The following is a 57,671-nucleotide window of genomic DNA, read 5'->3' as shown; positions in this document are numbered from 1 at the left end:
AAACACAGATTTGATAACCCAAGCAAAAACCAGCAATTAATCCAAGTGTCGCTCCGATAGTACGACTAACTGAAATTCCATAGTTTCGAGCATCTCTATTTTTGAATAAATAAATTATTGCCGTCAATCCACCGTATACCAATAGGTAAATCAAAATTGATTGTTTAGTAGCTGGATTGAGAGGTGAGGAAAGCATATGTATTATTAAAACAATACAGCCAGCAAAGAATGCAATGCTCAATATCAAGGAAAGCTTTCTGTTTAAAGACATGGTTTAAACGCTTTGTATCGATCGGATTTTTATAGCTTACATTCTTATCGTTCCATAATTAGAGGTTTTGCTCATGTATCAATTAACTGAAGTAGATAAATGCGTACTACTAGCTATAGGTTTTGGAGCTAATGGCGGATTAATTCAAGGGATTATTATTCAGATAAAAAATGAACCAAAAAATAACTTTATTTCGAGATTAAAGCTTTATCTTTCATCTTGCTTAACTGGCAGTATTTTGACAGGAATATTTGGTTTTATTCTTTTTGCATTTGATAGAAATACACCAATAGAAAATACTAAAAAATATATAATCCCTTATGCAATTATTCTGTTACCTCTAATAACTTTAAGTACAGAACTATTAAAAAATTTTGTATTTAAAAAACAGGATAATTAATATTCAACTGTAGGGTGTTTTAAACTTACATCTTGCATCATTGTTATTAAGCTTAAATTCCCGCCTCAGTATTAATTCCAAGGCTAATATACAAAGTACGTTAAAACGCACTAAAAGCATTGTTCAGTCGTCAAAAGAGCGACTTTGTTTGTGAAGCCCAGGAATTTATTCCAAGGCGGTGTTTCCAATGGTGTACGAAAAAAGTTTAAATTAACGTAAAAAACCCAATCCCAAAAATGTAGAGACGCAAGGGTATCGCGTCTCCATATGTAAAATATCCCGTTTCTACACAATTCCACCCAAAAACGATATCAATCCTGCGATTCACGATACCCATAGAAGTTAACGCTGTAATCGGTTATCTTAACTCCCGTCTTCTCTTCTACATAACGAAGCACTTCTTCAGGTAATTCCAAATGAACATCTAAAATTTGATTTGTATCCAAACAATTGACATGACTGTGAGAATCGCTGATATTTCCGTATAAACGCCCGTCGCAGCGTTCGATACATTCAATAATACCGCCACTTGATAGCGCTTCTAAATTCTGGTAAACAGATGTATGTCCAATTTCCTTACCTTCTAAATTCAGCTTATCGTAAATTTCACGAGCTGAAAGATGTTCGTTGGCTTTCCACAATAACTCTAAAATGTAACGACGCTGACGACTAACCCGCATACCTTGGGTTTGACATCTTTCTAATGCGTCTTCTAAGGAACGAATTGGGTTTGTAGATAATGTTTGTTTTTGCATATCAGTATTTTTAACTATCAAAGTTTATTTTTTGTTTCATAGATGCAAAAATCAAAGTAACCACCAAAATTATCCTTGACTTACATTTTCCTGCTTTATATAAGGATGCAGATTGATAGGAGAAACTTTGTCAGTCTCGCAAAAGTCTAGTTTTTCACCAGTTAATCTAAAATAAACTCATTACCACTTTAGCTTAAAATCACTGCAAACGTCTACTTAGCGGCTTTATTTGGTATTGCACGGCTTTAATTTAAGTAATCGTAAAGGGAGAATAGGCAACTAAGAAGGGGAAAAAATTAAAAAGAATTAATACCGTTTTCTTTTTCTGTTCCCCGTTCCCTATTCCTAATTATGATTTGGCTACGCCGATCTACTTAGTTACTAGTACACCACGGCTTAAATAAGGCAACCATTAAAAATGGCTGAAAAGCTTAGAAAATCAAACTTCTTACTTCTTACTTCTTACTTCTTATTTCCGCCAAGCGGTACTAGTAAGTGTAATTAATTAGAGACTTATAATTTTATCAGTAATCGCCTCTATTTTTTACATTCACAAAAAATAACAAAGATAACGATCGCAATTTAAAAGCAAAATAACTGTGGTATTTACTTAAATCGAATACCTGGAAAATTGTAATTGGGTGTATTTACTTATTCTCATTTACTATGGTGTATTTACATAATGTCAGAAAAGAAGCTTAAAAAATTACGATTTTTCTAAGTATTTCTAAGAGTTAAGCACATCTACTAAACGGTATTTACTGAGATTGACAAACCAGTTAATAACCGTAATTTCAATTAACCGGATCAACAGGGTAATAAAAATGCAGAGTAATTCAAATGGAACTCCGAGCATAAATAATGGTTTTAATGCTTCTCCTCGGAAAATGCCGATCTTAGATATGAACTCGCCATCCGCACCTCGGCAAATGCCTAGCACTGATATGGATGCTTCTTCATCTTACGGACATATGCAGAAGGTTTTAGTTGAACTGCGCGTACCGAATAATCAAGGTGTATTGGCTGCATCTAGAACTGCCGCACAAATTAATGCAGGTAGTTTCAGATTTGATGCCAGCTACGAACCGATAACCGTTAATCCTAGTAGCGAGCAAGTATCAAGTTTACAAGCTAATAACGAGCAAACCGTTATCGTGCGTGGGGTGATAGAAGAAAGCGATATTCAAGAATTAGAATCACAATCTAATGTAGTCAAAGTTTATAAAGACACTCCCATTGCACCCTTCGACATTCCGCTATTAGAAAAAGAAAAAGATTTAGTTGCACCGATGGAGGGGGCGCAAGATTGCCCTATCGGTACCTGCGACTGCTCCCCAACCACAGCCAAGGGAACTATGGCTGATGTCGCCAAATATTTTGGTGCAGATCAAATTTGGGCGGCTGGTTTTAAAGGAGAAGGTATTGTAGTTGGTGTTGTCGATGGTGGAATCACTGCTGAAGGCCGCGATTGTGGCCCCTCAGAAACCATTCGTCGTGTCAAAAACGTTATTGGTGGCCCCGCATCCGATTGGGGAACTACTGCCAAAGAGTGGGGAGAACACGGTAATATGTCGGCTACCGATGTATTGGGAATGGCTCCCGCAGCTAAACTCTACGATTGTCGGATTGCTGGTGGTGATGCGGTTTCCAATGCTTTAAAAGTATTCGATTGGGCAATTAAGCAGTATCAAACCGACGGTACCCCACAAATTCTCACCAACAGTTGGGGAATTTATCAAGAAAGCTGGGACGAATTTTACGCCAATAATCCCGAACATCCTTTTACCCGGAAAGTTGTTGAAGCGATCGAACAAGGTATTTTAGTCTTGTTTGCTGCGGGTAATTGTGGTGGAAGTTGTCCGAGCCAAAGATGCGGAACTGATTTTGGTTCCGGTAAGAGCATCTGGGGTGCAAACGGACATCCTTTAGTAATGACTGTTGGTGCAGTTAATAAAGAAGAGCAGTTTATTGGTTATAGCAGTCAGGGGCCAGCATCTTTAGATCCCAACAAACCAGATTTTTGCTCGGTGAGTCATTTCAAGGGTTATTTTGCCAGCGATAACGGCACCTCTGCGGCTTGTCCGATTGCTGCTGGTGTAGTAGCCTTGCTTAAACAGGCTAAATCTGACTTAAATCAGCAAGAAGCCAAAGATTTACTCAAAAATACCGCGAAAAACATCGGCGAACCCGGATTTGACCATCATTCCGGTGCTGGAATTATTCAAGCAAAAGCAGCCTTCGATCAGCTTTTACCGCAACAGCCAAAATGGCACGAATGGGAAAGCTGGGGAGGCAACAGTTTTTATGCACCTGCGGTAGTTTCTTCTGGAGAAAATAAACTTGATGCCTTTATCGTTGGTGGTGACAGCGCTATTTATCGTAAATCTTGGCACGAAGATCAAAATCCCGGCGAGTGGGAGAAAATAGAAGGTTTTAGTTTAGGTAGTCCTGCGGTATTAGCGCGTGACCAAGGAAACATCGATCTATTTATTATTTCCCAAGCAAGAACATTACAGCGTAAATGTTGGGACGGTAAGACTTGGGGTGAATGGGAAGATTTGGGTGGTGTATGCAAGCACGGTGTTGCTGCCGCCGCTTGGGGTAGCCGATTAGATTTATTTAGCGTTGCTGCTGACAATGCCGTTTGGCACAAATTCTGGGATGGAAGTTGTTGGAGTGAATGGTTATCTTTGGGTGGTATAAGTTTAGGTGCCCCCGCAGCAGTTTCTACCAGCGAGAATTCCGTTGACGTATTTATAAGAGGTTGCGATCGCGCTATATATCGCAAGACTTGGAATGGTACTTGGAGCAGCAATTGGGAAAGCTTAGGTGGTACGTGGGCATACTCCCCCGCAGTCACTTCCTCTTATGGCGATCGCCTTGATGTATTTGCAGTCGGTAATGATAACGCCGTATACCGCAAAGTATGCAATGGTTCGGTTTGGGGTGAATGGGAAAACCTCGGTGGAGCATCACTTTCCGCACCCGCAGCCGTATCCTGGGGACAAAGCCGCATCGATATATTTGCCATCGGTGCCGATAGTGCCTTGTATCATAAGTGGTTGAGTTAATTTGAAGTAAAGGGAATTGGGAATTGGGAATTGGGAATTGGGAATTGGTAATTGGTAGTTGGTAATTGGTAGTTGGGAAGAAATAAAATTCCTAACTCTCAACTCCTAACTCCCTTCCCGATAGCTGCGATTACTTATAAAAATTTCTTTTCCTCTCCCCCTCTTCCCCCTCTCCCCCCTCTAATTAAATTAGGTAATCTCCTAACCAGACAGGAGTAACTCTCAATCCAAAATCCTATTTGGTGTTAGTGTAAAATGTCGTAGCTCAATAAGACGGCAATGACTTTCACTATCGCAATTCCTAATAGCTCTATTAACAGTTTGGATTTGTCACCTGCGACAACGGCAATTGATAAAATTCTTGCTGAGGATAATATCGCATCGAACGAGCAGCAGCTAAGTTTAGATATTCAATACGAATTAGAAGCGGGAGACCCACGGGAACTTTCGGAAATTCCAGAAGTACGATTATGGTTTATTCGTTTGGATGCAAAATACCCGTGGCTGCCATTTTTACTGGATTGGCAATCTGGGGAATTTGTTCGTTATGCTGCAATGTTAGTTCCACATCAGTTTAGTTCTAAAGAAGGTATTCAGTATAATCCCGAAGCTTTAGAAATTTTTCTGATGCAAAAAACTTTTCTTTTAAAAGATTGGCTGGAAAAATACAACATTCCCAGTCAATCTAGAATCAAGTCAATGGCGAAATTGCTCGGTTATGACTTGGATGATGAGTTATTTGCAATGCTGTAATTGAAGAAGGGAGTAGGCAACAGGGAATGGGCAACAGGGAAGAGGAATAAGCAATAGTGACGATAATTTTGAATTAATAGTTTTTCAGCAGTAAGCAAACCTAAAATATCAGGTAAAAACGCTGTAATTCTTACTTTTATCTCTACTCCCTACTCCCTACTTCCTACTCCCTACTCCCTCCTCCTTCCTATACCCTAATTAATAAAAACCCGGTTTTTTTTTAAACCGGGTTTCTGCCTATCTTTAATTCTTATAATTTGGATTTAAAACACTATATTAATCTTGTTGAATGCGCGAAATCAGACTTAATGCCGTGTTAAAAGCATATTCAACGGCTTTTGATTTGGTTGGTAAAGCTGATTGCCATATACGATAGTCGTTATATTCAATAATCAGTTTAGCCATTTCATCGATACTATTTTTATTTAAAATATCGTATTGGGCTGATTCAAAGTCTTCTATATTGCCGCCATTTTCGATAATTTCTTCACCGGCTTTGATAAATTCATTTAAAATTGTCTGCGCGTAACGCTTCCCCGCACCTTCTGCAAATACAGATGTTGATTTAAATGCTTTGTATTCTTCAAACAAAACATCTGCTATTTTACATCCAACTAATTTATTCCAACTATAGGTCAGCTCTATATCTAAACAATCACTGTCGCTATATCTATATTGTAAATATTCATAAATATCTGAAGCTGATGTCTCTATTTTCTTACCAGCAAACAGTTCTTTTAAAGTTTGAATGCTTGTATTGAATTCAGAGTCAGTAAATACATTTTCTGCACCTTCGGGACAGTTATATACCATATAAGTCCAAATCCCAGCGCTTGCTGTATCGGTACTTACAGCTTGATAAAATGTAAGAGTTCCGTCTTCTTCATTTTCATAATATGCGCTTTCTGTATCGCGAAATTGCCATAACGGTATATTCCGAGAATCAAACATGATTTTTTTATAAATACCAGTCAGATGATGGGGTTGAGTCTCTACCTGGATGTAACGTTTTTTAGTGATAACTAAACTATGTAACCGAATCGCCATTATTTCTTTCCTTATATTTAGTTAATCATTTACAAAGGTGATTTGACCTACTTAACAGCTAGATTGAAGTTCATGAAAAAGAATTTATCGCTTTTATCTCTATAAGTACATCTTTCACAAGGAAGAGTATTTGTATCAATTCACCACTTTAGGCTTAAATCTAGAAGTTTTTTTGGCATTGATTACTAACAATAAACATTTCACATCAACAACATTGATTATGTTGACCAATAAAGTTACAAAACTTCAAACGGGCTGTTAAATTGAAAAGCCTTTTTGTTCTAAGTACTGAGTTTAAATATGACAAGTTGAATGCAATAGTTGGGTGTAAAAGGATTAAGTTTTTCCATTATTGCTAACTTGAATAATCAAATCATCCGTGTTATGGCGACGATGCACTACTCGTGATGACTTAAATAGAACGGTAAGATGCATAACACTTTTTTAGGCTTATAATTTATCATTCCCAAAAATGATATGAAACTAACATTATGACTAAAAAAAATTATTTTCTTTCTAAAAGCCGATCGACTTCGATATTAAGCGGCTTCTAGACGAAAAATAAAAAAATACTTTGTTAGCTATATGACATATCGCAATTAGATGTATTTTGTTCGACAATTAGAACTAAAATCTACCTAACTTTTATCCTTAAGAATAAAAAGTGCATAATCCTCAAGCAAACTTTGGACTAAGTTTTATAGCTTAATAGATACTTCTCTTTTTATATTGAGGGGTTCAACCCCTTAAAAGATGACAATGCTTTGGCAACAAGGATTATGGAGCTTTTTCGGAAATTTACGTTTGATACATTTTGGTGTTAAAACGCACTAACTTTGTTTTTTTTAACCTGTTTATCAAAATCTCATTACTTCTACTCATAAAGTTTTTTTTCAAAGAAAAATATAATTGTATTCATCAATACAAACAACAAAATTATGTAATCAATGAAACATAATTTTATCGCAGCCTAAGAGCAGTTATTGTATCAATTTTAATTAAGATTTTACCTGGAGGTTAAAAAAAATTAATTATATTTTGTATCGAATAATGGTGATAAAAAACTATTTGAAAATACTTCGTTAGCAAATAAAACTATTTGATTAATCGATTGGAACATTTTGTATTCTAAGTAACAAATTTAATAGTTGTCCGAGAATAATTTTCTTGTTAAAATATTTTTTACTTATAAGTAACATTTTATAAAAAGATGGCACTAGGTATGTTTTTTGATACCCAGTGCTGTAAGTTAGATGAAATTTTTCTTTCTGTTGCTCTGTAATTATCGAAATTTTCTATTTAGCCTTGCCAAACTTTTTCTAAAACCGTTGCTGGTGGAATATCTGCCATCAAGCCGGTAGGAGATTTTATGGCAATAAACTTATCACTTTTAGGTAATAATTTAGAAGGTTGGGCTAAACCGAATAAAGCGATAGTGTAGGTTTGCAAGAAGACGGCAAGTTGCATCGGCGCACTATTAGTACACAGCATTAAATTAGCCCCGGCGATAATTGCAGCGAGTTTACCAATATTGTCGGGAAAAGTTTCCTTGATATCTGGTATTGCTTCAGAAAGAGTACGCATCAAATCTTGATTATCTGGTTGAGAGATAACCACTACCGGCATATCTGGCTGCTTTTCTCTAAAATCTTTGATCGCAGATAGCCATTTTTTCACGGGATAGGAAGTATCGACATCACCACCACCGTAAACCAAAATATAGCCCGTATCATTAACTCCCAAACGCAATTGTTCGGAAGATGCCCAGTCAATATCTGGTTTTGGTACATTGAGTGCTAGCTCTGGATTGGTAGAATTGATTCCCAGCCCTTGGAGCAAATCGCTGTACATATAAGCGGCGTATTGTTCTTCATTCCGAGGTACTACGCGATTAAGAAACATAGAACCATTTCCCTTGAAACCAACCCGCGTACCTATACCAGTTAGCCACAGTAGCAAACAAGTGTACCAACTTTGTGACGAGGTAATTGCAACATCATATTCGCGATCGCGAATCGTACCGATTAAGTTACCCCAATCAGCCATACTGTTACGATCTTTAAAATCAAAAACCTTCACTTCCGAGACAGACTTACTCACCCGGTAAGCAGCCTTTGAGGAAGGTTCGCACACTACATCAATTGTAGATGTATTGTATTTCCGCTTAAGATTGTCCAAGGTCGGAAAAAATAGAATTTGTTCGCCTATTCCACCAGGGACAAGGGCTACTATTCGCATATTATTTATTTACGGTAACTGGCTATTTATTTTAGGGGAAGATGAGAGGACAATTCGTATTTAAAAGAGAATTGGGCATGGGGCATAGGGCATAGGGTATAGGATTTTAGATTTTGGATTGAAGAGTTAGAAGTTAGGAGTAGGAAGTAGGAAGTAGGAAGTAGGTAGTTATCTTTCCCCTTGTCCCCTTGTCCCCTTGTCTCCCCATCCCCATCTCCCCCACGGTGTGATAAAGAAAGGTTATTAATACAAGATCGAGGATTCATTGAAGTGTACTTACTAATTCCCGCAGCGGGAAGCGGCAGAAGAATGGGGAGCGATCGCAATAAACTCCTGTTGAATTTGCTCGCTCAATCAATTATTAGCTGGACAATAAGAGCTGCTACGGCAGCCGAGCAGATCGATTGGATTGGAATCATTTCTCAGCCAGACGATCGCCCAGATTTTGAGAACATTTTGAGCGAGATGAAGTTGGATAAGCCAGTCGAATTAATAAATGGTGGTTCGACTCGTCAAGAATCGGTTTACAATGGTCTGCGGGCATTGCCAGCTCAAGCAGAGCAAGTATTAATTCACGATGGAGCAAGATGTCTCGCCACGCCAAATTTATTTAACTCTTGTGCCGAAACTTTGGGTAATACTAACGGTTTGATTGCCGCGATACCAGTTAAGGACACAATTAAAGTTGTAAATGAAAATAACATAATTCAATCGACACCCGACCGACGGCTATTATGGGCAGCACAAACCCCTCAAGGATTTGATGTCAAACTATTAAAGCAGTGCCATCAAGAAGCCGTTCGCAAAGCTTGGGAGGTCACAGATGATGCTGCCTTATTTGAAAAATGCGGTATAGAAGTATTAATAGTCCCAGGGGAAGAAACTAATTTAAAAATTACCACTCCACAGGATTTAGCGATCGCCGAGTTTATTCTGAAAAGTAGAAAGTAGGGAATTGGGAATTGGGCATGGGGCATTGGTAATAGGTAATAGGTAATTGAAGGGAGAGGGAGTAGATAACTCCTAACTCCTAACTCTTAACTCCTAACTCCTAACTGTTCCCTATTCCAAATTAAAATTTGACATTAAATTAATAAAATGGTACTATCCGTGCCAACTTGCTTGTAGTGTATTTTCTTGAGTTGTGCATTGTCCGTTGCGATAAACTCTTGAATGTGGATTGATAACCGATGATTGTAGCGGCATCAAAGATTGAAGCGATTTTGTATTTGAAGGGCAAACCCATGTCGATTGGGGAAATAGCTGACTGTGCAAAGTGCGATCGCGCCACGGTGGAGGAAGGAATAATTAAGCTAGTTGATGAATATGCTCGTCGAGATAGTGCTTTGGAAGTTGTGGAGACTCCCCAAGGTTACAGTTTGCAATTGCGATCGGATTTTCACGACTTGGTACAAACGCTGATTCCGGTGGAATTGGGCGTGGGAGCGTTACGCACTTTGGCTGCGATTGCTCTTAATAGTCCGATGCTGCAAAGCGATTTAATCAATTTACGCGGTTCGGGAGCTTATCAACACGTTCCTGAGTTGGTGGAACAAGGTTTTGTTCGCAAAAAACGTAGCGGCGATTCTCGCTCTTTTCTTGTGCAAGTTACCCCAAAATTTCATCAATATTTTCAAATAGATAAATTACCTCAACCTTTTTCTAATTTTAAGCAGCAACAACAACTCGAACTCGAATTACACCCGGTAGCTACCCAAGCGGCAGAAAGCGCTTAGAAGGGTAAAATTTGACCTATAGCTAGTATGAGGCGCAATCGAATTAAACCTTGCAGCGAGTATAACAGCACGGCGGATAGCTATTGCAGGTGAAAATAAAGGCATACCTGTAAATAAATTGGAATAAATAGCTAAAAGTTAAAAGCTAAAAGCTAAAAGCTCGATAAAAATTGCACTTACCGCATTATTTGGGCCTCGTCAAGGTGCCTCATACTCTTAGTATGGTTTACAGTAGAATTAGCAACAAAAGCGAAAATAATTGCCAATGGTGTTTGATCCAGACTTTTTGAACGACAATTTCGACCAACACCCGAATCAAAATATTTTTGACAACATTGAGGAAGATCCCAATCAGTTGCTCAAATATCTTGAACATCAACCTCCCGAGGTTTTAGCACGGGTAGCCCAGTCTGTTAGCCCCGAAATTAAACAAATCATTTCGCAAAACGTCCAAGGGCTTGTAGGAATGTTACCCCCAGCAAACTTTAACGTGCAGGTGACAACAGACAGGGATAATCTTGCTGGACTTTTAGCTTCCGCAATGATGACGGGGTATTTCCTGCGCCAAATGGAACAACGGATGAATTTAGATGATTTAACTAGTAAATAATTATGCATTAGTTATGAGTTATGAGCGTTATCAATCGATTTACGGCTCCCCGGTTATTACCATAAGTAGTAATAGCCCGAAACCGCCGATTGTTAACTAACTCTTAACTCTTAACTGTTTATCTAAATTGAAAGTAGCAGATGTTAATTGACACTCCTCGACCTAAAGGTACGAGGATTCTTGGTTCTGCGACGATACTTGTTCAATCAAACTTGCGCTCTTATTGAATAGAGGTTTCATTTCCCCAAGCGTTTTCTACGTCGAGCGCAGTAGTTCCGGTATGCCCTACCGTACTAAGTCCACGATGCAAAATATTAATAGCTGCATTTTCGTCTCTGTCTAATACGCACCCACATTTACAAGCATGAGTTCTAGTAGAAAGTGTTTTCTTGACAACCTCTCCACAACTAGAACAATTTTGGCTGGTGTATTGAGGATTAACCGCAACCGTTACACGTTGAAATACTTTTCCAAAATATTCAACCCACACACGGAACTGATACCAGGATGCGTCATTAATAGATTTGGCTAAACAGTGATTTTTTACCATATTTTTTATTCTCAAATCTTCATAAGCTATCAAGTCGTTAGACTGAACTACGCACCGTGCTAACTTCACAGCATGGTCTTTACGTTGCCTACTTATTCTGAGGTGGCGTTTACCTAAAATATGTTTCGCTTTATTTCTATTTTTTGAGCCTTTTACTTTTTTAGAAACACGACGTTGAGCGCGTTTAAGAACTTTTTCTCCTTTACGCAAAAATTTTGGATTTTTAACAACACTCCCGTTTGAATCGGTGTAGTATTCTTTTAGTCCAACATCTAATCCTATTGTTTCTTTAGTTGGCGTGATATTTTCCCGACGCTCTGAATCAATACAAAACTGAACATAAACACCGTCCGCACGCTTTACTAATCGAACTCTTTTAATTTGATTGACTTGAAAAAAATGTAGGTCGCGAGTACCTTTAAGTTTTAATCGACCTATGCCTTTTTTATCTGAGAAAGTTATTGATTTACGGTTGTCAGCTAACTTCCAGCCCGACGTTTTATATTCAACAGAACGGCAATTTTTTTGAAACTTTGGAAATCCGTTCTTACCCGCTACTCCTTTCTTGCAATTTTCATAAAAATGATTTATAGATGACCACGCTCTTTCTGCAGAAGATTGTCTAGCCATTGAATTAAGTTCAGAAGCAAAGGAAAACTGTTTAGCGAGAACCGCACAGTATTTCTGCAAATCGTTTTTACCCGTCCCTTTATTGTCCATCCATAGTCGAATACAACGATTACGAACAAATTGAGCGGTACGAATCGCTTCGCTTACTGCTTGGAACTGATTGTTTTTCCCGTATGCTTTGAACTCAAAAACTAACATATTAAACCTCCTACTTATACTATATTATGAGTATAAGGTGGGTTGATCAAATAAAAAGAAGTACTAAAGGACGGGGCTGCCTTACCCTCATTTTTCGGTAAAGTTGAAAACTTGTTATTTCAAAACTTTCAACACTTTCCAAATTCTCTGTTACTTATGGGGATAAGCTCCAGATTGAACTTTAAATGTTTGAAGTTTGCCTTCTCGTTTAACTTGAATTTGCAGAGTATCTCCTACCGTTGAAGATTCCACGAATTTTTGTACCTGTGCGGAAGATTTGACGGGTTGTTTGTTAACTTTTTCAATAATGTCCCCAGGGCGCAATCCGGCTTCTTTTGCGGGGGAATCATCTGTAACTCTTCTTACTAAAATGCCAGTTTCTTCTTTTAGTTCAAAGGATGTTTCTTGACTGAGCTGCTTTGTCTTACTAGGAGTCAAATCCACCATTTCAATACCAAGGAAAGGATGCTGAACTTCTCCTTTAGTAAATAATTCATCGGCGATACGAGCAGCAGTTTCGATCGGTATCGCAAAACCTAAACCTTGAGCATCGGCGCGAATTGCCGTATTTACCCCAATCACTTCACCTTGGGAATTTAATAAAGGGCCACCAGAATTACCGGGATTGATCGCAGCGTCAGTTTGAATAAAGCTGACTCGCTTGTCTGGAACACCTACCTGAGCGCTGGTTCTATCGGTGGCGCTGATAATTCCAATTGTGACGGTATTATCTAAACCCAAAGGATTACCAATGGCGATCGCCCATTGCCCAGGAATCAAATTACGCGAGCTTCCTAATTTGACATTAGGTAATTTTGAAGCGGGGATCTTAACAACAGCTACATCGGTGATTTTGTCAACACCAACCACCTTACCTTCAAAAGTCCGACCATCCTTAAGAGTTACCTGCACGGTATCTGTATCTGATACTACGTGAGCATTGGTCAACAGCTTTCCATCATCGCTTAATATAAAACCCGAACCCGTACCCCGTTCAATTCTTTCTTGAGGAAACGGTTGCTCATCCTCTCCAAAAAATCGACGTAAGAGAGGATTTTTTAATGCTTTTGAGATTGGATTAGCCACTTTACGAGTAGCATTAATTCGTACTACCGCAGATCCAGTTTTTTGTACTGCGTTAGCAATAAAATTCATTTCACCGCCTCCATTTCCGGCAGTAGAAGTTCCCAGTGGACGGTTAATAGCAGTTTCCGGGGGCAAAGATACTGTAACATTTTTAAACTGATTGTAAGAACGACTTTGTGGCAGGAAGCGACTTCCTAATAATCCTGCACCACCACCAATTGCCACTAAAGAAAGGGAAACAGCCAATTGCTTTACAGATAACTTCATAACCATACGCTTAAGGACAGCAATGCAGATGCGATTTTATAATTTTAGTCAACAAAGAGACTAGTTGAGAGATAAGTTTGACAACAAAGGTATTAAAATACTTACCCTTGAATAATAAAATTTATAAGAACCAACCCATTTTAGATTTTGGATTAACCCTATTGAATAAATCCACAGAACCGAAGATTTTAGATTGACGAAAATTCTAAAATCTAAAATTCATACGACGAATACACGGTACTTAATCTTTAAAATAATCTATATATAAACTTATCATTTTTTTATATACATGAGCTTTCGTTATTGTTCAGTCTTGTTTTGCGGTTTAGCCGGTATACTTAGCTTATCTACATTTCCCAATTCTGCTTGGGCGCAGTCTAAACAAAGAAATTGTCCAGAACCGGCTTTAGAACGTTTCGTGCGCCATCAAGTAGCACCAGAAGAAAGTTTAAAAGCCATAGCACAAAGCTATAACGTTACTCCTGAAACCATTATCCGCATGAATCCTGCAATACGTAACGGTAAAGTTACTGTAGGTAAAGAAATAATTATTCCTCCTTACGATGGAATTGTCGTTAAAGTAGGCAGGGGACAAACTTTAAAGCAAATTGCAGCACAACACTCTATTCGTGCCGATGCGCTTTTTGAAGTCAATGGTTGTCAAGAAAATCCTGAAGTCGTTTTTGTTCCGCAATTAAAGAAATCGCAAAATTCAACCCAAGCTGCATCGACGGAACCAAATGTTCTCGAAACTATTTCCAATTCTAATAAATTAAACGGATATCCCTTAGCAGAAAATACTGCTGTAGCTTTTCCTTATGGGTGGCAAATAAATCCAGATAATGGTGAGGTGTTCTTCCATAGCGGAATTGACTTGTCAGCACAACCAGGAACCTCCGTACAGGCAATTGGTGAAGGAATAGTAGTATTAGCCCAAGAACAAGGTTCTTACGGCAACTTAGTAATTATCAATCACAGCAACGGAATGCAAAGCCGCTATGCCCACCTTGAGGATATCAAAATTAGCGCTGGAGAGGAAGTAAACAAAGGCGATTTAATCGGAACAGTAGGAAGTACCGGAACACCAACATTGAAAAAACCCCACCTTCATTTTGAAATACGTTCCAGTTCTTCTTTAGGTTGGGTAGCGAAAGATCCTTGGGAGTATTTGAAGTAATTGGGAATTGGGAGAGAGGGGGAAGAATATTCCGTAGGTTGGGTTAGGTGCATCCGAGAATCATGGTTTTGACTATAAATAAACAGCCGTAACCCAACATTTGACATTTTTGATTCCTAACTCCCAATTCCCTCAGACTAGAAGTCTGGGGCTACACAAACAAAGCCCACCTCCGTGGGCTAATTTGATATTTGATATTTAATAATTCCTAACTCCTAGCTGCTCACTGCTCACTGTTCACTGTTCACTGTTCTCATTCCCGATAAAGCAAATCTTTTAAATGCGGCATCTGCTTGTTCGGTGTAATCAACAACTCCGGGTACTACCACTGGGGAGGTGCAGTCTTCAAGGAGATAAACTTTTTTGGCAAGGTTAATATCTATTTTCTTAATATCTGTTAATAAATCGTCGATTGTCCAAGCTACGCAGTGACTTTTTGCTTGTCCGGCAATGATGATTTTATCAAATTCTAGAAGCTGTTTGATTAAACGGGTATTTTTTTCTGCAATAGGAGAATTATCAAAACTTTGTAATACTTCTGGACTTAATACCGAATAATTTTCAGTTAAAGGATTATTTCCCTTAATTTCAAATTGCGCTTGAGAATTGCGAGCGATGGAGTGAAAAAATATTGCTTCCTCTACCGAAGAAACCAAAGCATGGCCAATTCCACCCAACATAGAATGATATGACCAAACCGTGAGGGGATATTTACCGTTGTCGGTGAGTTTCTTGACGTAATGGTAAGCGTATTTTTCTAAAAATTCGTAGTCGTACCCCAAACTGTAACTAACTGCCCGATTAACCTGCCAATTGCCATTATCAATATCATTTGGAACAATATTAGTAGCCGAAGGAATCGGATGTTCCCCTGCGGAATTTACCCAAAACACCGGATGGAAAATTTGCATTGCGGTGTGAGTATCCATCGTGGCTATGATTGTGGTAATTTCACCCAAGTTACGATAAATAAATTCACACAAACGCACATTATCGGCGATCGCACCTTTTCCCGACTTTCCACCCACAAATAATTCAAAATCGGGAATACAAAAAGTGTTTTGAACATCGATTAATAGCAGACAAACGCGGCTTTTATCTTCAGATGCTGGTTTGATGTTGTGTTGCTTTGCCCATTCTTCGGCATCGATGGAGCGTTGTTGATAAGGTACTCGCCAGATTTCGCTAACTTTTGCGGGGTTGAAATGTGAGGGAATGGGGAGTTGGGTATTCATTTTTGTTATTTTTTGTGGTTGACATTGTATTAATGATATGAGTGTTGATAGAGTTTTGTAGGGTGTGTACGGCACCATTATCAAGCTTTTATAAGGTGTGTACGGGGAAAGTGCGGCTCCATTATTAAAATTTTGGTGATGCCTTGCTCGTTTGTATCGTCATCCGACGGAGAATATAATTCTTTTTAATATGCCAGTTTAGTATTTCAACTATCAAGTTCTACAATTTCACCAGTGTCAAAATAATAAGCTTCATCTATTGGTTTTAAAGTAAGTAAGATCGGTTGATGAAAGTCATAAATATCATATTCATAGTGAGGGTGTAAGGGTATTTCTGGCTTGTGCGCTTGGTTATAAATAGCTGCTTCTACCATGCGGATATCCTTTTTATCAAAACAAAACCATTCTCCGTGTACTCTACTATCTTTAAAAGTATCGTGTAGGATTTTTTCTACTTCTCTAAGGTTATGAGTCTCTATGTAACCCATACATTTCAATGGATATGGAGATTGTTTACTATTGAGTTCTTTATATCTAATTTCAACATCCCTAATAGTTTTACCAATTTTGTATCTATTAGTTCCTACAGCATGAATTAAATAAATGTAGCCAAAATCTGTCATATTTCTGTAAGCTTAAAGTTGCTAATTGTTGAGAAAGTTCTTCTGATACTTCTAAAGTGATTTTCGGCACATCAAAACCTCGCTTACTGTGATTATTCTAATTTTACTTGTTTTCAATTTTCAGTTCGTAGGTTGAATAAAACTGACTTTTTGCACCATCCTTGTTAATCCCTAAGAAACTCGGTTTCTTGCTCTTGTTTCAAATGCTTGTTGAGAATAGTGCAAAATGTGAGTATCAACCAAGATTTTTTGTTGGGCTTCATTCCTCAACCCAACCTACAAATTAGTCCACGCAGGTGGACTTTGCCTGTGTAGCCGCGAATTATATTCGCCAGGTAACTACATCCGCCAAATAATTACAATTATTTTCCCAAAACGGTTATTGTATTGCTTCTATCTAGATAATTACCTATTTGCGTGCAATCATAAAGCTGCTTTATTCTAATAATTAGCTTAATTCCTACGAAAATTAACATCTAAACCGCTTAAATTATGGCAATCTGAAAAACAGAATGTTTGAAAATTTGATATCTTCGCTACAGAATTTTACTGAAACAGGTTATGCAAACCCTGCCAACACCAACAGCAACTAATAATAGCTCATCTACGGCCCCTGCCGCTTTTGAAACTACCATCAAGCGGCGCAAAACTCGTCCTGTAAGAGTCGGCGATATCACCATTGGGGGAGGGTACCCCGTGGTAGTGCAGTCGATGATTAATGAGGATACTTTGGATATCGCCGGTTCCGTGGCCGGTATTCGTCGCTTGCATGAAATCGGCTGCGAAATTGTCAGAGTTACCGTACCGAGTATGGCTCATGCTAGAGCTTTATCGGAAATTAAACAAAAGTTAAAGCAAACTTACCAGGATGTGCCTATTGTTGCCGACGTACATCACAATGGGATGAAAATTGCTTTGGAGGTTGCCAAGCATATTGAAAAGGTACGGATTAATCCGGGGCTGTACGTTTTTGAAAAACCAGACTCTAATCGAACTGAATATACTAAGGCTGAATTTGACGAAATTGGCGATAAAATTGCCGATACTCTTAAACCTTTGGTAATTTCTTTACGCGATCAAGGGAAAGCAATGCGAATCGGGGTAAATCACGGTTCCCTTGCCGAACGTATGCTGTTTACTTACGGCGATACTCCCGAAGGAATGGTGGAGTCGGCGCTGGAATTTATTCGTATTTGTGAATCTTTAGATTTTCATAATATCGTAATTTCACTGAAGGCTTCGCGAGTGCCGGTAATGTTGGCTGCTTATCGGTTGATGGCGAAGCGCATGGATGATGAAGGTATGGATTATCCCCTGCATCTAGGTGTTACGGAAGCTGGAGACGGCGAATACGGGCGGATTAAGTCTACTGCCGGAATTGGTACCTTGTTAGCCGATGGTATTGGCGATACAATTCGCGTTTCTTTGACGGAAGCTCCGGAAAAAGAAATTCCAGTTTGTTACAGTATTTTACAAGCTTTGGGATTGCGGAAGACGATGGTGGAATACGTGGCTTGTCCTTCCTGCGGTCGTACTTTGTTTAATTTAGAAGAGGTGCTGCACAAAGTCCGTGAAGCAACCAGTCACCTCACCGGATTGGATATTGCTGTTATGGGCTGCATTGTTAATGGCCCCGGAGAAATGGCCGACGCTGATTACGGCTATGTTGGTAAAACTCCCGGATTTATCTCGCTTTACAGGGGTAGAGAAGAAATTAAGAAGGTGACAGAAGATAAAGGTGTGGAGGAATTGATAAACTTGATCAAAGCAGATGAACGTTGGGTAGAACCAGATTAAACAAACAACAACTTTTTACGGAAAAAATCTTGCTAGTTTTGTGCTACCCCGCAAAGCTAGCCGGATTAATGGAAAAATTTACCGAAATAACAAATTATGCTCGGTCTGTACAGTGTTAGGCTGTGTTAGATTGAGCATACTGACTATGTAAATTCAGTCTGGCACAGCTGTAATATGGTGATTAGAAGAAGTGGACTTGTTTTAGGTGCTACAGCCGTGACGCTTTCAACGATTGCCGTCGCAGGACTTGTAAACCTTCCACAAGGACAAGCCTTATTTAAAGAAAGTCCTAAAGAGATCGTAGATGAAGTTTGGCAGATTATTTACCGCCAATACGTAGATGGTACTTTTAACCAGGTAGATTGGCAGGCCGTTCGTAAAGAGTATTTGGATAAAAAATACACTGACAAGGAACAAGCCTACAAATCCATCCGGGAAATGCTTAAAAAGCTGAATGACCCCTACACCCGCTTTATGGACCCCAAAGAGTTCAAGAATATGCAGGTGGATACCTCTGGAGAACTAACTGGTGTTGGTATCACTATTGGTCTTGATGAGGAAACTAAAAAGTTAACCGTCATTGCCCCATTGGAAGATACCCCAGCATTTAAAGCCGGTATCTTGGCGAAAGATGTCATTACTAAAATTAATGGCAAAAGTACCGAGGGAATGGATACTAGTGAAGCTGTAACTTTAATTCGAGGGGAACCCGGAAGTCAGGTTAAGCTAACTATTTCTCGTAGCGGAGAAAAGCCAAGAGATTATTTAATAACCAGAGCAAAAATCGAAATTCATCCGGTCGATTACTCGGTAAAACAAACTCCTGCGGGTAAAACTGGCTATATTCGTCTCAAGCAGTTTAGCGCTAATGCTTCTAAGGAAATGCGCGATGCTATTACAAATTTGGAGAAGAAAAACGTTGATGGGTATGTTCTAGATTTACGTAATAACCCAGGCGGTTTATTATTCTCTAGTATCGAAATTGCCCGGATGTGGCTCAAGGATGGTACGATTGTTTCCACCGTTGACCGCAAGGGAGTTGTAGAGAAAGAAGCAGCAAGCGGGCGATCGCTCACGGAAAAACCATTAGTAGTTTTAGTAGACAAGGGAAGTGCTAGTGCGAGTGAAATTCTTTCCGGTGCGTTGCAGGATAATAAGCGTGCTGTTTTAGTTGGTAGCAAGACTTTTGGTAAAGGTTTAGTGCAATCAGTACGTCCCCTTGATGACGGTTCCGGAGTGGCAGTCACGATTGCTAAATATCTTACCCCTAGCGGTGCAGATATTAACAAAGCCGGGATTAAGCCAGATATCAAAGTCGAGTTGAGCGACGAACAGCGACAAAATTTGTGGCTCAAACAACGCGATAAACTAGCTACCTTACAAGATCCTCAATTTGCTAAAGCCATTGAAGAATTGAAAAAAGAAATTGCTGCAAAAGGCAATGTTAGAGCCGAGAGGAAGTAGTTATTAGTTGTAGAGACGCGTTAGGGCCTAGCGGAGCGTACCGTAGGTATTGCGTGCCCGCCAGGGCATTATATCGCGTCTTTATAGGAGTTAGGAGTTAGTTAGCAGTAAAGGCTTGTAGAGAGCCATTTTTATTGTTGATTGTGCCAGAAGGAAATTACATCTTCTCTTTAATTAAGTTAAAAACTGCTAATTACAAATTAATATTTCTCGCTTTTGAGTTTTAGGAAGGTGAATTTATTAACTCACAATTCTTAACTCTTAACTCCTAACTTTTTCAAGCTGGCTGACATTTTCCCGTCCTAATTAACCCTATACGGCGGGATATGGCTTCCTCTCTTGAATTAAAAGGCCCCCATTTTTCTATAATTTCTCTATCGTCTTCAGGTGTTAATTCGCTGGAGGCGATTTCGCATTTTTGGGTAGAGCGTTTGATAATATACCAGGATTGTGAAGATTCCATAAAGATGATTTTGGATTATCTAGTATTACACCAGATTAATTTCAAAGGGATTAATCCATCAAAATAAATATGGCACAACACTAACGCATTAATTTGTTAAGTTACTTCTTCTACCATTCCATATTCCATTAACGCTGACGAAGATTTTCTATATGAGAATTTTGTATTTTAATAGAATCAATTGTCTGGATGGAAAAGTAGCTGAAAAACAATAAAGCGAAACCAGAAACTACACCTATTACCAAGCCGATGTACAAAGCCGATTTGTGAGAAAACATGGAAACAATCGTATCGCTTTCTGATGCTGTCTTCATTTCATCATTCAACGTTGGGGAGTCGAAATCGTTTGTTGCTGGAGCTAATAATTTTTGTAATGTTATTGAATCGGTTGCTGTTGAACTGAATTCATTTAATTCTGGTGCTAGTTCAACTGATGCCAAAATCAAGTTATTTTCCTGTGTAGATGAAGCAGTACAATTTAACTTATTTAACTGCATCAGTGCGGCGAATGCAAGTGTAGCTGACTGATATCGGTTTTGAGAATGGTATGCTACCATTTTGTTGATTACTGAAGCTAATTTTTTATTAATACGAACCAAGTGTCGCCAAACAACTTCGCCAGTATTTGGATCTTTTGGTAGCTGTATTGGATGAATACCCGTAAGTGCTTGGATAGCAATCGTACCGAGGGCATAGATATCGCTACTAGGAACTGGTTTACCTTGATGTTGTTCGTAAGGCATATAGCCTGGTGTGCCAATTGCAATGGTTGTACTATCACTAATGCTTTGATTTTTAACCAACTCATTCCACATTGGCTTTACAGCACCAAAATCAATCAGCACTAATTTATTGTCTCCTTCCCGTCTCATGATATTACTCGGCTTGACATCGCGATGAATCAAACCCTGAGAGTGAACGAAAACCAAAATATTTAAAACTTCTTGTAATAATTCAATTACTTTGGTTTCACTCCAACGTTTACCGGGCTGCAATTCGGTGCTTAGAGAATGCCCTTTAATAAATTCTTGGACTAAATAGAATTCTTGATTATATTCAAAATGATTTAAAAGATGTGGAACATACTCATAGTTGTCTAATTTCATCAAAGCTTCAACTTCGCGCTTATATAGCCTTCTACGGATTTTTACTGGCAGCGCAATTCTATCGCTAGGTAGAAAGTGTTTGACAACACACGTGGGATAATCACTAATAGTAATGTCACGGGCTATATAGGTTTGACAGAACATTCCTTGATTGAGAATCTGAATTACCTGATAGCGATCGCATATTAACTTACCTATCATATATATTTTTTTATTTTAACTATAATGCTTTTATTACGTAATTTTATTTAAGTAGAATCTACCTATATATATATATATAATTCATATTTTAGTTAGCAATGCTTTTTATAAAAAACCGCAAGATATCTCTATATTTTTATGAAAGATGGAAAAAATTATCAATAAGTAAGGAAATATACTTAACAAATTACATACCGGAAGTTACGCTCTAAGTCAATAGGATTACAAAAATTATCGGCGTAAATTATGAACAATACTACCAAAAAGCTCATCCCCCTTAGTAAAGATTCCATACAGTTAGTCAAAGGTTTAATTATCGGCAAAGTCTTGACAATCCTTGTCATCGGAGGATTTTGGTTGTTGGTAAAGCAGTATTTACAACCGGAAAGCAGTATCAGAGCTAGTCGAGCAGCAGATACGCCTTCTGAAACTGCGGATTCAAGCTTTGAAACGGTCAGCAATGTTCCCATCGGTTCCTTCGCATACGGTGGGAGTACGGCTTGGGCACCCATCCGACAAGTTGTAAATTCTTTAATTCAAGCAAACCGTCCGGAATTACAGTTGCAATATAGCCACCCCCAAGGGAATACTCCTATTTCGGAGGCAGCAATTGAGATGTTGCTTGACGGAGAAATAGACTTTGCTCAGTTATCACGTCCCCTTACAAAGTCGGAATATGCTTTAGCTAAACAAAAAGGTTTTACGCTTAAGCAACGTCAGGTTGCTACTGATGGGGTAGCGGTTGCAGTAAATCCAGCACTATCTGTTTCTGGTTTAACCGTCGAACAGTTGCAGCAAATTTATTTAGGTGAGATTACTAACTGGAACCAATTAGGAGGACCGGATTTGGCGATAACGCCTTTTTCTGAGAATCCAGAAGACGTAAAATCTACATTGTTTGACGGTAAAGTAATAGACGTTGAAAAAATAGGCTCTAATGTCGAATATGTCTATTCTCCCACAGAAGCATTGCGTAAAGTCAGTGAAAATCAAGGTGCGGTGTATTTTGGTTCGGCGCGAGCTATAGTGCCTCAATGTAGCGTAAAAACCCTAAAATTGGGTACTAGTTCAGATAATTTAGTTGCTCCATATATTGGAGAATTAGTAGAAGCAAACCAATGTCCGCAAAAGCGCGATCGCCTAAATACAAGAGCGATTAGAAATGGTAGTTATCCACTTAGAAGCAAATTATTTGTAGTTACTAAAGAGAATAACGGTAGGGAACAGCAAATTGGCGATGCTTATACCGAATTGCTGCTGACGAACGAAGGGCAAAAGGCGATCGGTGCAGCTGGCTTTGTTCCCGTGCGTTAGAACTCGAATTAATTAATGTTTTAAGGTTTTGTGCTTATGGATTCCTGTAATAAAATAGGAACCTCACCTTTACCTGAACCAACAACAATAATTTTTGAGTTGGGAGATTGAGCGAGTTTTTCTGTAGCTTCAATTGCCCGCAACTGCAATATTTGATTTGTAAGTCCGTCAGATATAATTTTCTGAGAATCTGCAATACCTTTGGCTTCAATCCGTTTGCGTTCGGCTTCTTGACGCTGCTTTTCTAAAACGAATTTCATCCGCTGGTTTTCTTGTTCGGCTTTAAGCTTTTCTTGAATTGCTGCTTGGATTGTATCGGGCATTTTTACATTTCGTAGTAAAGCTTTTTCAACTAGGAAACCCAAGGGTAATAATTCTTGAGTAAGTTGTTCGTTTATTTGACGGGCAACTTGTTGACGTTTGTTGACACTCCCCAGCCTTAAGGCATGAGGATTCTTGCTTCATCCGTCCTCCCTAGAAACTAAAATGCTTTCGCATTTAATCTCCCCGTTTGGATACGTCCACAAGCGCACACGGACTGTCCGACCGCGTTTGAAACGATTTATCAATTTTTGACTTTACTCCCACATTTGTACAAGATTTTGGGATTATTGCCCCCAGGGTTCCGGATCAAGAGCCGTCCGCTAGACCTACTAAGCTTTTTATATATGCGCTTTACCGCTACTTCTATAATATCACCAAAGAACATAAATTCGTCCTAGAAGGACGAGGCTCTGACCCCAAACTTGTGGTAGCGAGGAGGGAAACAATGAAACCCATGATATTTTTTCAAATAATTAGTTTAGGAATTACTACATAGATATCTGTTCCTATTTATGCTTTTATTAATTTTAGTTTATGGTTTAATTAGTCTAAAAAAAAGAATTATAAATTAATAAATTGTCCTTACGTAAAATTTATATTCAAGTATTTATACAAAGACAGGGAATAGATATGAGGAGATCTTTATAGTTAAGTTTGGAAAATCTGGACGGGCAGGGATGCCTATCCCACAAGAGTGTATTTAACTGAAGTGAAAAACGCTATATTTTAGATAATATTCCGGGTGGAGGGAGAAGTGTAAATCACTTTGTTGGTGTTTTAAATGGAATTTTACCATTACCATCGGGTTTTGATTGTCGTAAAAATCCCATTGAATTTAAGGAATGGTTAAAAGTAAATCGTTATCAACTCAGATGGGATGAGAGTTTGGAAAAATATATTTTAAAAGATTCAAAAGCTTAGTAGTCCTATTTGAGCTTCTTTTTGAAAAATAAGTTTTATTTTGTAACTATTATAGTGCGTTGCACTGCGCGATACACCTTACACTTACATTAATCGGTACAAATCAAAATATGGAGAGGTAGCACTGCTGCGTCTCTACATCTGTGTTCATTTCCTGAGCATTTTCTGCATCTGTAATATTTTTTTTAATTCCTAATCAAAATAACCTGGCTCTAGGGTTTACATTTTGACATACCTATCTGCATTGATTCCGCAGGCAGCTAACTTAAAGACTTGTTGGGAACTTGAAAATTTATGCCAAGAAAGTGATAAAAAAGACAGCATTTACATATAAAATTAGATTTTTATAAAGTAGTCTGGTTGCAGCCATCGGGAGCGTCTATAGATTTTGGATTAATAAAGACGGATAAATCCGGTAGATTGACAATTAACAAGATTTCACGGGTCTAAACCGCTTTATTTCAAACCATAATCTTGAATTAAAATCTTGAATAAAATATTGGTTCGGTCAAATAAAAGCGTTATTAGGGAGAAAATCCATGAACGGGTTAGTTTGTAAGTATCGACTGAGTGCGTTCTTTAGTGCAATCTTGTTGAGTGTGGCGATCGCTCCTGTTAAAGCCAATGAAGTTTCTTTGTATGACTTCGATCCAGTTCCCCAAAAGCTGGCACAGTACGCTCGCAACAGCGCTACAACATATTTAACTCAGGGCTTGCAGTTGATTCAGTCAGGGAGTCCTCAAGATGCTATTAACGCCTTTAATCAAGCAATTCAGTTAGACCCATATTTAGCACCAGCGCATTACAATTTAGGATTGGCGTTAAGGCAGGTAGGACAGTTGCAACCGGCTGCGGATGCTTTTTATCGAGCTACTCAAGTCGATCCTAAGTTTGCCTTAGCTTATGCAAATTTGGGTGGTGCTTTGTTGGAAGGGAATAATTTTGCTCAAGCTGAAAATTATTTACAGCGTGCTATACAACTTGATTCAAAATTAGGAGTTGCTTACTACAATATTGGTTTATTGTATCAGCAAAAAGAAGATTGTAGTAAAGCTGTTAACTCTTTTAAAAAAGCGATGAAATACAGCAATAAAGCGCCAGAACCAGCTTATCAAATTGGATTATGCTATATGCAGCAAGGTAAGTTTAAAAAAGCCACAAATGCTTTTAACGAGGCCGTAAAAATTAATCCGAAATATTCCGAAGCTTATTACAATATCGGCTCGATTTTATATACTCAAGGTAAACACGAACAGGCTTTAGAAGCATTTAGAAAAGCCGCCGCAGCTAACCCCGATTATCCCAGCGCTTATTACGGTGCTGGATTGGCATTTATACAAATGAAACAATATCCCGATGCCATGCGCGTATTACAATACTCTAGGGATTTATTCTTAGCACAAAATAATCAGCTATGGGCTAGTAACGCCGAACAACTGATGCAGCAAGCCCAAAGTTTTACTTATCAAATTCCTCCTCAATAAAAAGTTATTAATACTGCTGCTAACTTGCTATAAGGTACGTCACAATATAAAGAATTAATTGAACAATGGCTGGTGTGGTCTGTAGTTCACTTGGTAATTCATGTTTATGTTCGTGAAAAAACGTCCCAAAAGCCAATTTTTATTATGGAACCGTTGGTTAGATCGGCACAGAATAGTCAGCAATATGGAGACTTTTTGTGATTTAGTTGTGATTTCTCTATGTTTTTGTTTGTTCGCCGTGATGGTAGTCAAGCTCTGGGGGATATTTCACGATATATTGCATTCTGTTGATTACAAAGAAGTAACTGCAAAAATGCTATTTATTTTAATTTTGGTCGAGTTATTTCGACTATTAGTGGTGTATCTACAAGAGCATAGCATTGCAGTGGGAGTCGCTGTAGAAGTAACGATTGTATCTTTACTAAGAGAGGTAATCGTTCATGGTGCGATGGAAATTTCTTGGATTCAAGTAGCGTGTATTTGTGGTTTATTAATAATTTTGGGTGTATTGCTACTCGTGTGCGCTAAAACTCCGCATATGGATTGTATTAGTGCTAATACAAAATATTGTCCTTTTATTTACGGTGATGACGATCCAGACTATAAAGGAGGTTGCACTCAACAAGGAAGAACATCGAATCACGATCGGGATAAAAGGCAATTTAAAAGTTAGCCTTTGTCTGTATTTAATTCGATCAAAACCCGTCAATGGCGGGTTTTTTATTTGGGAATTGGGAATGGTAATGGGAATTAGCAGCTTATGTGGGGTTAGGCGATCGCATAACCATAGATCTGCTTTCGTTTTATAAAAAATATTTTGCTGAATTTTTCTATATATTGTTACTGAATTAAGTTGTCACTTGTAAGCAAATATTCATACAATCAATGATTAATATTATTCGGTATTTTTATATTAATCATCTATTCTTCTATGAATAAAAAACTAATTACTAAAATTGCTGCTTGTTCTATAATTGCCTATACCCTTTCTTATGTCGGGATTCGATTAACAACTAATATTATTGTTCATGGTTCCGGAACTTCTAGCTGTACTTATTATTATCATAATGTGGAACCGGGAGACTCTAGTATCATCGGTTTATTGATTAATGGACAATTGGCATTCCTCTTTACTCCTTTACGTTGGCTGGAAGTGAGATATTGGTATGTAGTTCAACCAGTTGGTTCGCAAGTTTCAGAAGAAGATCAAAAGCGCAATGAATTTGCATCCTGTACTAATTAAAGTTGTGGAAATTAAAATAGCTCTAAAGACACATTTTGACTCTATAACAGGGATGTATTTAATCTTACCCTTTTTGACAGATGAATAACTTTTAATGAATCGCTAAAACTTAATTGAGTAAATAAGTTGATTAAAAACAAATTGGAGGGTACATTTATGACCGTTGCAAACGCTAGCACTCAACCTATTAGCAATCTAGAATACGATTTTCTGACTGTATTGCATAATAAAGCTGAAGCAATTAGAGCTTACGATACTTATATCAAGGATGCACAAGAAGCTAATTCTCAACCCTGTGCAGAATTATTCCAAAAGTTACGCCAAACTGAGATGGAGCAAGTGCAAGAAATCCGTCACCATCTTCAAGAAGTAATGAAGAATGGCAAAATGTAATTCTTTTTAAGAATTTATAAACCCGGTTTTTTGAAAAACCGGGTTTATAGTCTACCAACTCACTCTGTGAACAGCATCTCAAATTATTACAACTTACATAACAATAAAAAAGGTGCCGTATTGCGCGAAACACACTCTACCTTTAACCTTTAACCTATTAGCTCTCCCTTTCCAATCGACCCAAATTGATAGATTTATTTTTCAAAATTTTGACCAAAATTTTATCAACGCGATTTCCATCCATATTCATGACTTCAAAACGCATATCTTTCCATTCAAAGTGATCTGTAGCGATGGGGATACGACCTAAATGAGTCATTACCAAACCACCCAATGTTTGATAACTGTCGCGGGAGTGGGATTCTATTTCTTCTTCCATGTCGAAAAGTTCAAAAAATTCATCTATTGTTAACATCCCATCAAGTAACCACGAACCATCGTCTCTTTGTACGGCTTGAGCTTCTTCTTCGTCATCGTCATCGGAAGGAACATCACCGACAATTTCAATTAATATGTCGTTTAAAGTTACCAATCCTTGAATTACTCCATAGTCATCTACCACTAACGATACATGGTTGACCGTTTGCTTGAATATCTCTAAAACTTTTAAGCCACGGGTGCTTTCGGGTACGAATATCGGCTCTCGCAATCCTACAGTTAAATCCATCTGCTCTCCGGTAAAACTGCGAGCTAATAAGTTTGTTACCGGAATGATTCCCAATATATTATCTAATCCTTCCTGACACACTGGATACCGCGAATAACCATTTTCAATAATTTTCTCGCGGTTTTGAGTGATATTATCTTCCAAATCCAACCAGATAATTTCTGGACGCGGTGTCATGAACGAACTTACCGGGCGATCGCCTAAACGAAACACCCGCTCAACCATATCCTGCTCAACTTCTTCAAAGGTTCCTTCTTCGGTTCCTTGTTCGATTAATACTTTGATTTCTTCTTCTGTAATTTGCGGTTCGGTACTCGGTTTAATCCCTAATATTCTTACTATACTATCCGTGAATATGCTTAAAATAAAAACAATTGGATGAGCGATTTTTACTAAACTTTTTATCGGTAAAGCAACAATTGAAGCAATTAACTCTGGGTGATTTAAGGCTAAACGCTTGGGTACTAGTTCGCCTAAAATAATTGCTAAAAATGTAATTATTAATACTGATATTCCACGAGATACCTGAGTTTGATATAAAGGAATAAAATTTAAAAGAGGATATATTCTGTTGGTAATGATTTCTTCTCCGTAGGCACCAGAAAGGATGGTAATCAAAGTTATCCCCACTTGAACGGTACCTAAAAATTGGGTGGGAGAGGAAGCTAATTCATATGCGGCTCTGGCTCTGGGGTTTCCTTGGTTGGCAAGCTGTTGTAAGCGGACTTTGCGAGCCGAAACTATCGCTAATTCTGACATGACGAACATACCATTAGCGAAAATCAGCAGAAAAATAATTAATAACTCAAAATTGAGGGACATCTCTTAATTGCCGTTCTTTTTCGGCTAGTTATGCACGGTTATAGTTTTTTAAGTATTTAGCATCAAGACATATAATAAAAGACTCTAAATACATAATTTTTTTTAAATAAACGAAATTTATTGCCGAATCCAAAACACACTTACGTATAGTAGCCCAAAGCTGGTGTGGTAATTTTACTAGGAAAAAACAGTAATAGGCAAAATTTACCGTTGAGACTTCTAAAATAGTAAAGGGAACATTCATTTTTATTGACTTGTTGCCTGTATTTTAGAAAAGGGGTAATTTCCTTACTTATACCTTGATTTATCGAGGTAAACGTCTGTTGTGTCTACCTTTTTTTAGCTTTTAACTTTTAAGTAAGTCGAAGTTAAAAAATCAAGGTATGTCATTGCAAGTGAAACGAAGCAATCGCAGGGCTTTGAAGTCAATTTACATTTTGTTCCCAGGTTTATTTGTGCTGACCTACTTAGCTGATAGCTGATAGCTAATAGCTTTATTCTCGGCTAAATCTCTGCCAACTCCAGCGCCATAATAGGTGATATTGCGGTTTACCTTATTGTGATGCGGCTGGTTTTAATTACGTATTACGTTAGCGAAGCGTTTCCGTAGGAAATATTACGAATTTTAAAGTTATGGCTTTTTCTTCCATAGTGCGTGCTTTGGGACGTTCCCCTCTCACCACCGAACTACTTTCTAAATTAAAGACTCAAACACAATTACAATTAAATGGGATTCCACGTTTACCAAAGGGTTTGGTTGCTTCGGCTTTAGCGAATAGTTCGGAGCGGAACTTATTTGTGGTCTGCGCTACTCTGGAAGAAGCCGGACGTTGGACTACGCAACTGGAAACGATGGGATGGAAGACTATACATTTTTATCCCACTTCTGAAGCTTCCCCTTACGAACCATTCGATCCCGAAACCGAAATGATTTGGGGACAAATGCAGGTGCTTGCCGATTTAATTAAGTCTCCTGAATCTGAGAATTCTTCTGTAGCTGTAATCGCAACTCAAGCAGCTTTACAACCACATTTACCACCCCCGGAAGCATTCAAGCCTTTTTGTTTGAATATTGCTAAGGGAATGGAATTTAATCTGGGTACGTTCGCTAAAAAAATGGCGGCTTTGGGATACGAAAGAGTTCCTTTGGTGGAAATGGAAGGTACTTGGAGTCGTCGGGGGGATATTGTAGACGTATTTCCCGTATCTTCGGAATTGCCGGTACGTTTGGATTGGTTTGGCGACGAAATCGAGCAAATTCGCGAATTCGATCCATCAACACAACGTTCTGCTTTAGATAAAATTGACCAAATAATTCTTACTCCTACTAGTTTTGCTCCGATATTAATGGCAGACAGGCAATTTAGTGCGTCTGTAGAAGATTATCTTTCACCAGAAGAAAAAGAACAGTTAGAATCGGGACAATTATTAGAAGGAAGCCGCAGATTTTTAGGATTAGCTTACGAAAAACCCGCTTCTTTATTAGATTATTTACCAGAAAATACTTTAGTTGCCGTTGATGAAGTTGAGCAGTGTTACGCTCACAGTTTGTTATGGGTGGAGAATGCCGAAGAGCAGTGGCTTGGGGAAGGTGAGGGGGAGATGGGGGGATTGGGAGATGAGGAGATGGGGGGAGATAATGATTCTCCCATGCCCGATGCCCAATCCCCAATGCCCCATATTCAATTACCAAAAATTCATCGCTTTTGGGAAGATTGTTTGGCAGATTTAGATAAATTTGAAAGTTTGTATTTGTCGGAGTTGGCTGAAGAAGGTGATGATGCGATTAATTTAGCGGCTCGTTCGATTCCGGTTACTCCTCATGCTTTTGCGAAGTTGGCACAGACGTTAAGCGAAGAACGCGATCGCAATTTTAATATTTGGTTGGTTTCGGCTCAACCAACGCGATCGGTTTCGCTTTTACAGGAACACGATTGTCCGGCTCAGTTTATCCCCAATCCCCGCGATTATCAAGCTATCGATCGCTCGTTGACTAGTCACGTACCGGTTGCTGTAAAATATTCTGGGTTGGCTGAGTTAGAAGGTTTTATTTTACCGACTTATAGAATTGTTGTTGTCACCGATAAGGAATTTTACGGTCAGCATACTTTAGCAACTCCCGGTTATGTCCGCAAGCGTCGTAAGGCTAGTTCTAAACAAGTCGATCCCAATAAGTTACGTCCGGGTGATTATGTAATTCACCGCAATCACGGTTTGGGACAATTTGTGAAGTTGGAAAGTTTAACGTTAAATCATGAAACCCGCGATTATTTAGTTGTTAAATATGCAGATGGTTTATTACGAGTAGCTGCCGATCAAGTTGGTGCTTTATCTCGCTTTCGGACAACTACTAACTCTTCCCCGCAATTAAATAAAATGACGGGTAAGGCTTGGGAAAATACTAAGAATAAAGTTCGTAAAACTGTCAAAAGATTGGCGGTTGATTTATTAAGACTGTATTCTCAACGTTCCCAACAAACTGGTTTTACCTATCCCCAGGATTCCCCTTGGCAGGAAGAAATGGAAGATTCTTTCCCCTATCAACCTACAATTGACCAGTTGAAAGCCGCTCAAGATGTGAAACGGGATATGGAAAGCGATCGCCCAATGGATCGTTTGGTTTGCGGTGATGTGGGTTTTGGTAAAACTGAAGTGGCAATAAGAGCTATTTTTAAAGCCGTTACTTCTGGAAAACAAGTTGCATTACTCGCACCTACAACTATTCTTACCCAGCAGCACTACCATACTTTAAAAGAACGCTTTGCTCCCTATCCCATAAATGTCGGATTGCTCAACCGTTTTCGTACTGCTGAAGAAAAGCGGAATATTCAAAAAAGATTGCTGACGGGGGAATTAGATATAGTTGTCGGTACCCATCAACTTTTAGGTAAAAGCGTTCAATACAAAGATTTGGGATTATTGGTGGTAGATGAAGAACAAAGATTTGGGGTTAATCAAAAAGAGAAAATTAAATCTTTGAAAACTCAAGTTGACGTACTTACTTTAAGTGCAACACCTATTCCCCGCACCTTGTATATGTCATTGTCGGGAATTCGAGAAATGAGTTTGATTACCACACCACCACCATCAAGAAGACCGATTAAGACTCATCTTTCGCCGATGAATCCCGAACCGATTCGCACCGCCATACGTCAAGAGTTAGACAGAGGTGGGCAGGTATTTTACGTAGTTCCACGAGTAGATGGAATTGAAGACAAATCGGCATTTTTGCGAGAGATGATACCGAATGCCAAGATTGCGATCGCTCACGGTCAAATGGAAGCCAGCGAGTTAGAATCGATCATGCTTTCTTTCAGTAGTGGGGAAGCTGATATTTTAATTTGTACGACGATTATTGAATCGGGTTTGGATATTCCTAGAGTTAATACGATATTAGTTGAAGACGCGCATAAATTCGGCTTAGCTCAACTTTATCAGTTAAGAGGAAGAGTTGGACGTGCCGGAATTCAAGCTCATGCATGGTTATTTTATCCCAGACAAAGGTCATTATCGGAAGCTGCACGTAAGAGGTTGAGAGCAATTCAGGAATTTACCCAACTTGGCTCCGGTTATCAACTAGCAATGCGAGATATGGAAATCAGGGGGGTTGGTAACTTATTGGGAGCAGAGCAATCGGGACAAATGAATGTAATTGGCTTCGACTTATATATGGAAATGTTAGAAGAAGCAATTCGGGAAATTCGCGGACAAGAAATTCCCACCGTTGCCGATACTCAAATTGACCTTAATTTGACCGCATTTATTCCAGCAGATTACATCACCGACTTAGATCAAAAGATGAGCGCTTATCGTGCCGTAGCAGTAGCCAATTCCAAACAAGAATTAGCAATGATTGCAGCAGAATGGAACGATAGATATGGCAACGTACCCGCGTCGGCGAATCAGTTGTTACGGGTAATGGAATTAAAACAATTAGCTAAAAGTTTAGCATTTAGTCGAATAAAACCAGATGGGAAACAACATATTGTTTTAGAAACACCAATGGAAGAACCCGGTTGGAAAATGTTGTCTGAAAAATTACCGCAAAATATGATGAGTAGATTTGTGTATTCTCCAGGGAAAGTTACCGTTAGGGGATTGGGAGTTATGAAAGCAGACGTACAGTTGCAAACATTGATCGATGCATTTACTAAGATGCAGGATGCTGTGCCGGAAGTTGCGCTGGTATAGGTTTGTGGGTTGATAATACCTGGCGATTGAAAAACCTGGCGTTTGAAAACGCGGCTACACAGGCAAAACCCACCTCCGTGGGTTTATTTATTTGTAGGGTGCGTTATTAGGAGAGTACGGCACCATTTAATCTGTGTTATTAAATGTATATTAATAATTTCATTTCAAAAAATAATATACAGATAATTACATAGATAAAACCATGAAAAAAATCATCACAATCCTTTGTACAGCATTAACTTTAACAGCTTGTACGCAAAATACTAGAACCATTGCAACACCAGTCAAGCAGAATCAAAAACCTGTTAAAAGTTTTACTCAATGGTGTGAAGAGAGATTCACCTTACCACAAGAAACAAAGCATACAGTTGAAGTCTTGTTGAATGAAGCAGGTACTCAAGATTGCGAACAAGCAAATCAGAAACTTAGTAATTTAACTGATCTTAGTCTTTGGGGAGATAAAATCAGCGACTTAGCACCGCTTGCTTCTCTGACTAATTTGACTTACCTCATGCTTCGTGAAAATCAAATCAGCAATTTAAAACCGCTTTCTAATTTAACTAATTTGACTTCTCTTAGTATTGTGAAAAATCAAATTAGCAATTTAACACCGCTTTCTGAATTAAATAAATTGGAATACCTTATGCTTCCGGCAAATAAAATCACCGACATAAAACCACTTTCTAATTTAACTAATTTGACTTCTCTTCACCTTGACTATAATCCAATCGGCGATGTAAAACAGCTTTCAGAATTTACTAGTTTGACTTACCTTGGTCTTACAAATAATCAAATCAGTGACATTAAGCCGCTTTCAAAGTTAACTAATCTAACTAGACTGCTGCTGGGAGAAAATAAAATCAGCAATATAAAACCACTTTCAGGATTGACTAATTTAACAGTACTTAGTTTAGACTTGAATCAAATTAGTAATATAAAACCGCTTTCAGAGTTAACTAATTTGAGAAGACTTAGGCTTGCTAAAAACAAAATTAGTAATATAAAACCGCTTTCAGAGTTAACTAATTTAAGAAGACTTAATCTTAGAGAAAATCAAATTAGCGACCTAAAGCCGCTGTCTAATTTAGATAAATTGGAATACCTTTATATTGACGTAAATCCAATCGGTAAAAAAGTCTGTCCTATTAAACCACATTCTGTATGTAAATTTTTTCCATATAGATAAAAAAGGAAAAAGATACAGCAATTCAATTTAAAAAATTAATATCCCTCTTCTAGATAATTGCTGAATTTGTTCTGAATTTCAAATTGCTTTTTCGATGTATCTGTAATTACTCCAACGATACTGAAACTGCATCCCGTCAATAAGATAGCTGCAATGTGAATTGTATAGATATATTTTTTGATTCTGTTTTCACATGATTTTATTTATTGACTGCAAAGCAATATTCTAGTTTTTTAGAGATGCAAGTTGCGCGATCGCACTTCCTCTTTACATCCTCCCCACATCAAACTTTAATCAAACCAAATTTATATCTTACGAAATTAATATCATGTGTTATGAAGTATGTATTAGAGCTTTAATCAAAAAGTTAATAATACATCCTTATGCGTGATAACACTACCAAAAAAATAATCATACCCCTTTGCACTCTCCTTGCTTTTAATCATACAAAAGCTATAGCGGCTCCTCTGCTACAGCCAAATGTAGCCATAGCTCATATCACAAATTCCATGTTTTACAATGGTTTTAGCTCTGCGATTGCAATAAACCCCCTATCCCATGCTCAATTCCCAAAACTTGCAAAATACCACCATCAAATACCGTCGATATCTATTTGAATTCCTTGGCAGCGAACGTTATTCCCGCCCTTATCGTCGCGGAGTTGGCAAAATAATCGAAAAATATTTATCTAAAAATGGCTTTTTCATTGAAGTAGGAGCAAATAACGGTTTCTCCGAAAGCAATACCTATTACCTCGAACGTTTCAGAAATTGGCAAGGAATTCTCATCGAACCAATTCCCCATCTTTATCAAGAATGCGTCAAAGAAAGACCAAAATCAACAGTTTTCAACTGTGCTTTAGTCTCCCCAGATTACCCAAACTCAGAAATTGAAATGATGTACGGTCATTTAATGTCCCTCGTTACAGGTGCTTTCGATGATGATAAAATTGAATCCGAACGTGTGGCGATCGCCGGAAGAAAGTTGGGTTTTACTCCTTACAAAATAACGGTACCCGCTAGAACTTTAACTTCTATCTTAGATCAAGCCAATGTAAGTGAAATAGATTTTTTCTCTCTCGATGTCGAAGGTTTTGAATTAAATGCTTTGCAAGGGTTGGATTTTGATAAATATCGACCCGAATTTATGCTCGTTGAATGTCTTAACGAAGAATCTTTTGAGGAAATTCAATCTTATATCGCCGATTACTACGATTTATTTGAAAAAGCTTCTCAGGTGGATTATCTATTTAAAAGTAAGGAGTAATATTTGAAATGCAAATCAAACAAAAACTCGATTGGAAAATTCGTCTGCTCGATAAAATTCTCAACCTCCAAAAACCACTTCACAAAATGGATGAGGAAGAATTACGCATCGCCAGCGTTACCCCTATTCCTTCAATTACACAAAGAATCTTCGCTGGCAAAAAATTTCAACTACCTAAAATTGAACAAAAAGTAATTACTGGCAGACACGGGGAAATTCCAATTCAAATTTATTACCCTTGCTTAAATACCAATCTTCCCGTAATTCTCTTCTTTCACGGTGGTGGTTGGATTCATGGCAATTTTCCAACTTACGATTTTATGTGTCGTCGTATTGCCAAGGAAAGTAATTCTTTAGTTATTGCCGTTAATTACAAATTAGCTCCTCAATTTAAATATCCCACGGCATTAGAAGATTGCTTTGATGCACTCACTTGGGTAAGCGAAAACATAAATCCACAACAACTTACAGTTATGGGAGATAGCGCAGGAGGAAATTTAGCTGCTGCTTTATGTTTAATGCTCAGAGACAGAAAACAAAATTTAAATAGTCAACTAATTAATAAACAAATTCTGATTTATCCCGTCCTCGATGCAACTTTGAGTAAACCATCGATGGAATATAATGATGCACCACTTTTAACAAAAGAAGCAATGCAATTCTACGTTAATTGCTACTCTCGCAGCGATTCCGATATCCACGAATCCTACTTTTCTCCTTTACTAGCTGAAGATTTATCCAATCTCCCTCCGACTTTAATTATTGCCGCAGAATACGATGTTCTCCATGATGAAAATTTACTTTATGCTCAACGTCTTCAAGCTGCAAATAATCAAGTTAAATTGATCGATTATCCCAGAATGGTACACGGCTTTCTCAGCTTTCCCCCTTTCTGCTCGAAAGCTAATAATGCATTTATAGAAATTGCGAACTATGTAAAAGCATCTGCCGTTTAAGAATAAACAAAAGCCGTTAGCATTACATCAGATGCCACTTCCAGCCAAAGTTTAGCGCCGCAACTTAAAGGTTTGTCCGGACGATAAACTACTTTACAGCTTCCATTTATTTCTAAACTATGAAAATAACGAATGATTCCGCGTGATTCAACCCTGATTACAGGCTTATTCGTACCATGCTTACTATTGCTTCTAATCAAATGCTGATTGACGCAAATACGACTTATTGCTTTTGATACTCGCTTTTTCCAATTAGGCTTCGGACCTCTTCGACCCTCTTTTACTTCTGGTTTACCGTCAAATAAAGGAATTTCCCAAAATCTATCACCTTTTTCGGCTCCTTTAATTCTCCCTTCTTTTAGAAGTTGTCGCACTCGTTGAGTACAAATTCTCAGTAATTCAGCAGCTTCTTTAGTTCCAACTTTCATGATTCACCCTCAAAACTATAGCGCTATACTTTTTCAAATTATCAGGATAACGAATCACAAGCAAGCATCAATGTAATATCTGAAACCAGAATTTTGTAAATAATTATTGCGAACATATCTAACTCACTACGATGGGTTTTTTATCTAAAATTTTCTAGTAGTGTGTATAAACGTGAATTTTCCGTAAGTAGATATTCTTAAATTGAAAAATAAAGTAAGTAATACTATTGATAAATTGATAAAAAATTATGGTTTCCACAAAAAATACAGTAAAACCCAGATTTGAAGGCTTTTACATAGAAATGGTGATGCCTGAGTTGCAGGATAGGTGTCAGGAGGTTGTTTCTGAGATACTTGGTGAAGATTGGAGGGTTCAAGCGATTGGCGACAACTTTACCGAATTTGAAATTTTGCTTGCAGATGATGCGTTATCGGTAAAGCAGGCTTGGGATAAAACTTATGAATTGCGATCGCGACCTGGTGTAGTTGATGTGGAGCCGTTATTCGCGGTTCCGGTAAGGCAAGTTAAGCAGCTAGAAAGTAGGCAGCAGGAAGCTTCGGGGGGAGAATCGAAATCTCTTTGGGATGTGATTTTTTCGTTGTTGAATAAATTATTAGATTTATTTTCGGGGGGAGAAGGTGTTGAAACTGGACTTTCGACAAATGATGTAGATTGGGTTTTGAAGGAATTGAAGGTTTTTCCAGCATGGCAGAAGTATTTTCCCGATGCGAATAAGTTACCGGGGCATGGGGTAATTATTGCTCATCCGGATACTGGATATACGACGCATCCAGAGATAGCCGATAATTTACTTTTAGAGCAAGGTTACGATTTTGTTGGTTCCGACGAAGATGAAACAGATCCTTTGGAAAAATCGGATACTGAATTAGTTAATAATCCCGGCCACGGTACTTTAGCAGCCAGCGTCATGGTAAGTCCGCCCAAAGCGCAGGGCAATTATCCAGATGGCAAGTACGTTACGGGTGTAGCTCCCGGTGCAAAGTTAGTGCCGTTGCGGGTATCGTATTCGGTGGTACTTTTGAGCAATCGTAATTTAGCTAGAGCGATTGAGTATGCAGCAGATAAAGGTTTTCATATAGTTTCTATTTCCTTGGGAGCGGCTTTTTATAATAAAAGGTTGCGAACTGCAATATTGTACGCGCAGAAACGAGGTGTAATTATCATAGCTGCATCTGGTACCTGGACTCCATTTGTGGTATTCCCTGCTGCTTACGATGAAGTGATAGCAGTTGGTGGGAGTACGGTTAACCGTAAGATTTGGTTCGGCTCTCCGCGCGGTAGAAAAGTTGATGTTTTAGCGCCGGGGGAAGGGGTATGGTATGCCAGAACTGTGAAGGAGAATAGCGAACTAAAATATCAGATTAAGCAAGGTTCTGGTACTTCGTTATCTACACCATTAGTAGCGGGTGTTGCGGCTTTATGGTTGTCGTATCACGGTAGGGATAATTTAGTTCGTCGTTATGGTGCCGAGAAAATTCCGTTTATATTTAATCAACTTTTGCGGGAAACTTGTGATGTTCCTCCGAATTGGAAGCCGAGTAGGTATGGTGCAGGGATTGTGAATACAGCAAGGTTGTTAGAGGCACCGTTACCGGATAACGTAAATCGGTCGGTGATTCCTCCAGCTTTTGCATTACAGCAACATACTGCGGTAGAAAGTGGGGAAATGGAAACGTTTGCTCATCTTTTTGAATCGGAAGAAGATAATTTTAGTTCATTAAACTTGAATCTTGCGGAGTTATTGCAAACCAGCGAGACAGAATTACCGAAGAAATTGAAGGAAGTCGGACAGGAATTAGCTTTTTGCTTGGCTGCTAATGGAGAATTGTACGATAAATTTGCCGCATCTTTGAATCAAGAGAAAGATAATGATAAGCAGCAACAACCGCAAACTAGGGAATTTCAAACTTTAACAACTCAAAATACCGATTCTAAAAGTGAAATGCGCCAAATACTGTTAAATCTTGGTGTTTCGGAAACCTTGAATAAGAAATTGGGGAATTAGGGAGAGAGAGGGGGTAGAATTTTGATTAACTCATTAAATTCAAAACTATTCCAAATTTAGACTATTCAAACCCATAGTGCAGATATCGCAATTACCATAATTAAAATAAATAAAAATGTAGAGACGTAAAATTTTACGTCTCCTTTATTTTGGGTTGTAACGGAAAGGGAATTGGTAATTGGTAATAGAAGAAAAATATAAATATTTATCCTAATCCGCCTTCTTATTGTAAACCCCCGTATAATAGCAGAACTCCTATAAATAGAACTAATAAAGCCTTTAAAATTGATTAATATCGTATTTTTACTCTATTTCCTATTCCCTTAAAAAAAATGTTTAACTTATTACAACAATAAAATTAAATGTAATATTCAAAACCATCAAGCAAGTAACATAAAGCTACAATCAAAATATAAGCTGCAAAAAACTGAATACCTAGAAACGAATAGCCTCCTCCGCAAATCAATCATTTCTTATAAGGAGAAAAATCTCGTGATTGCAGTCGTAAGTACCGTCATAACAACTCAAAGAAGCACTCACTAATAAAGCAGAATAAATTATAGTTGTAGACGCTCAATTAGCTACACACATTGGAAAATTCATCGAAAGACTGAGTTTTGAAACAAAAAGCGAATACAAGAATATAGTTTCAATTTCCGGTGTTGGTTTAGTTATTGGATTTACACTATTAAGCAATTTAATGGCATTTGGATTTTTAGTAGGATTCAAAGTTTTAATTGTTCCATAAATTGTCATATTTATCGCTTTCTTGATTGCATTAATAATGAAGCTGAATAATAGTAGTGAAAAATAATTATGAAGTTGTCAAAGAAGACGAAGAAGGATTGTTTTTGAGATACAAATTGAGTTGAGAATAAAGTAACAATAATTACCAGAAGTTGCGACAAGCAAACTTTGACCTTTTTAACTTAATTAAAGTATCCTTAATCTAGAAACTTGTGATTTTTTCACAAATTACTGCATTATTTTTATTTTATAAGCCATGCTCATAGAATTTAGTGTCGGCAATTACAGGTCATTTAAAGAGCCAGTCACTTTTAGTATGGTGGCAGCTAATCTTGTCGCAAAAGATAAGAAACTTGATGAAAACAACGTTTTTGCAGTAGATGACGAATTGGATCTGCTGAAAAGTGCTGCAATATATGGAGCTAATGCAAGCGGTAAAAGCAATCTTGCCAAAGCATTGATTTTTATGAAGTCATTTATGGTTAATTCATCTAGAGAAAAACAAAGCATAGATGAAATAGAAGTAGAACCTTTTGAACTGAGTACAGATACAGAAGATAAACCATCTTATTTTGAACTGGTATTTTTAATGGGTGGTAAAAGATACAGGTATGGCTTTGAGGCAAACAGTGAAAAGATTGTCTCTGAGTGGTTATATTATGTCCCCAAGGTTAGAGAAATCAAACTATTCGAGCGTCAAATGAATAGCTTTAAGATATCTAAGACTTATAAAGCTAAGGTTATTCAAAAAGTAACAAGAGATAATGCACTTTTTTTATCAGTTTCTGCCCAATTTAATGTTGAGCTTGCGAAAAAAATTTTAGAATGGATCACTGATAACTTAAATATTATTTCTGGATTAGATGATAGAGGATACTTCAGTTATACACTTGACTGTTTAATGAATAATGAATACAAGAGCGATATTATTCAATTGATTAAAAAGTTAGATTTAGGTATTAGTGATATTCAAGTTGAGCAAAAAGATTTTACAATTGATGCACTACCAGAACAGTTACCAGATGAGCTTAAAAAACTTATTTTTCAAGATGGTAAACGTAAAGCTATTTCAATTAGCACTTTACATAGACAATTTGATGGAGATGGAAATTCTAAATTAATAAAGAAGTTCAATTTAAGAATGCATGAATCTGAAGGAACACAAAAACTTTTTGCTTTAGCTGGTCATCTTATAAATACACTTGAAAAAGGTGAAATACTTATTATTGATGAACTTGATGCAAGACTTCATCCCTTGATAACTATTGCACTCATTGAACTATTTAATTCTAAAGAAGCAAATCCCAACAATGCTCAACTGATATTCATGACTCACGATACTAATTTACTAAGCAACAAACTATTTCGTCGCGATCAAATTTGGTTTACAGAAAAAAATAGATATGGAGCAACAGATTTATACTCTTTAGCAGAATACAAAATACGCAATGACGCATCTTTTGAAAACGATTATATCAAAGGAAGATATGGTGCAATTCCATATATCGGTGATTTGACTCATCTGGTTGACTCTCATGTCTAAAAAAAAGAAAAATACTCGCGGATATTCGTCTAGAAAAGTTGATACCAGGGAAGTCAGACAGAGATTTTGGATCCTATGTGAAGGAGAAAAAACCGAACCTAATTATTTTAGAAGTTTTCGCGTTCCCAAGAATGTTGTGGAGATAACTATACATGGTTTGGGGGAAAATCCTAGTAAACTTATTGATAGCGCAAAAAAACTAAATGAAAAAGAAGATTACGATCAAATTTGGTGTGTTTTTGACCGCGATGATTGGTCTAAAGAAGATTTTAATAATGCGATTAAGAATGCTGAAAATTGGGAATTAAAAGTAGCTTATTCTAATGAAGCTTTTGAATTGTGGTACGTTCTGCACTTTGAATTTCTCAACAGTGGTATTCCTCGAAGCGATTATATCAAGAAGTTAAAATCATTACTCGGACATAAATATCAGAAAAACAGCGAAACAATTTACGAAGAACTATTTGATAAACAACTTACTGCTATAAAAAATTAGATAAAACTGCTCGAACAATATAATCCTCATAACTCAGTTGATGATAATCCATCTACAACGGTACATTTATTAGTACAAGAACTGAATAGATTTATTCCACTTTAATATCTTACAAATCCCTCAAAGCTTCCCTCGCTTTATCCACAGCTTCCAAAAAATCGTTAAGTGGAAATTTCAACTCCGATAAAAAATCTGGATGCACGTACTGCGAATATATATCTATTTCCATCTCCTCAACACCTTTCTCTTTATTAATTTGTGCAACTTGCTGCCCTTTATATTGAATTTCTACAGTCATCCCCTCATAATTCAAATCGCTAAAATACAGAATTCCAAAACCAGAATCTAATTTAATAGCCATTTCTACCTTTCAATATCTCTCCAATATAAAGGTTCGTAGTAGCGCTTTAGCGCATCTTAGCCGGATGCGCTAAAGCGCTACTACAAACCTATGAATTTATCCTTAGATCAAATAGCCTATCTGCATGGGCTTCGCTAATGTAGCTGTATTCTATAGAAATATTGCACAAAAGAGAATTTACCGACTTCAGAACTATCTGATATTGTTTACTAAGCAATATCGAATGTATAAAAAAAAATAATGCGTAAATTCAAACTTTTACTTTTATCCTTACCCATCTTCCTTTCTATATCTTCCTGCGTTGCCGAACCATCAGCCGAAAATAACAACAGTCGTTTAAATGCAGTCAACAATCGCAAACAGCTAATTTGTGGAGTTAGCGGACAACTACCAGGATTCAGCTTTGTAGATAGTAGCGGTGAATATAGCGGACTTGATGTAGATGTATGTCGCGCGATCGCAGCAGCCTTGTTCGACGATCCAAACGCAGTGGAATTCCGTCAACTCAACGCTAAAGAACGATTTACCGCACTACAAACTGGAGAAGTAGACGTTCTCAGCCGTAACACCACCTGGACGATGAGCCGCGATACTTCCGTAGGTTTGGACTTCGCACCCGTAGTATTTTACGATGGTCAAGGCATGATGGTACGCAAAAATAATAATATCAAATCCTTAGCAGACCTCAAAGGTAAAGCAATCTGCACCCAAACCGGAACCACCAACGAACAGAATTTAGCAGATCAAATGCGAAAACGCGGAATTACCTATAAATCCGTAGTATTTGAAGACGTAAATACAACCTACTCAACCTATCAACAAGGACGTTGCGATGCAGTGACATCCGACAAATCCCAATTAATTTCCCGACGCACCACTTTACCTAAGCCAGAAGACCACATAATTTTAGAAGAAGCCCTATCGCAAGAACCTCTCGCACCAGCAGTAGCAGACGGAAATACAAAATGGGGAGATACTGTAAGGTGGATAGTAAATACAACTATTAAAGCCGAAGAGTTAGGTATTAACTCGCAAAATTTAGAACAGTTAAAAAGTAGTAGTAAAGACCCAGAAACTTTACGATTGCTGGGATTAGAAGGAGATTTAGGTCAAGGAATCGGTTTATCAAAAGATTTCGGAGCCAGAATAATTAAACACGTCGGTAACTACGGTGAAATCTACGATCGCAATCTAGGTCCCAAAACCAAACTTAATTTACCCCGCGACAAGCGCAACCAACCGTGGACAAAAGGCGGCTTAATGTATTCTCCACCATTTCGGTAATCAGTGAGCAGTGAGCAGTGAACAGTTATCAATAAAAAATTAACCACTAACAACTGATATGTCTTTTGTGCGAGATACTCGTTTTTGGAAAATTGCAACGCAGGTTATTGCTGTAATTTTAGCGATAACAATTGTTAGCATTTTATTTGTTAACGTCAGTCGTAATTTACAGCAATTAGGGATTCAATTCGGATTTGATTTTTTGCAACAGGAAGCCTCTTTTGATATTGGTGAAACTCCTATTGCCTATAAACCTACCGACACTTACAGTCGGGCTTTATGGGTTGGTTTAATAAATACCTTGCGAGTTGCTGTAGCTGGGATTATTCTGACTACTATTGTGGGAATTGGTGCGGGAATTGCCAGACTTTCCGATAACTGGTTGGTACGAAATATAGCTTTAATTTATGTAGAAATATTTCGCAATACACCGCTACTTTTACAATTACTATTTTGGTATTCTGCGGTATTTCTGAGTTTCCCGAATGTAAATAATAAAATCTCGCTGGGAGGATTAATTTATCTGAGTCAAGGTGGTTTAGAAATAATCGGAATTAAATTTTCTTCAGAATTTGCCGCTTTATTAATTGGTTTAGTATTTTATACAGGTTCATTCATCGCCGAAATTGTTCGTGGAGGAATTCAATCGGTATCAAAAGGGCAATGGGAAGCAGCGCGATCGTTAGGTTTAAAACCCGGTTTAATCATGCGATTGGTAATATTTCCCCAAGCCTTGCGGGTTATTATTCCACCTTTGACGAGTCAGTATTTAAACTTAGCTAAAAATTCAAGTTTGGCGATCGCCATTGGTTATCCCGATATTTATTTTGTTGCTTCAACCACCTTTAATCAAACTGGGAAAGCAGTAGAAGTAATGTTGTTAATCATGCTTACTTATTTAACCTTTAGTTTAACTATTTCCTTAGTAATGAACTTGTTTAATAGAAGTGTACAGATAAAGGAAAGATAAGAAAAGGCTAATTGGTAATTGGAAGATAATTTTTAACTAATAACTTTTAACTATTCACTGCTCACTGCTCACTGCTCACTGATTATGACTTGGCTTCGTAAGAATTTATTTAGCACTTGGTACAACAGTTTATTAACAATTTTCTGTTTAATAATTATCTTGTTCTTCGGATGGAATCTTCTTAACTGGATATTTACTCAAGCACAATGGGAGGTTGTTGAAGCCAATTTACGGATATTTTTGGTTGGTAGATATCCAGAATCTTTATATTGGCGAGTTTGGATTTCAAGTTTAATTGCTTCTACACTGACTTTTATCGCATTAGGTGTATTTTCAGCAAAACAAAATCTACCAAAAATAACGCTTATAATTACAGCTTTTTTATTTGGTATTTTATTAATAGTTTTACCAGTGGATGTAAACTCTCGTTTATTATTACTAGGGATCGGAATTTCAGGATTTATTAGTTTGTGGCTGGGAAAAAACTTTGCAAAATTCATATCACCATATTTAGCTTTCGCATGGCTATTATCTTTCCCAATTATTCTCTGGTTAATTGGTGGTGGTTTAGGATTGCGATCGGTATCAAGTTCTGATTGGAATGGTTTGCTTTTAACTCTATTAATGGCAGCAATCAGTATTGTACTATCTTTTCCTATAGGAATTTTACTCGCTTTAGGACGCACCAGCGATTTACCAGTAGTAAAGTGGTTTTCTATCCTTTATATTGAAATAATCCGGGGATTACCATTAATTGGAATTTTGTTTTTAGCTCAAGTAATGCTGCCGTTATTTTTACCAATTCGTTTAGATAGAGTATTGCGGGGTGTGGCTGGATTAATATTATTTAGTGCTGCTTATATGGCAGAAAATGTTAGAGGAGGATTGCAATCGGTACCAAGGGGACAAGTTGAAGCCGCCAAAGTTTTAGGATTAAATCCAGCTTTAGTATTATTGTTAATCGTCTTACCGCAAGCCTTACGTGCAGTAATTCCGGCAATTGTTGGTCAATTTATCGGACTTTTCAAAGATACTTCTTTACTATCTTTAGTTGGATTACTCGAATTAACTGGAATTGCCCGATCGATATTAGCTCAACCTGAATTTTTAGGTCGTTATGCAGAAGTTTACTTATTTATAGGTTTAATTTACTGGGTATTTTGTTATTCAATGTCCCTTGCATCTCGTAAGTTAGAAGTTAGTGGTTAGGAGTTAGATCAAATCCGTTCGTATGGGTTTGGAATATATCTTTTTAACGCAGAGGAGCGCAAAGGTTAACGCGGAGGAGCGCAGAGTTTTAATTTCTCTTTGTCTCCCTATCTTCCCCTACTTCCCATTCCCAATTCCCAATTCCCAAATATCATGTCAAATCAACCAATAATCATCGCCGAAGAAGTTCATAAATGGTACGGTAAATTCCACGTTCTCCAAGGTGTTAGCTTAAAAGTAAATCGTGGGGAAGTTGTAGTATTAATGGGGCCATCTGGTTCTGGTAAATCGACTTTTATTCGCACTTTTAATGCTTTGGAAGAATATCAAAAAGGGAAAATTGAAATTGATGGTACTATCCTCAGTCACGATTTGAAAAATATTGAAAGAATTCGTCGTGAAGTGGGAATGGTGTTTCAACAATTTAATTTATTTCCTCACCTCAGCGTCATCAAAAATATAACTTTAGCTCCAACTTGGGTACGTAAATTAGCCAAACCCAAAGCTGAAGAATTAGCAATGCAGTTATTAGAAAGAGTTGGAATTCTCGAACAAGCTCAGAAGTACCCAGGGCAACTTTCAGGTGGACAACAACAACGAGTGGCGATCGCCCGTGCCTTAGCGATGCAGCCAAAAATAATGTTGTTCGACGAACCCACTTCAGCTTTAGATCCGGAAATGGTGCGAGAAGTACTCGATGTGATGCGAAATCTTGCCGCAGAAGGAATGACAATGGTAGTAGTTACTCACGAAGTAGGATTTGCTCGCGAAGTCGCCGATAGAGTTGTTTTGATGGATGGGGGAAATCTCGTAGAAGCAGCTACACCCGAAAACTTTTTCTCTAATCCCCAAGAAGAAAGAACTCGTAAATTTTTATCGCTAATTATTTAAAAAAAATAACTAAAAACATCAACTTATAACACCTTATGATTAGAACATGAGTACCATCTACCAATTAACTCATGACTGACGAAGTAACAAGAGCAGATAATGATTCACCTTGGAAAGAAATATTAGAAGCATATTTTCCCCAAGCGATGCAGTTTATTGTAGCCTGCACTTTCGATTTGGTAGCGTCAAACTTTTGGATTATCAAAACCGTTGGGAAGAATTAGAAGCCAGCGACAATCCATTTGCAACCGTGGTAATGGCACATTTAAAAACACAGCAGACTAATAAAAAACCAGGAGAGCGAAAAACTTGGAAATTTAGCTTGATTCGGCGATTGTACGAACAGGGAATGCAAGAACAAGATATTCGTAACCTTTACCGATTTATCGATTGGGTTATGATTTTACCAAAAGCATTGGAAGCGGAATTTTGGCAAGAATTTAAGGAATTTGAACAGGAGCGAACTATGAGTTATATTACCACTGGCGAGCGCATTGGTTACGAGCGAGGGGAGCAAGAAGGTAGGCGACAAGGTGAGCAAAATCTTGTTTTACGACTACTACGAAGACGTGTAGGAGAGTTACCGCAAGAGGTAATCGGAGAAATTCAAACTCTATCTTTGGAGCAATTAGAATCACTTGGTGAAGCTTTATTAGATTTCACAACGATGGATGATTTGCTTAACTGGCTGCCTTAAGACTGTTTAAAATTAAAACCGGGTTTTTTTAATACTTCGCTAATAGAAACCCGGTTTATTATATATTTGTTTATCAAAATTTAAACTAATTAAAAATTATAAAAAAGTGATAGTCGCAGTCTTATAAGAAAAGCAACTATCAATACATTTACCTTACCAAAAAGCAACTCAATAACTAACGAATAATTTTGGAGTGACTGTTTTGGTATGAATCTAAAATTACATATTTCTACTGATAATGTCATTACTTTCTACCAGTCTTTATCAAAACAAAATAAGGGAAAAATACGGTTGTCGAAAGTAGTTTTTTTGTTAACCTCTTATACAGACTACTTTCTAGCCTAAGCAAACAGCTATAAATTAAATTAACTCTTATTAAAGATAAATACTTTTAGCATAAAGGTTCTACGTGCTGGCTTAAGCCCTTTGATATTGCCGAACTAAGTAACAATTGTTAACCTCTACATTAGTTACATCAGCGAGGTAAAAAATAATCTAGAATATGCACTCATCAAAATTATCGAAAAACGAGAGGTTGATACAAAGACGAAGATTGCGCCAACTAATATTAGTAATTATACTTAGCTTTTGTATAACTCTTGCTTCTCTACAACAACTGTTAGCTAACCAACCAAGTAATTATGCAATTCATTCCCAACAAAGCTTTAACCAGCCAGATTATTATCCTTTAACTCAAACCGTTAATCCAAAATTTTATCAACCAATCGGTAATTGGGTAGGAAGATTAATTTTACCCAAAAAACAAGAAATCAATATTAATTCCAATAATTCCGACTGGGTATGGTTTGAAGTTCAATACGCACCACCCAAAGCCGAAAATCTGATCGGAAAAATAGTCCGCTTAGAATGGCGAAATCAACCAGAGTTAAAATCCTACGTCAAAGCAGTCACAACAGACATTAACTTTACACCTGCAACTTTAGCAAGTCAAAAACAAGGAAACATTCATCCCGATCGCCTAAATAATCTTTCTCAAGTTACACCGTTGCGATCGCTTGCGGGTGCCAGACCAAATGATGATGTAATTGTTACTTTAGATGATGCAGAAATTATAGAAGTTAGTAACCAAGAAATTTTACAAATTAACGAAGAACCTGTTTTAGCCACCGGACGCTTTTACGCTTTAGTAGACATTGAATCAAACGACAAAGAATTGTTCCAAGTTCGCCACTACAATCAAGATAGCGGTGATTTTATCAACGGCGAACAAGAAACGATTTACATTCCCCAACAAGTTGCAGATACGCGAAATATTCCTCCATCAACAACAAATAAGTTAGCAGAATCAACTGTAACTCAAGGATGGTATATTTACGGTGCTAATAATAATCAAGGTATATTTACTGTCCAAGCATTAGCGCCGCGCTCTTTATTCCAACTGCAACCCGATACAATAATTTCAAACCCAGAAACCGCACAAAATTATCTAAAAAAATATTGGCAAATTACCCCTGAAGATAAAGGCAAACTGACAAAAGTTTTAATCGATCCCACTTCAACCGAATCTGAATATCCAGTTACCAAATGGCGAGAAGGCGATAAAGCTATAGTATTAAACGTTTTCGGCGGCATCGGTGGTGAAAAAGCCGAATCCTTGGGAGTACCAAAAACCATTACCGGACATTTTGCATTTGGTATAGCTGAAGTAATCCGCAGCCCCTTTACCAAAGAATTAGAATTTGAGATCAAATATCACCAAGTTTACGCTCATAACTCCGATGGAATCATTTCGGGAACGCATACTTGGGCAGACTACATGGGTAACTTGCACCTCGGATGGCTCTTTACTCGTCCAGTTACGGATATTTTAGTGAAATTTGCACCAGTTACTCAAGATTATAATTTTGATAACATCACCATTTCACCATTGACCGAATTTGAACGTCAATTAAACATAATGATGGCACGCTATCGGGTAGGAGACGGTACCGGAAATGCCACCGTCACACCAGCAACTTCCTGCATTCAAGATTCCTCTCAAGCACTTTACGCCGCGATCGCAATTATCAAACAAAAAATCAAATCAAATCCAAAAATTCAAAATTGGCTGCAAACACATCCCAACCATCCCCAAACTTTACGCTTCCAACAACTCAGTAATTTAAGTAAACAATTAGAACAACAACTGCTACCTTTAAGAATAGTACGTTCCGATTGGCAAAGCAGCGTAGATACTTTAGCAGGAATCGGCGACAAAGAAACTTTTACAGACTTTAGTATATGGGCTGCATTAACAAGCTGGCGAACAATGATGCCCAGACAAGCACAGGATGAGCTAGCCACTTTATTCTGGAAACAAAAAGCAAAACTATGGTTTCTACAAACTTATCAAGTGGGAGGATGGAACCCAGAAATTGCACCTTTAGCACCCACACCCCTACTCGGAGAAATAAAACTTCCTTTTATCAACGTGCCGATAATTTCAATTTTACTTAATCGCATCCTAGCTTCCGCATTCATTCCAACCTTCCACGATTGCTCGATCGCAGCTTTGGCAATTTTAACCTTTAGTGCAATAGCCTTACCGTTAGGCTTCTCCACCGGATTTTTGCAGTTACAAATATGGTCGGCTAAACCTATAGAATACTTCTTATTAGCATTACGCTGTATTATTACACCCGCGATTACAGAAGAATTATTTTTCCGAGTTTTATTTCTTCCCCATCCTACCGAAGCAGCTAACTGGCAAACATGGAGTCTGTGGGCAGCATTAAGTTTACTCATATTCGTTCTTTACCACCCACTAAACGCCAAAACGCTATATAAAGATGGATACCCCACCTTTTTTCAACCAATTTTCCTTACCTTAGCAACCCTCCTCGGAATCACCTGCACCACAACCTACGCTCTAACAGGCTCTCTATGGATAATCATCTTCATCCATTGGCTTGTAGTAGTACTTTGGCTCCTAGTCTTTGGAGGAATGCAGAAACTGAGCAAAGAGTTAGGAGTAAAGAGTTAGGAGTAAAGAGTTAGGAGTTATTAGTTTTTACTGGAAACTGATTTGTATTCCTAAATCAAAAAATCATATCCAATTACACTTCTTCTTCAAACCTATACATAATTATTAAAAAATTATTAATAACATTAAATTTTGTAAAATACATGACAATTAGGGAAATAGGTAATAGACTAAAATCGTAGTAGAAAAGTAGATGTATTGGAGTGTAATCTAGCTATAGTCAGGGTAAAGAAAAAAATTATCTGGAAGAAATTCCATCTTAAGGTACTACACTCGGAAAGAGTCTTCGTTGTACGTTAAGTTAAGAGAAGATATTTATAAACTTACGTCATGAATTAAGTCAGAAATCGGGAACTTTATCGAATCTTTGTATTTCTGTAGTAACTAGAACAGTTTTTAGCTGTATGGTGAAGTTAAATAATAAATAGCGAAAGCATTAACAACGAGAAACTATCTCAGCGTTTTTGTCAATTTATAGTCGGATTATTAGGAACAATCTGAGGGGAAACTAACAATAGTTATGTTAGAAGCAATCAAAACTTTTACAGAATTAAGCAACCAGTCAAAAAGTCAAAACCAATTAATCAAGCCCAAGTTTGACTTTTTACAGCCTTTACGTAAATGGCTAGATTCTCTAGAAATTCACAATCGTAAATTTGCACATTTTATTGCAAAACTGATTCCAGCCGATTGTCCGTTTGAACGAGATATAGTGCTACTAGGACGTAAACTGGCTCATATTCCACCCTTATGCAAAATAAACCCGCTTTACGAACAGTTTGTGAGTTTGCGTTTTAAGGCTTTATGTTATTTAGTAGACCAGTGCGGTGAAGATATTCAATCTTACTGCTAAAAGCTACTTTAAATAAAGTTGAATAACGGTACGAAAGATTAGTAATAGAAATTGAGCGTCAACCTTTTTAACAGCGTCTTAATTAATTAGATGTTCTTAAATAGGAGATTTAGCAAATACTAGCATCAAAATTTCCTTTGGGTTATGACGCTCAAGTAATTTGAGATAATAGTTAGTGATTGGTAGCTATAAATTAAGATTTTATTAAATACTCTTCATATATTCGCAGCTTGGTGTATTAGCTGTATTTAGTTTCTAGAAAGATTTATCAAACATATTTACACATATAAATATTTAAAATATCAGATTTAACTAGTTTAGATATAAGGTAAAAATTTTGAAAACTAGTATAGTCTCAAAGTAATCTAAAGTTGCAAGTTGAGCAGTCAAAATTTTATAAAATTGAATATAAATTAAAGAAGAAAACTAGATTTTTGTATTCACACCCTTCAATCGCAATCTCATTAACATAGATAGTGTTCCCATAACACACAAAAATCATCAAAAAATGTTACTGCATTTAAGCACCTGGCAAGAAGTTGAAATTTATCTACAGCAATCTCAGGGTATTATTTTCCCTATAGGCTCCACCGAACAACATGGCCCTACAGGATTAATTGGTACCGATGCAATATGTGCGGAATCTTTAGCTCATGGTGTCGGCGAATCAACCCAAGCCATAGTAGCACCAACAATAAATATAGGAATGGCACTGCATCACACCGCATTTCCTGGCACGATTAGCTTGCGCCCCAGTACGATGATTCAAGTTATCAAAGAATATATAACTTGTTTAGCAAAAGCTGGATTTACTAAGTTTTACTTTATCAACGGACACGGTGGGAATATGGCAACTCTCAAAGCCGCTTTTTCCGAAACATATTTTGATTTAGCCGATTTAAACATTCCCAACGCTGACAAAGTAAAGTGCAAAGTCGGCAACTGGTTTATGTGCAGCACCGTATACAAATTAGCTAAGGAATTATACGGCGATGAAGAAGGTTCTCACGCCACCCCTTCCGAAGTTGCCTTAACCCAATATGTATATCCAGACTCGATAAAACTTGCCGAGCTATCACCAGAAGTAGCAAAAGGGCACAGAATTTACAGTGCTGCCGACTTTCGCAAAAATTACCCCGACGGCAGAATGGGTTCAAATCCCGCACTAGCAACACCCGAACACGGCAAGCAATTTTACGATGCAGCAGTCAAAGAGTTGAGTAACGATTATCTCAAGTTTTTGAGTGAATGAGTGAGTTGAGCATGGGGCATTGGGCATGGGGAATTGGAAATTATTTCCCCTTGTCCCCTTGTCTCCTTGTCTCCCCATCCCCCCATCCTCATCTACCGTCGCGCAATATCCCCCTCACGTGCTGCACGCTGTACGGCACCAGCAACTACGCTTGATACTCGTTCGTCAAACACTGAGGGTATGATGTTCTCTTTACTCAAATCTGACGGTTTAATTAAAGAGGCGATCGCACTGGCTGCTTCGAGGTACATTGTGGTGGTAATCGTGGCTGCGCGACAATCTAAGGCACCGCGAAATACTCCGGGGAAAGCTAACACGTTATTAATTTGATTTGGATAGTCGCTGCGCCCGGTAGCGATAACGGCAACGTCATCTCTAACTAATTCTGGCTGCACTTCTGGTACTGGATTCGCCATTGCAAATACAATTGCATCCTTTGCCATTGTCTTCACCATTTCCGGCGTTAATACTCCCGGTGCGCTGACACCGATAAATACATCCGCATTTTTTACCGCGTCGGCTAACTTTCCAGATGTCTTGACGGCGAATTCGCGCTTTTCTTGATTTAGGTTATTCCGACTCGTAGAAATAATTCCTTTAGAATCGCACATCCAAATTTCCTTAGCTTTGGCTTTGCGAAGTAACTTGGCGATCGCTACTCCAGCGGCTCCGGCACCGTTGATAACAATGCGAATTTCTTCCATCGGCTTGTTTACCAATTTTAAAGCATTGAATAACGCAGCCAAAGTCACGATAGCGGTACCATGTTGATCGTCGTGAAACACCGGAATATCCAATTCTTCCCTTAATCTGGCTTCAATTTCAAAACAACGAGGTGCGGCAATATCTTCTAAATTTACGCCTCCAAATACCGGAGCAATATTTTTCACCACATTAACAATTTCATCTGTATCCTGTGTTGCAAGGCAGATGGGGAAAGCATCGATACCGGCAAACTCTTTAAATAGCATTGCTTTCCCTTCCATGACTGGTAAAGCAGCTTCTGGACCAAGATTTCCCAACCCCAAAATTGCACTACCATCGGTAACAATAGCAACAGTATTTTGTTTAATAGTTAAATTGTAAACTTCCTCTGGGTTTTGAGCGATCGCGCTGCAAATGCGTCCTACACCGGGAGTGTAAGCCATTGCTAAATCGGATATACTTTTAAGTTGAATTCTGCTAGCAATACTAATTTTACCACCGCGATGTAAATTAAACGTGCGGTCGTAGACATCTATAACCTTGATAACTGGCAAAGATTTAACCGCTTGGATAATATTGTCAGCGTGTTCCGTACTCGCAGCATCAACAGTAATATCGCGAATCGAAACCTGTCTGCTTTGCTCAATCAAATCAATTTGGCCGAGATTGCCGCCAGTTGATGCGATCGCATTGGTTACGCTAGCGAACATCCCTATTTTATTGGGGATTTCCAAACGTAGAGTCAAACTAAAACTAGAATTGGGTGTAAGGTCTGGCATTGTAAGTAGGTAGATGACGAAATATTAGCTGATTAAATTAAGGTTAAAGGATTTTGGATTTTAGATTTTAGATTTTAACTAAGGAATTAGACGCTCCCACTACTTATCCAGAAGATTATCTTTAATTTAACCCAGATGTAGTATGTTACCGCAGCGTATCCGGTCTCACCAACAGCCAAATCCAATGGGAAGTTGTGAGCGGTTGCGCTAATACTACTGAATTAAATTTTTCAATCGAATAGTCTATAACAATATAATTATTTAAGGTTCTTCCGCACAAAGGGATGCTAACTAAATAGTCGTACAAAGGCAGAAGGAAAAACATAACTGTATTAGTTAACAATGCGATAAAGATGCTTTAAAGTGATTGCAGAACAAGTGTTTCAGCTATTTTTACTGAATATTTAGCATAGTATGTAATGAAGAGCTTTCTTTAATTTTATCAAACTGGAAAGCTTTCTAATCTAAATCTATTTTGTAAATTAGTTTGCAAATGAGTTTGTAAATAAATATAATAAGCAAGCTCTTATTCATTTTTGCCTCTAAACATGGATGATTTCGATCAAAAAACTAAATCCTAAAGATATCCAGCAGTTTTTTTTATGGCGAGATGCAGATTTTTACGTTCACAATGTGCTGCGTCGGGAAATAATAGAGCATGAAGAAGATAAGCGCGTTATCTTCATTGCTTTAATTAATCTCAATATTGTAGGAACAGCACAATTTGTTGCCAAACATTATGATATTGAATTAGCGGATGGAATCTCCACCGCTTACTTACAATCGCTTTTAGTTGATACAAATTACAGAAGACAAGGTATCGGTTGTCAGCTAATAAAAACAGTAGAATTTGAAGCAGTACAGCGCAATTTTCAACGTTTAACTATTATGGTTGAATCAGATAATTCGCCAGCATTGAATCTTTATCATAAAATGGGTTTTACTTTTTTTAAAAACTCTAAGAATAGATGGCGAGGAATGGAATATTGCGTCAATTGTTTGGAGAAAAGTTTGGTTTAATAAATGTGATTTCTATATTTTATTTCACCTTGAGTATGGGAGTTAAATTTTCTGGAATTCCAGCCATTGCAATACTGTTACATCCGAGTTTATAAGCAAAATCAATTGACTCACCAGCAGCTAAAGCACTATAAAAGCCTACTGCAAATTCAATCGCTGCTTTATCTCCAATAGCTTTATTCATCCCGATTACATAAGGAATATGTTGCGAAATAGCAGTTGCTTGCACTTCCGAATAACAAGCATTCATAATCACGCATTCTATGGGATTCTTTTGATTTCTTTGACTGAATAACTCGAATAATTTCGCTAATGCTGCTGTGGAAACATACTGTACACTTCCAGTTTCATCTTCCAGCGCTAAACCATCATCACCACCACCATGACCGCAAAAATGCACAATTTGTGGATTAAAATATAACAAAGCTTGGCTCACATCTCGAACTCGCACAGCCCAACGTACCTGTAAATTAAATTGTAAATTAAACTGTTCTCGTTTTCTGGCTCTTTGCAAACCAGCATCAATTTCTCGCACTTCTTCATCTAAACGTAAACGTGAAGTAGTTTTAGGATTAGCAGCTAATACTAAAATTGTTTTAACATCAGCATTATTAGTTTCTATTTTTTGTTCGGCAGTATTGTTCGTAGAATAATCGTTAAAAGTACCGCCAGTTTGAGTTCCTTCTGCAAATCCACCACCGAATTTTGCATTGCTTAAATTGTATTTTGATTCTGACATGATTTTGTTATTTTAATTTACATGGGAATAATAATTTATTTTCTGATATTTTGCATCATGATCTATTAGCATTCACAAACGCCTTGAAATAAATTTCAAGGCTCATAAACCAAGTACGTTAAAACGTACTGTGCAGCTTGTCCGTAGGATATAAAGCTTACCCAGTCTGATTTATCAGACTTTGTATATTAGCCTGGAAATTTATTCCAAGGCGGTTTAGTTCAAGATGCATATCTAAGTTAATTCCTTACCACATTCAGAACAAAACTTAAAATGATCGGGATTTTTATAACTACATTTCCGACAAACAATACTAACTAAAGTTGGCTGCTGAGAGTCTATATTATTGGTGGAATAATCGCCTAAATTCCCACTTGATTGAGTTCCTCCCGTACCAGCAAAACCACCACCAAACTTAGATTGTTCTAAATTGTAAGTAGTTTGCGAACGACCTAATGCAGTTCCGACCATATTTTCTAAACTACTAATCTGCCTTTGTAGCCCTTCAATTTCTTTATTTTTTACCGATATTTCGTTTAAATAATGTTGCATTTGCTCTGCTGGAGACAAAGTTTTAAGATGATTATAACTCTCAAAATATTGCTGACTTAATTCAGATTTATTCGTTGACGGAGCGGCTTTAGCACGAAGTAAAAATTTATCTTCTCCCCGTTTTTCCATCGCTACGATTTCTAAATCGGCATCGGGGTGCTTTTCTGCTAATTCTTTAAAAGCAATCGCTATTGCTCTGGGGTCAACTCCTTGATTATGATAAAGATCGAGAGTGTCAACTATTGGTTTGATAAAATCCCCAAATTCTCCATCCCCAAATACTTCTTCCCTGTTGTCGGGTTTGCGTAAGGGTTCGGGGTTATCTTTGGTGGGGAGTCGCATATAAACACACTCGCAGCGCACTCCATTAAAATTTGTGTGAGTGGTAATATTCCAATCTTCAATATAAGCCCCGGTAAGTACAGCACCAGTAAAATTAGTTGCATCTAACTGGGTTTGGACTAACTTGGCTCTGGATAAATCGCTATCCTGTAAATTAGCCGTACTTAAATCAGCAGCAATAAAACTACTATCGACTAAATCTGCTCCTTGCAGGTTAATTCCCCGCAAATCTTGACGGTCAAAATTTTTATTTCGTCCATTCCCCGTAGCTAGTAGCTGAAGCAGTTGGAAACTTTTCAAGTAGGTATTACCGGGACGTACAAAGTCAAGTTTTTTAACTTTTCGGAAACAAGTACGCGTTAGAGTAGCGTTTCTCAGATCGGTATTTTTCAGATTCGCAAGGGTAAAATTTGCATCAGTTAAATCGGCATTGCGAAAGCTAGTACCGCCAAACGCCGCAAAAGCAACAGCAAAATTACGGATGATAGCGTGCTTTTTATCTCCTTTGATAGCTCGCCAACCAATATAAGAACTTGCGACAGCTCCGGCGAAGGCTCCGGCGAAGGCTACGGCTACGGCTACGGCTACGTCTCCGGCTACGGCGAAGGCGAAGGCTATGAAGGCTCCGGCTACGGCTACGGCGAAGGCTACGGCGAAGGCTACGGCGAAGGCTACGGCGAAGGCTACGGCTACGGCGAAGGCTACGGCGAAGGCTACGGCGAAGGCTCCTAAAGCAGCTTGTATTCCTTTGCGAACCATAACAAAAAAGCAGATAATTGATACAACGATTGAAACCCAGCCTGCTACTTGATTTTCAAAACTTGAGCTATCAAAGATGAATGATATCAAGTAACCATTAACGGCGAAGAAAAATCCCGATATCCCTGCAACCAACCAGGAAACAAAAATCAGAAAAATCGCATGACGCTTTTGCAACCCAGCTTTAACCCGGCTAAAGTTGGCACTCGTTAAAATTGCACCAGTAAAATTTGCGCCGCGAATATCTGCATCGCTAAAATCAGCGTTTGTCAGGTTTTGTCCTTTAAATGACTTTCCTCGCAGGTTTTGACCTGAGTAATCCACAGGCATAATTCTAAATGTTTTATTACAAGTGTATATGGGTGTGGGTTGAATCAACTTATGTAGTTGGGGTAGTCGATTTACGTCTAAATTACGTTAACTAATTTTGGCTAAGTCCTATTTTAATTAAACAACGCCAAAAAAAAACGCCCCCCGATCGCTCGGAAGGCGTTTTCTATGAGAAGTAAAATTTTACGTCTCTACAATATTAAATTTTAACCGTTGATTGCGGGAGCGCTGATTGCAACAGGAGCGGATTCGCCAGCAG

45 protein-coding genes and 3 pseudogenes (1 of these 48 running past the window's edge) are annotated in these 57,671 nt (G+C 37.9%); 31 read left to right on the top strand and 17 right to left on the bottom strand.

What is annotated here, in order from left to right; all coding sequences use genetic code 11:
* On the bottom strand, positions 1–271 hold the 5' portion of the coding sequence (locus ACM03V_RS27740; RefSeq protein WP_414624034.1) for a hypothetical protein. The gene continues 137 nt to the left of window position 1, outside the view; only the first 271 of its 408 coding nucleotides appear in the window; its start codon is at positions 269–271; its stop codon lies beyond the left edge, outside the window.
* A gap of 73 nt (positions 272–344) precedes the next feature.
* Between ACM03V_RS27740 and ACM03V_RS27735 the strand changes: the two genes are divergently transcribed.
* Positions 345–671 (top strand): hypothetical protein, encoded by a 327-nt coding sequence (locus ACM03V_RS27735; protein ID WP_414624033.1) that lies wholly within the window; start codon positions 345–347, stop codon positions 669–671.
* A 311-nt stretch (positions 672–982) separates the two neighbouring features.
* On the opposite strand, the gene ACM03V_RS27730 is transcribed toward ACM03V_RS27735, so the two are convergent.
* Entirely contained in the window at positions 983–1,426 is a 444-nt protein-coding gene (locus ACM03V_RS27730) for a Fur family transcriptional regulator (protein WP_414624032.1), read from the bottom strand.
* 824 nt (positions 1,427–2,250) lie between these two features.
* Here ACM03V_RS27730 and ACM03V_RS27725 point away from each other — a divergent pair.
* Both ACM03V_RS27725 and ACM03V_RS27720 read left to right on the top strand, forming a co-directional pair.
* Positions 2,251–4,497, top strand: a complete 2,247-nt coding sequence (locus tag ACM03V_RS27725) for a S8 family serine peptidase (protein WP_414624031.1) — start codon at positions 2,251–2,253, stop codon at positions 4,495–4,497.
* A gap of 279 nt (positions 4,498–4,776) precedes the next feature.
* A complete protein-coding gene (locus tag ACM03V_RS27720) occupies positions 4,777–5,250 on the top strand; it encodes a CRR6 family NdhI maturation factor (RefSeq protein ID WP_414624030.1) in 474 nt (157 codons plus the stop codon).
* A gap of 276 nt (positions 5,251–5,526) precedes the next feature.
* On the opposite strand, the gene ACM03V_RS27715 is transcribed toward ACM03V_RS27720, so the two are convergent.
* Together ACM03V_RS27715 and ACM03V_RS27710 are read right to left on the bottom strand one after the other, a co-directional pair.
* A complete protein-coding gene (locus ACM03V_RS27715) occupies positions 5,527–6,297 on the bottom strand; it encodes a hypothetical protein (RefSeq protein WP_414624029.1) in 771 nt (256 codons plus the stop codon).
* A gap of 1,299 nt (positions 6,298–7,596) precedes the next feature.
* Positions 7,597–8,535: a glycosyltransferase family 9 protein gene (locus ACM03V_RS27710; RefSeq protein WP_414624028.1), complete on the bottom strand. Its 939-nt coding sequence runs from the start codon at positions 8,533–8,535 to the stop codon at positions 7,597–7,599.
* 270 nt (positions 8,536–8,805) lie between these two features.
* Here ACM03V_RS27710 and ispD point away from each other — a divergent pair, with 270 nt between their 5' ends.
* The 3 genes from ispD (at position 8,806) to ACM03V_RS27695 (ending at position 10,881) form a co-directional block, all read left to right on the top strand.
* Positions 8,806–9,486, top strand: coding sequence for a 2-C-methyl-D-erythritol 4-phosphate cytidylyltransferase (ispD, locus tag ACM03V_RS27705; RefSeq protein WP_414624027.1), 681 nt, complete (start codon positions 8,806–8,808; stop codon positions 9,484–9,486).
* Between the two features lie 239 nt (positions 9,487–9,725).
* On the top strand, positions 9,726–10,271 hold the full coding sequence (gene scpB / locus ACM03V_RS27700; protein WP_414624026.1) for an SMC-Scp complex subunit ScpB: 546 nt from the start codon (positions 9,726–9,728) through the stop codon (positions 10,269–10,271).
* 265 nt (positions 10,272–10,536) lie between these two features.
* Positions 10,537–10,881, top strand: a complete 345-nt coding sequence (locus tag ACM03V_RS27695) for a DUF760 domain-containing protein (protein WP_414624025.1) — start codon at positions 10,537–10,539, stop codon at positions 10,879–10,881.
* A 162-nt stretch (positions 10,882–11,043) separates the two neighbouring features.
* On the opposite strand, the pseudogene ACM03V_RS27690 reads toward ACM03V_RS27695, so the two are convergent.
* Together ACM03V_RS27690 and ACM03V_RS27685 are read right to left on the bottom strand one after the other, a co-directional pair.
* Positions 11,044–12,259: pseudogene (locus ACM03V_RS27690) on the bottom strand (RNA-guided endonuclease InsQ/TnpB family protein).
* Between the two features lie 150 nt (positions 12,260–12,409).
* On the bottom strand, positions 12,410–13,612 hold the full coding sequence (locus ACM03V_RS27685; RefSeq protein WP_414624024.1) for an HhoA/HhoB/HtrA family serine endopeptidase: 1,203 nt from the start codon (positions 13,610–13,612) through the stop codon (positions 12,410–12,412).
* Between the two features lie 289 nt (positions 13,613–13,901).
* Here ACM03V_RS27685 and ACM03V_RS27680 point away from each other — a divergent pair, with 289 nt between their 5' ends.
* The gene (locus ACM03V_RS27680; RefSeq protein WP_414624023.1) at positions 13,902–14,789 is read left to right on the top strand and encodes a LysM peptidoglycan-binding domain-containing M23 family metallopeptidase; all 888 of its coding nucleotides are present in this window, start codon (positions 13,902–13,904) and stop codon (positions 14,787–14,789) included.
* Between the two features lie 230 nt (positions 14,790–15,019).
* Here ACM03V_RS27680 and ACM03V_RS27675 read toward each other — a convergent pair whose 3' ends face one another.
* Positions 15,020–16,024: an isochorismatase gene (locus tag ACM03V_RS27675; RefSeq protein ID WP_414624022.1), complete on the bottom strand. Its 1,005-nt coding sequence runs from the start codon at positions 16,022–16,024 to the stop codon at positions 15,020–15,022.
* A 206-nt stretch (positions 16,025–16,230) separates the two neighbouring features.
* Complete coding sequence (locus ACM03V_RS27670; RefSeq protein ID WP_414624021.1) at positions 16,231–16,647, bottom strand: GIY-YIG nuclease family protein; 417 nt, start codon at positions 16,645–16,647, stop codon at positions 16,231–16,233.
* A 561-nt stretch (positions 16,648–17,208) separates the two neighbouring features.
* Here ACM03V_RS27670 and ispG point away from each other — a divergent pair.
* Both ispG and ctpC read left to right on the top strand, forming a co-directional pair.
* Positions 17,209–18,444: a (E)-4-hydroxy-3-methylbut-2-enyl-diphosphate synthase gene (gene ispG / locus ACM03V_RS27665; RefSeq protein ID WP_414624020.1), complete on the top strand. Its 1,236-nt coding sequence runs from the start codon at positions 17,209–17,211 to the stop codon at positions 18,442–18,444.
* 174 nt (positions 18,445–18,618) lie between these two features.
* Entirely contained in the window at positions 18,619–19,908 is a 1,290-nt protein-coding gene (ctpC, locus tag ACM03V_RS27660) for a carboxyl-terminal processing protease CtpC (protein ID WP_414624019.1), read from the top strand.
* Between the two features lie 277 nt (positions 19,909–20,185).
* Here the strand turns inward: ctpC and ACM03V_RS27655 are convergent, their stop codons facing one another.
* Positions 20,186–20,371, bottom strand: coding sequence for a DDE transposase family protein (locus ACM03V_RS27655; protein ID WP_414624018.1), 186 nt, complete (start codon positions 20,369–20,371; stop codon positions 20,186–20,188).
* Between the two features lie 128 nt (positions 20,372–20,499).
* On the bottom strand, positions 20,500–21,678 hold the full coding sequence (locus tag ACM03V_RS27650; protein ID WP_414624017.1) for a protein kinase domain-containing protein: 1,179 nt from the start codon (positions 21,676–21,678) through the stop codon (positions 20,500–20,502).
* Between the two features lie 246 nt (positions 21,679–21,924).
* Here ACM03V_RS27650 and ACM03V_RS27645 point away from each other — a divergent pair, with 246 nt between their 5' ends.
* A complete protein-coding gene (locus ACM03V_RS27645; RefSeq protein ID WP_414624016.1) occupies positions 21,925–22,992 on the top strand; it encodes a PstS family phosphate ABC transporter substrate-binding protein in 1,068 nt (355 codons plus the stop codon).
* Between the two features lie 20 nt (positions 22,993–23,012).
* Here the strand turns inward: ACM03V_RS27645 and ACM03V_RS27640 are convergent.
* A pseudogene (locus ACM03V_RS27640) lies at positions 23,013–23,414 on the bottom strand (SPFH domain-containing protein); the annotation flags it as partial.
* Between the two features lie 1,362 nt (positions 23,415–24,776).
* Here ACM03V_RS27640 and ACM03V_RS27635 point away from each other — a divergent pair.
* The 4 genes from ACM03V_RS27635 to ACM03V_RS27620 all read left to right on the top strand — a co-directional run bounded on the left by ACM03V_RS27635 (position 24,777) and on the right by ACM03V_RS27620 (position 27,357).
* Positions 24,777–25,721 (top strand): tetratricopeptide repeat protein, encoded by a 945-nt coding sequence (locus ACM03V_RS27635; protein ID WP_414624015.1) that lies wholly within the window; start codon positions 24,777–24,779, stop codon positions 25,719–25,721.
* Positions 25,722–25,827: 106 nt separating this feature from the next.
* Positions 25,828–26,394, top strand: coding sequence for a phosphate-starvation-inducible PsiE family protein (locus tag ACM03V_RS27630; RefSeq protein WP_414624014.1), 567 nt, complete (start codon positions 25,828–25,830; stop codon positions 26,392–26,394).
* 258 nt (positions 26,395–26,652) lie between these two features.
* A complete protein-coding gene (locus ACM03V_RS27625) occupies positions 26,653–26,964 on the top strand; it encodes a hypothetical protein (protein WP_414624013.1) in 312 nt (103 codons plus the stop codon).
* Positions 26,965–27,120: 156 nt separating this feature from the next.
* Complete coding sequence (locus ACM03V_RS27620) at positions 27,121–27,357, top strand: hypothetical protein (protein WP_414624012.1); 237 nt, start codon at positions 27,121–27,123, stop codon at positions 27,355–27,357.
* Positions 27,358–27,514: 157 nt separating this feature from the next.
* Here ACM03V_RS27620 and ACM03V_RS27615 read toward each other — a convergent pair whose 3' ends face one another.
* The gene (locus ACM03V_RS27615; protein ID WP_414624011.1) at positions 27,515–28,846 is read right to left on the bottom strand and encodes a hemolysin family protein; all 1,332 of its coding nucleotides are present in this window, start codon (positions 28,844–28,846) and stop codon (positions 27,515–27,517) included.
* Positions 28,847–29,479: 633 nt separating this feature from the next.
* Between ACM03V_RS27615 and mfd the strand changes: the two genes are divergently transcribed.
* From mfd to ACM03V_RS27595, 4 genes are all read left to right on the top strand, one after another.
* Complete coding sequence (mfd, locus tag ACM03V_RS27610) at positions 29,480–33,037, top strand: transcription-repair coupling factor (protein WP_414624010.1); 3,558 nt, start codon at positions 29,480–29,482, stop codon at positions 33,035–33,037.
* 202 nt (positions 33,038–33,239) lie between these two features.
* Entirely contained in the window at positions 33,240–34,223 is a 984-nt protein-coding gene (locus tag ACM03V_RS27605) for a leucine-rich repeat domain-containing protein (protein WP_414624009.1), read from the top strand.
* A gap of 558 nt (positions 34,224–34,781) precedes the next feature.
* On the top strand, positions 34,782–35,489 hold the full coding sequence (locus ACM03V_RS27600) for an FkbM family methyltransferase (protein WP_414624008.1): 708 nt from the start codon (positions 34,782–34,784) through the stop codon (positions 35,487–35,489).
* 8 nt (positions 35,490–35,497) lie between these two features.
* Complete coding sequence (locus ACM03V_RS27595; RefSeq protein ID WP_414624007.1) at positions 35,498–36,445, top strand: alpha/beta hydrolase; 948 nt, start codon at positions 35,498–35,500, stop codon at positions 36,443–36,445.
* Here the strand turns inward: ACM03V_RS27595 and ACM03V_RS27590 are convergent.
* Positions 36,442–36,873, bottom strand: coding sequence for a DNA-binding protein (locus tag ACM03V_RS27590; RefSeq protein WP_414624006.1), 432 nt, complete (start codon positions 36,871–36,873; stop codon positions 36,442–36,444). The two genes, ACM03V_RS27595 and ACM03V_RS27590, sit on opposite strands and share 4 nt — an antisense overlap.
* A gap of 248 nt (positions 36,874–37,121) precedes the next feature.
* On the opposite strand from ACM03V_RS27590, the gene ACM03V_RS27585 reads away from it, so the two are divergent.
* From ACM03V_RS27585 to ACM03V_RS27575, 3 genes are all read left to right on the top strand, one after another.
* Complete coding sequence (locus ACM03V_RS27585; protein WP_414624005.1) at positions 37,122–38,900, top strand: S8 family peptidase; 1,779 nt, start codon at positions 37,122–37,124, stop codon at positions 38,898–38,900.
* Positions 38,901–39,963: 1,063 nt separating this feature from the next.
* A complete protein-coding gene (locus ACM03V_RS27580; protein WP_414624004.1) occupies positions 39,964–41,190 on the top strand; it encodes an AAA family ATPase in 1,227 nt (408 codons plus the stop codon).
* On the top strand, positions 41,183–41,686 hold the full coding sequence (locus ACM03V_RS27575; protein ID WP_414624003.1) for an RloB family protein: 504 nt from the start codon (positions 41,183–41,185) through the stop codon (positions 41,684–41,686). Before ACM03V_RS27580 ends, ACM03V_RS27575 begins: the two co-directional genes overlap by 8 nt.
* A gap of 109 nt (positions 41,687–41,795) precedes the next feature.
* On the opposite strand, the gene ACM03V_RS27570 is transcribed toward ACM03V_RS27575, so the two are convergent.
* Positions 41,796–42,047 (bottom strand): hypothetical protein, encoded by a 252-nt coding sequence (locus tag ACM03V_RS27570; protein WP_414624002.1) that lies wholly within the window; start codon positions 42,045–42,047, stop codon positions 41,796–41,798.
* A gap of 240 nt (positions 42,048–42,287) precedes the next feature.
* On the opposite strand from ACM03V_RS27570, the gene ACM03V_RS27565 reads away from it, so the two are divergent.
* From ACM03V_RS27565 to ACM03V_RS27525, 9 genes and pseudogenes are all read left to right on the top strand, one after another.
* Positions 42,288–43,331: an amino acid ABC transporter substrate-binding protein gene (locus ACM03V_RS27565; RefSeq protein ID WP_414624001.1), complete on the top strand. Its 1,044-nt coding sequence runs from the start codon at positions 42,288–42,290 to the stop codon at positions 43,329–43,331.
* 58 nt (positions 43,332–43,389) lie between these two features.
* Positions 43,390–44,301: an amino acid ABC transporter permease gene (locus tag ACM03V_RS27560; protein ID WP_414624000.1), complete on the top strand. Its 912-nt coding sequence runs from the start codon at positions 43,390–43,392 to the stop codon at positions 44,299–44,301.
* Between the two features lie 84 nt (positions 44,302–44,385).
* Positions 44,386–45,510: an amino acid ABC transporter permease gene (locus ACM03V_RS27555; protein WP_414623999.1), complete on the top strand. Its 1,125-nt coding sequence runs from the start codon at positions 44,386–44,388 to the stop codon at positions 45,508–45,510.
* Between the two features lie 153 nt (positions 45,511–45,663).
* Positions 45,664–46,401, top strand: a complete 738-nt coding sequence (locus tag ACM03V_RS27550) for an amino acid ABC transporter ATP-binding protein (RefSeq protein WP_414623998.1) — start codon at positions 45,664–45,666, stop codon at positions 46,399–46,401.
* A gap of 71 nt (positions 46,402–46,472) precedes the next feature.
* Positions 46,473–46,625 carry a hypothetical protein gene (locus ACM03V_RS27545; protein WP_414624043.1) on the top strand — a complete coding sequence of 51 codons (153 nt, stop codon included), beginning with the start codon at positions 46,473–46,475 and terminating at the stop codon, positions 46,623–46,625.
* Positions 46,565–47,098: pseudogene (locus ACM03V_RS27540) on the top strand (DUF4351 domain-containing protein); the annotation flags it as partial. The gene ACM03V_RS27545 and the pseudogene ACM03V_RS27540, both read left to right, overlap by 61 nt.
* A gap of 502 nt (positions 47,099–47,600) precedes the next feature.
* The gene (locus tag ACM03V_RS27535) at positions 47,601–50,081 is read left to right on the top strand and encodes a type II CAAX prenyl endopeptidase Rce1 family protein (protein WP_414623997.1); all 2,481 of its coding nucleotides are present in this window, start codon (positions 47,601–47,603) and stop codon (positions 50,079–50,081) included.
* A 520-nt stretch (positions 50,082–50,601) separates the two neighbouring features.
* On the top strand, positions 50,602–50,934 hold the full coding sequence (locus ACM03V_RS27530) for a Mo-dependent nitrogenase C-terminal domain-containing protein (protein ID WP_414623996.1): 333 nt from the start codon (positions 50,602–50,604) through the stop codon (positions 50,932–50,934).
* 508 nt (positions 50,935–51,442) lie between these two features.
* Positions 51,443–52,186 carry a creatininase family protein gene (locus ACM03V_RS27525; protein WP_414623995.1) on the top strand — a complete coding sequence of 248 codons (744 nt, stop codon included), beginning with the start codon at positions 51,443–51,445 and terminating at the stop codon, positions 52,184–52,186.
* A 92-nt stretch (positions 52,187–52,278) separates the two neighbouring features.
* Here the strand turns inward: ACM03V_RS27525 and ACM03V_RS27520 are convergent, their stop codons facing one another.
* Positions 52,279–53,670, bottom strand: a complete 1,392-nt coding sequence (locus ACM03V_RS27520) for a malic enzyme-like NAD(P)-binding protein (RefSeq protein ID WP_414623994.1) — start codon at positions 53,668–53,670, stop codon at positions 52,279–52,281.
* A gap of 552 nt (positions 53,671–54,222) precedes the next feature.
* On the opposite strand from ACM03V_RS27520, the gene ACM03V_RS27515 reads away from it, so the two are divergent.
* The gene (locus ACM03V_RS27515; RefSeq protein WP_414623993.1) at positions 54,223–54,690 is read left to right on the top strand and encodes a GNAT family N-acetyltransferase; all 468 of its coding nucleotides are present in this window, start codon (positions 54,223–54,225) and stop codon (positions 54,688–54,690) included.
* A 19-nt stretch (positions 54,691–54,709) separates the two neighbouring features.
* Here the strand turns inward: ACM03V_RS27515 and ACM03V_RS27510 are convergent, their stop codons facing one another.
* Complete coding sequence (locus ACM03V_RS27510; protein WP_414623992.1) at positions 54,710–55,429, bottom strand: CHAT domain-containing protein; 720 nt, start codon at positions 55,427–55,429, stop codon at positions 54,710–54,712.
* Between the two features lie 234 nt (positions 55,430–55,663).
* Positions 55,664–57,412, bottom strand: a complete 1,749-nt coding sequence (locus ACM03V_RS27505; protein ID WP_414623991.1) for a pentapeptide repeat-containing protein — start codon at positions 57,410–57,412, stop codon at positions 55,664–55,666.
* Positions 57,413–57,671: the final 259 nt, after the last annotated feature.

This window comes from Calothrix sp. CCY 0018 (genome assembly GCF_963920925.1).
GTDB lineage: Bacteria > Cyanobacteriota > Cyanobacteriia > Cyanobacteriales > Nostocaceae > Rivularia.
The sequence above is the reverse complement of the archived record's forward strand: the minus strand, read 5'-3'. Positions and strand labels throughout refer to the sequence as shown.

Excerpts from the sequence above, each read along its gene's own strand:
- ACM03V_RS27685 (WP_414624024.1), bottom strand. The coding sequence starts at position 13,612 with ATGAAGTTATCTGTAAAGCAATTGGCTGTTTCCCTTTCTTTAGTGGCA.
- ACM03V_RS27590 (WP_414624006.1), bottom strand. The coding sequence starts at position 36,873 with ATGAAAGTTGGAACTAAAGAAGCTGCTGAATTACTGAGAATTTGTACT.
- ACM03V_RS27675 (WP_414624022.1), bottom strand. The coding sequence starts at position 16,024 with ATGAATACCCAACTCCCCATTCCCTCACATTTCAACCCCGCAAAAGTT.
- ACM03V_RS27595 (WP_414624007.1), top strand. The coding sequence starts at position 35,498 with ATGCAAATCAAACAAAAACTCGATTGGAAAATTCGTCTGCTCGATAAA.
- ACM03V_RS27620 (WP_414624012.1), top strand. The coding sequence starts at position 27,121 with ATGACCGTTGCAAACGCTAGCACTCAACCTATTAGCAATCTAGAATAC.
- mfd (WP_414624010.1), top strand. The coding sequence starts at position 29,480 with ATGGCTTTTTCTTCCATAGTGCGTGCTTTGGGACGTTCCCCTCTCACC.
- ACM03V_RS27505 (WP_414623991.1), bottom strand. The coding sequence starts at position 57,412 with ATGCCTGTGGATTACTCAGGTCAAAACCTGCGAGGAAAGTCATTTAAA.
- ACM03V_RS27515 (WP_414623993.1), top strand. The coding sequence starts at position 54,223 with ATGATTTCGATCAAAAAACTAAATCCTAAAGATATCCAGCAGTTTTTT.
- ACM03V_RS27630 (WP_414624014.1), top strand. The coding sequence starts at position 25,828 with ATGTTCGTGAAAAAACGTCCCAAAAGCCAATTTTTATTATGGAACCGT.
- ACM03V_RS27510 (WP_414623992.1), bottom strand. The coding sequence starts at position 55,429 with ATGTCAGAATCAAAATACAATTTAAGCAATGCAAAATTCGGTGGTGGA.
- ACM03V_RS27720 (WP_414624030.1), top strand. The coding sequence starts at position 4,777 with ATGACTTTCACTATCGCAATTCCTAATAGCTCTATTAACAGTTTGGAT.
- ACM03V_RS27605 (WP_414624009.1), top strand. The coding sequence starts at position 33,240 with ATGAAAAAAATCATCACAATCCTTTGTACAGCATTAACTTTAACAGCT.
- scpB (WP_414624026.1), top strand. The coding sequence starts at position 9,726 with ATGATTGTAGCGGCATCAAAGATTGAAGCGATTTTGTATTTGAAGGGC.
- ctpC (WP_414624019.1), top strand. The coding sequence starts at position 18,619 with ATGGTGATTAGAAGAAGTGGACTTGTTTTAGGTGCTACAGCCGTGACG.
- ACM03V_RS27535 (WP_414623997.1), top strand. The coding sequence starts at position 47,601 with ATGCACTCATCAAAATTATCGAAAAACGAGAGGTTGATACAAAGACGA.
- ACM03V_RS27695 (WP_414624025.1), top strand. The coding sequence starts at position 10,537 with ATGGTGTTTGATCCAGACTTTTTGAACGACAATTTCGACCAACACCCG.
- ACM03V_RS27600 (WP_414624008.1), top strand. The coding sequence starts at position 34,782 with ATGCTCAATTCCCAAAACTTGCAAAATACCACCATCAAATACCGTCGA.
- ACM03V_RS27680 (WP_414624023.1), top strand. The coding sequence starts at position 13,902 with ATGAGCTTTCGTTATTGTTCAGTCTTGTTTTGCGGTTTAGCCGGTATA.
- ACM03V_RS27580 (WP_414624004.1), top strand. The coding sequence starts at position 39,964 with ATGGTGGCAGCTAATCTTGTCGCAAAAGATAAGAAACTTGATGAAAAC.
- ACM03V_RS27570 (WP_414624002.1), bottom strand. The coding sequence starts at position 42,047 with ATGGCTATTAAATTAGATTCTGGTTTTGGAATTCTGTATTTTAGCGAT.
- ACM03V_RS27655 (WP_414624018.1), bottom strand. The coding sequence starts at position 20,371 with ATGGAATCTTCACAATCCTGGTATATTATCAAACGCTCTACCCAAAAA.
- ACM03V_RS27715 (WP_414624029.1), bottom strand. The coding sequence starts at position 6,297 with ATGGCGATTCGGTTACATAGTTTAGTTATCACTAAAAAACGTTACATC.
- ACM03V_RS27585 (WP_414624005.1), top strand. The coding sequence starts at position 37,122 with ATGGTTTCCACAAAAAATACAGTAAAACCCAGATTTGAAGGCTTTTAC.
- ACM03V_RS27550 (WP_414623998.1), top strand. The coding sequence starts at position 45,664 with ATGTCAAATCAACCAATAATCATCGCCGAAGAAGTTCATAAATGGTAC.
- ACM03V_RS27710 (WP_414624028.1), bottom strand. The coding sequence starts at position 8,535 with ATGCGAATAGTAGCCCTTGTCCCTGGTGGAATAGGCGAACAAATTCTA.
- ACM03V_RS27625 (WP_414624013.1), top strand. The coding sequence starts at position 26,653 with ATGAATAAAAAACTAATTACTAAAATTGCTGCTTGTTCTATAATTGCC.
- ispG (WP_414624020.1), top strand. The coding sequence starts at position 17,209 with ATGCAAACCCTGCCAACACCAACAGCAACTAATAATAGCTCATCTACG.
- ACM03V_RS27645 (WP_414624016.1), top strand. The coding sequence starts at position 21,925 with ATGAACAATACTACCAAAAAGCTCATCCCCCTTAGTAAAGATTCCATA.
- ACM03V_RS27735 (WP_414624033.1), top strand. The coding sequence starts at position 345 with ATGTATCAATTAACTGAAGTAGATAAATGCGTACTACTAGCTATAGGT.
- ACM03V_RS27525 (WP_414623995.1), top strand. The coding sequence starts at position 51,443 with ATGTTACTGCATTTAAGCACCTGGCAAGAAGTTGAAATTTATCTACAG.
- ACM03V_RS27615 (WP_414624011.1), bottom strand. The coding sequence starts at position 28,846 with ATGTCCCTCAATTTTGAGTTATTAATTATTTTTCTGCTGATTTTCGCT.
- ACM03V_RS27635 (WP_414624015.1), top strand. The coding sequence starts at position 24,777 with ATGAACGGGTTAGTTTGTAAGTATCGACTGAGTGCGTTCTTTAGTGCA.
- ACM03V_RS27545 (WP_414624043.1), top strand. The coding sequence starts at position 46,473 with ATGACTGACGAAGTAACAAGAGCAGATAATGATTCACCTTGGAAAGAA.
- ACM03V_RS27725 (WP_414624031.1), top strand. The coding sequence starts at position 2,251 with ATGCAGAGTAATTCAAATGGAACTCCGAGCATAAATAATGGTTTTAAT.
- ACM03V_RS27650 (WP_414624017.1), bottom strand. The coding sequence starts at position 21,678 with ATGATAGGTAAGTTAATATGCGATCGCTATCAGGTAATTCAGATTCTC.
- ACM03V_RS27520 (WP_414623994.1), bottom strand. The coding sequence starts at position 53,670 with ATGCCAGACCTTACACCCAATTCTAGTTTTAGTTTGACTCTACGTTTG.
- ACM03V_RS27565 (WP_414624001.1), top strand. The coding sequence starts at position 42,288 with ATGCGTAAATTCAAACTTTTACTTTTATCCTTACCCATCTTCCTTTCT.
- ACM03V_RS27530 (WP_414623996.1), top strand. The coding sequence starts at position 50,602 with ATGTTAGAAGCAATCAAAACTTTTACAGAATTAAGCAACCAGTCAAAA.
- ACM03V_RS27555 (WP_414623999.1), top strand. The coding sequence starts at position 44,386 with ATGACTTGGCTTCGTAAGAATTTATTTAGCACTTGGTACAACAGTTTA.
- ACM03V_RS27730 (WP_414624032.1), bottom strand. The coding sequence starts at position 1,426 with ATGCAAAAACAAACATTATCTACAAACCCAATTCGTTCCTTAGAAGAC.
- ACM03V_RS27560 (WP_414624000.1), top strand. The coding sequence starts at position 43,390 with ATGTCTTTTGTGCGAGATACTCGTTTTTGGAAAATTGCAACGCAGGTT.
- ACM03V_RS27575 (WP_414624003.1), top strand. The coding sequence starts at position 41,183 with ATGTCTAAAAAAAAGAAAAATACTCGCGGATATTCGTCTAGAAAAGTT.
- ACM03V_RS27670 (WP_414624021.1), bottom strand. The coding sequence starts at position 16,647 with ATGACAGATTTTGGCTACATTTATTTAATTCATGCTGTAGGAACTAAT.